Source organism: Streptomyces sp. Root1310 (genome assembly GCF_001426425.1).
Taxonomy (GTDB): Bacteria; Actinomycetota; Actinomycetes; order Streptomycetales; family Streptomycetaceae; genus Streptomyces.
This window is the reverse complement of sequence record NZ_LMEQ01000012.1, coordinates 1-56197: the sequence shown is the minus strand read 5'-3', so window position 1 is coordinate 56197 and position 56197 is coordinate 1. Positions and strand designations below refer to the sequence as shown.

54 protein-coding genes and 2 pseudogenes (1 of these 56 cut by a window edge) are annotated in these 56197 nt (G+C 71.5%); 23 read left to right on the top strand and 33 right to left on the bottom strand.

Annotated features, from left to right (window positions below):
- The 3 genes from ASD48_RS18390 to ASD48_RS18380 form a co-directional block, all read right to left on the bottom strand.
- Positions 1-816: the 5' portion of an MFS transporter gene (locus tag ASD48_RS18390; RefSeq protein ID WP_057602750.1), read on the bottom strand. 576 nt of this gene lie to the left of the window's left edge; only the first 816 of its 1392 coding nucleotides appear in the window; it begins with the start codon at positions 814-816; the stop codon falls past the left edge of the window.
- Positions 817-1061: 245 nt separating this feature from the next.
- Complete coding sequence (locus tag ASD48_RS18385; RefSeq protein ID WP_057602749.1) at positions 1062-1691, bottom strand: sigma-70 family RNA polymerase sigma factor; 630 nt, start codon at positions 1689-1691, stop codon at positions 1062-1064.
- Positions 1692-2017: 326 nt separating this feature from the next.
- Positions 2018-2749: a lipase chaperone gene (locus tag ASD48_RS18380; protein ID WP_057602748.1), complete on the bottom strand. Its 732-nt coding sequence runs from the start codon at positions 2747-2749 to the stop codon at positions 2018-2020.
- Positions 2750-3011: 262 nt separating this feature from the next.
- On the opposite strand from ASD48_RS18380, the gene ASD48_RS18375 reads away from it, so the two are divergent.
- The gene (locus ASD48_RS18375) at positions 3012-3623 is read left to right on the top strand and encodes a response regulator transcription factor (protein WP_057602747.1); all 612 of its coding nucleotides are present in this window, start codon (positions 3012-3014) and stop codon (positions 3621-3623) included.
- A gap of 220 nt (positions 3624-3843) precedes the next feature.
- Positions 3844-4227, top strand: coding sequence for a hypothetical protein (locus ASD48_RS18370; protein WP_057602746.1), 384 nt, complete (start codon positions 3844-3846; stop codon positions 4225-4227).
- Positions 4228-4510: 283 nt separating this feature from the next.
- Here the strand turns inward: ASD48_RS18370 and ASD48_RS18365 are convergent, their stop codons facing one another.
- The 4 genes from ASD48_RS18365 to ASD48_RS18350 form a co-directional block, all read right to left on the bottom strand.
- Positions 4511-5953 carry an ATP-binding protein gene (locus ASD48_RS18365; protein ID WP_057602745.1) on the bottom strand — a complete coding sequence of 481 codons (1443 nt, stop codon included), beginning with the start codon at positions 5951-5953 and terminating at the stop codon, positions 4511-4513.
- Between the two features lie 103 nt (positions 5954-6056).
- Positions 6057-6770 carry a response regulator transcription factor gene (locus ASD48_RS18360; protein ID WP_057602744.1) on the bottom strand — a complete coding sequence of 238 codons (714 nt, stop codon included), beginning with the start codon at positions 6768-6770 and terminating at the stop codon, positions 6057-6059.
- A 291-nt stretch (positions 6771-7061) separates the two neighbouring features.
- On the bottom strand, positions 7062-7700 hold the full coding sequence (locus tag ASD48_RS18355; protein ID WP_057602743.1) for a CE1759 family FMN reductase: 639 nt from the start codon (positions 7698-7700) through the stop codon (positions 7062-7064).
- Positions 7697-8806 (bottom strand): LLM class flavin-dependent oxidoreductase, encoded by a 1110-nt coding sequence (locus ASD48_RS18350; protein WP_057602742.1) that lies wholly within the window; start codon positions 8804-8806, stop codon positions 7697-7699. Before ASD48_RS18350 ends, ASD48_RS18355 begins: the two co-directional genes overlap by 4 nt.
- Positions 8807-9111: 305 nt before the next feature.
- Here ASD48_RS18350 and ASD48_RS18345 point away from each other — a divergent pair, with 305 nt between their 5' ends.
- Positions 9112-9909 (top strand): helix-turn-helix transcriptional regulator, encoded by a 798-nt coding sequence (locus ASD48_RS18345; protein WP_057602741.1) that lies wholly within the window; start codon positions 9112-9114, stop codon positions 9907-9909.
- 247 nt (positions 9910-10156) lie between these two features.
- On the opposite strand, the gene ASD48_RS18340 is transcribed toward ASD48_RS18345, so the two are convergent.
- Positions 10157-11038: an NADP-dependent oxidoreductase gene (locus ASD48_RS18340; RefSeq protein WP_057602740.1), complete on the bottom strand. Its 882-nt coding sequence runs from the start codon at positions 11036-11038 to the stop codon at positions 10157-10159.
- Between the two features lie 134 nt (positions 11039-11172).
- Here ASD48_RS18340 and ASD48_RS18335 point away from each other — a divergent pair, with 134 nt between their 5' ends.
- Positions 11173-11580: a helix-turn-helix domain-containing protein gene (locus ASD48_RS18335; RefSeq protein ID WP_057602739.1), complete on the top strand. Its 408-nt coding sequence runs from the start codon at positions 11173-11175 to the stop codon at positions 11578-11580.
- A 45-nt stretch (positions 11581-11625) separates the two neighbouring features.
- Here the strand turns inward: ASD48_RS18335 and ASD48_RS18330 are convergent, their stop codons facing one another.
- The 4 genes from ASD48_RS18330 to ASD48_RS18315 form a co-directional block, all read right to left on the bottom strand.
- Positions 11626-12564, bottom strand: a complete 939-nt coding sequence (locus ASD48_RS18330; protein WP_057602738.1) for a TIGR03943 family protein — start codon at positions 12562-12564, stop codon at positions 11626-11628.
- A complete protein-coding gene (locus ASD48_RS18325) occupies positions 12561-13595 on the bottom strand; it encodes a permease (protein ID WP_057602737.1) in 1035 nt (344 codons plus the stop codon). The genes ASD48_RS18330 and ASD48_RS18325 overlap by 4 nt, the downstream gene beginning before the upstream one ends.
- 6 nt (positions 13596-13601) lie before the next feature.
- Positions 13602-14075 carry a MarR family winged helix-turn-helix transcriptional regulator gene (locus ASD48_RS18320; protein WP_020130060.1) on the bottom strand — a complete coding sequence of 158 codons (474 nt, stop codon included), beginning with the start codon at positions 14073-14075 and terminating at the stop codon, positions 13602-13604.
- A gap of 68 nt (positions 14076-14143) precedes the next feature.
- The gene (locus tag ASD48_RS18315; protein ID WP_057602736.1) at positions 14144-14626 is read right to left on the bottom strand and encodes a hypothetical protein; all 483 of its coding nucleotides are present in this window, start codon (positions 14624-14626) and stop codon (positions 14144-14146) included.
- Positions 14627-14762: 136 nt separating this feature from the next.
- On the opposite strand from ASD48_RS18315, the gene ASD48_RS18310 reads away from it, so the two are divergent.
- The 4 genes from ASD48_RS18310 (at position 14763) to ASD48_RS18295 (ending at position 17473) form a co-directional block, all read left to right on the top strand.
- Positions 14763-15101, top strand: coding sequence for a YnfA family protein (locus tag ASD48_RS18310; RefSeq protein ID WP_057602735.1), 339 nt, complete (start codon positions 14763-14765; stop codon positions 15099-15101).
- Positions 15102-15165: 64 nt separating this feature from the next.
- Positions 15166-15942 carry an SDR family NAD(P)-dependent oxidoreductase gene (locus ASD48_RS18305; RefSeq protein WP_057602734.1) on the top strand — a complete coding sequence of 259 codons (777 nt, stop codon included), beginning with the start codon at positions 15166-15168 and terminating at the stop codon, positions 15940-15942.
- Positions 15939-16190: a hypothetical protein gene (locus tag ASD48_RS18300; RefSeq protein WP_057602733.1), complete on the top strand. Its 252-nt coding sequence runs from the start codon at positions 15939-15941 to the stop codon at positions 16188-16190. Before ASD48_RS18305 ends, ASD48_RS18300 begins: the two co-directional genes overlap by 4 nt.
- Before the next feature lie 26 nt (positions 16191-16216).
- A complete protein-coding gene (locus tag ASD48_RS18295; RefSeq protein WP_057602732.1) occupies positions 16217-17473 on the top strand; it encodes a GNAT family N-acetyltransferase in 1257 nt (418 codons plus the stop codon).
- A 76-nt stretch (positions 17474-17549) separates the two neighbouring features.
- Here the strand turns inward: ASD48_RS18295 and ASD48_RS18290 are convergent, their stop codons facing one another.
- Positions 17550-18746, bottom strand: a complete 1197-nt coding sequence (locus ASD48_RS18290; protein ID WP_057602731.1) for an RtcB family protein — start codon at positions 18744-18746, stop codon at positions 17550-17552.
- Positions 18747-18951: 205 nt separating this feature from the next.
- Here ASD48_RS18290 and ASD48_RS18285 point away from each other — a divergent pair, with 205 nt between their 5' ends.
- From ASD48_RS18285 to ASD48_RS45315, 4 genes and pseudogenes are all read left to right on the top strand, one after another.
- Positions 18952-19782 carry a hypothetical protein gene (locus ASD48_RS18285; RefSeq protein WP_057602730.1) on the top strand — a complete coding sequence of 277 codons (831 nt, stop codon included), beginning with the start codon at positions 18952-18954 and terminating at the stop codon, positions 19780-19782.
- A gap of 118 nt (positions 19783-19900) precedes the next feature.
- Positions 19901-20872, top strand: a complete 972-nt coding sequence (locus tag ASD48_RS18280) for a DUF3558 domain-containing protein (RefSeq protein WP_199875861.1) — start codon at positions 19901-19903, stop codon at positions 20870-20872.
- 226 nt (positions 20873-21098) lie between these two features.
- A pseudogene (locus ASD48_RS45320) lies at positions 21099-21651 on the top strand (DUF2637 domain-containing protein); the annotation flags it as partial.
- A 1-nt stretch (position 21652) separates the two neighbouring features.
- Positions 21653-22547, top strand: an 895-nt coding sequence (locus ASD48_RS45315; RefSeq protein ID WP_242432644.1) for a DUF2637 domain-containing protein, incomplete at its 5' end; no start/stop codon positions are given.
- Positions 22548-22616: 69 nt separating this feature from the next.
- Here the strand turns inward: ASD48_RS45315 and lysS are convergent.
- A complete protein-coding gene (gene lysS / locus ASD48_RS18270; protein WP_057602728.1) occupies positions 22617-24356 on the bottom strand; it encodes a lysine--tRNA ligase in 1740 nt (579 codons plus the stop codon).
- Positions 24357-24496: 140 nt separating this feature from the next.
- Between lysS and argS the strand changes: the two genes are divergently transcribed.
- Positions 24497-26266, top strand: a complete 1770-nt coding sequence (gene argS / locus ASD48_RS18265) for an arginine--tRNA ligase (protein WP_057602727.1) — start codon at positions 24497-24499, stop codon at positions 26264-26266.
- A gap of 112 nt (positions 26267-26378) precedes the next feature.
- On the opposite strand, the gene ASD48_RS18260 is transcribed toward argS, so the two are convergent.
- Positions 26379-26819, bottom strand: coding sequence for a hypothetical protein (locus ASD48_RS18260; RefSeq protein ID WP_057602726.1), 441 nt, complete (start codon positions 26817-26819; stop codon positions 26379-26381).
- A gap of 263 nt (positions 26820-27082) precedes the next feature.
- Between ASD48_RS18260 and ASD48_RS18255 the strand changes: the two genes are divergently transcribed.
- From ASD48_RS18255 to ASD48_RS18245, 4 genes are all read left to right on the top strand, one after another.
- A complete protein-coding gene (locus tag ASD48_RS18255; RefSeq protein ID WP_057602725.1) occupies positions 27083-27961 on the top strand; it encodes a peptidoglycan-binding protein in 879 nt (292 codons plus the stop codon).
- The gene (locus tag ASD48_RS18250; RefSeq protein ID WP_057602724.1) at positions 27958-28953 is read left to right on the top strand and encodes an XRE family transcriptional regulator; all 996 of its coding nucleotides are present in this window, start codon (positions 27958-27960) and stop codon (positions 28951-28953) included. The genes ASD48_RS18255 and ASD48_RS18250 overlap by 4 nt, the downstream gene beginning before the upstream one ends.
- A gap of 24 nt (positions 28954-28977) precedes the next feature.
- Positions 28978-29142, top strand: a complete 165-nt coding sequence (locus ASD48_RS44275) for a hypothetical protein (protein ID WP_157880652.1) — start codon at positions 28978-28980, stop codon at positions 29140-29142.
- A gap of 154 nt (positions 29143-29296) precedes the next feature.
- Positions 29297-30082, top strand: coding sequence for a DUF4253 domain-containing protein (locus ASD48_RS18245; protein ID WP_057602723.1), 786 nt, complete (start codon positions 29297-29299; stop codon positions 30080-30082).
- Between the two features lie 6 nt (positions 30083-30088).
- On the opposite strand, the gene ASD48_RS18240 is transcribed toward ASD48_RS18245, so the two are convergent.
- Positions 30089-31342, bottom strand: a complete 1254-nt coding sequence (locus ASD48_RS18240; protein ID WP_057602722.1) for a PLP-dependent aminotransferase family protein — start codon at positions 31340-31342, stop codon at positions 30089-30091.
- Positions 31343-31651: 309 nt separating this feature from the next.
- On the opposite strand from ASD48_RS18240, the gene ASD48_RS18235 reads away from it, so the two are divergent.
- Positions 31652-31885 (top strand): hypothetical protein, encoded by a 234-nt coding sequence (locus ASD48_RS18235; RefSeq protein WP_057602721.1) that lies wholly within the window; start codon positions 31652-31654, stop codon positions 31883-31885.
- Between the two features lie 30 nt (positions 31886-31915).
- On the opposite strand, the gene ASD48_RS18230 is transcribed toward ASD48_RS18235, so the two are convergent.
- Positions 31916-33316 carry a helix-turn-helix transcriptional regulator gene (locus ASD48_RS18230; protein WP_057602720.1) on the bottom strand — a complete coding sequence of 467 codons (1401 nt, stop codon included), beginning with the start codon at positions 33314-33316 and terminating at the stop codon, positions 31916-31918.
- 188 nt (positions 33317-33504) lie between these two features.
- On the opposite strand from ASD48_RS18230, the gene ASD48_RS18225 reads away from it, so the two are divergent.
- Positions 33505-34254, top strand: a complete 750-nt coding sequence (locus ASD48_RS18225; RefSeq protein WP_057602719.1) for a DUF4232 domain-containing protein — start codon at positions 33505-33507, stop codon at positions 34252-34254.
- Positions 34255-34265: 11 nt separating this feature from the next.
- Here the strand turns inward: ASD48_RS18225 and hemB are convergent, their stop codons facing one another.
- Positions 34266-35258, bottom strand: a complete 993-nt coding sequence (hemB, locus tag ASD48_RS18220; RefSeq protein WP_057602718.1) for a porphobilinogen synthase — start codon at positions 35256-35258, stop codon at positions 34266-34268.
- 266 nt (positions 35259-35524) lie between these two features.
- Here hemB and ASD48_RS18215 point away from each other — a divergent pair, with 266 nt between their 5' ends.
- Entirely contained in the window at positions 35525-37807 is a 2283-nt protein-coding gene (locus ASD48_RS18215) for a peptidoglycan recognition protein (protein WP_079073838.1), read from the top strand.
- Between the two features lie 214 nt (positions 37808-38021).
- Here the strand turns inward: ASD48_RS18215 and ASD48_RS18205 are convergent, their stop codons facing one another.
- The 5 genes from ASD48_RS18205 to ASD48_RS18185 form a co-directional block, all read right to left on the bottom strand.
- Positions 38022-39728, bottom strand: a complete 1707-nt coding sequence (locus tag ASD48_RS18205) for a uroporphyrinogen-III synthase (protein ID WP_057602715.1) — start codon at positions 39726-39728, stop codon at positions 38022-38024.
- Positions 39725-40684 carry a hydroxymethylbilane synthase gene (gene hemC, locus ASD48_RS18200; RefSeq protein ID WP_057602714.1) on the bottom strand — a complete coding sequence of 320 codons (960 nt, stop codon included), beginning with the start codon at positions 40682-40684 and terminating at the stop codon, positions 39725-39727. Before hemC ends, ASD48_RS18205 begins: the two co-directional genes overlap by 4 nt.
- 5 nt (positions 40685-40689) lie before the next feature.
- A complete protein-coding gene (locus ASD48_RS18195; RefSeq protein WP_057602713.1) occupies positions 40690-42408 on the bottom strand; it encodes a glutamyl-tRNA reductase in 1719 nt (572 codons plus the stop codon).
- Positions 42405-43169, bottom strand: a complete 765-nt coding sequence (locus ASD48_RS18190; protein ID WP_057602712.1) for a redox-sensing transcriptional repressor Rex — start codon at positions 43167-43169, stop codon at positions 42405-42407. Before ASD48_RS18190 ends, ASD48_RS18195 begins: the two co-directional genes overlap by 4 nt.
- A 251-nt stretch (positions 43170-43420) precedes the next feature.
- A complete protein-coding gene (locus ASD48_RS18185) occupies positions 43421-43693 on the bottom strand; it encodes a glutaredoxin family protein (protein ID WP_057602711.1) in 273 nt (90 codons plus the stop codon).
- A gap of 102 nt (positions 43694-43795) precedes the next feature.
- On the opposite strand from ASD48_RS18185, the gene ASD48_RS18180 reads away from it, so the two are divergent.
- From ASD48_RS18180 to ASD48_RS18170, 3 genes are all read left to right on the top strand, one after another.
- Entirely contained in the window at positions 43796-44743 is a 948-nt protein-coding gene (locus tag ASD48_RS18180) for an HAD-IB family hydrolase (protein ID WP_057602710.1), read from the top strand.
- Between the two features lie 474 nt (positions 44744-45217).
- Positions 45218-45997 (top strand): ECF subfamily RNA polymerase sigma factor, BldN family, encoded by a 780-nt coding sequence (locus ASD48_RS18175; RefSeq protein ID WP_057602709.1) that lies wholly within the window; start codon positions 45218-45220, stop codon positions 45995-45997.
- Between the two features lie 254 nt (positions 45998-46251).
- Positions 46252-47496: a DUF5667 domain-containing protein gene (locus tag ASD48_RS18170; protein WP_057602708.1), complete on the top strand. Its 1245-nt coding sequence runs from the start codon at positions 46252-46254 to the stop codon at positions 47494-47496.
- Positions 47497-47787: 291 nt separating this feature from the next.
- Here the strand turns inward: ASD48_RS18170 and ASD48_RS43410 are convergent.
- The 10 genes and pseudogenes from ASD48_RS43410 to ASD48_RS18130 form a co-directional block, all read right to left on the bottom strand.
- A pseudogene (locus ASD48_RS43410) lies at positions 47788-47883 on the bottom strand (glycerol acyltransferase); the annotation flags it as partial.
- Positions 47884-48008: 125 nt separating this feature from the next.
- Positions 48009-49079 carry a lysophospholipid acyltransferase family protein gene (locus ASD48_RS18165; RefSeq protein WP_057602707.1) on the bottom strand — a complete coding sequence of 357 codons (1071 nt, stop codon included), beginning with the start codon at positions 49077-49079 and terminating at the stop codon, positions 48009-48011.
- A gap of 14 nt (positions 49080-49093) precedes the next feature.
- Entirely contained in the window at positions 49094-50167 is a 1074-nt protein-coding gene (locus tag ASD48_RS18160) for an NAD-dependent epimerase/dehydratase family protein (protein WP_057602706.1), read from the bottom strand.
- Between the two features lie 302 nt (positions 50168-50469).
- On the bottom strand, positions 50470-50568 hold the full coding sequence (locus ASD48_RS42065; RefSeq protein ID WP_003948845.1) for an AURKAIP1/COX24 domain-containing protein: 99 nt from the start codon (positions 50566-50568) through the stop codon (positions 50470-50472).
- A gap of 177 nt (positions 50569-50745) precedes the next feature.
- Entirely contained in the window at positions 50746-50958 is a 213-nt protein-coding gene (locus ASD48_RS18155; RefSeq protein ID WP_015658719.1) for a helix-turn-helix domain-containing protein, read from the bottom strand.
- A gap of 134 nt (positions 50959-51092) precedes the next feature.
- On the bottom strand, positions 51093-51908 hold the full coding sequence (locus ASD48_RS18150; RefSeq protein WP_057603507.1) for a phosphatase: 816 nt from the start codon (positions 51906-51908) through the stop codon (positions 51093-51095).
- Between the two features lie 283 nt (positions 51909-52191).
- Positions 52192-53364, bottom strand: a complete 1173-nt coding sequence (locus ASD48_RS18145; protein ID WP_057602705.1) for an acetoin utilization protein AcuC — start codon at positions 53362-53364, stop codon at positions 52192-52194.
- Positions 53315-54553, bottom strand: a complete 1239-nt coding sequence (locus ASD48_RS18140) for an MFS transporter (protein ID WP_057602704.1) — start codon at positions 54551-54553, stop codon at positions 53315-53317. Before ASD48_RS18140 ends, ASD48_RS18145 begins: the two co-directional genes overlap by 50 nt.
- 76 nt (positions 54554-54629) lie before the next feature.
- Positions 54630-55346, bottom strand: coding sequence for a VC0807 family protein (locus ASD48_RS18135; RefSeq protein ID WP_199875857.1), 717 nt, complete (start codon positions 55344-55346; stop codon positions 54630-54632).
- An 86-nt stretch (positions 55347-55432) separates the two neighbouring features.
- Positions 55433-56077, bottom strand: coding sequence for an HAD family hydrolase (locus ASD48_RS18130; protein ID WP_057602703.1), 645 nt, complete (start codon positions 56075-56077; stop codon positions 55433-55435).
- Between the last annotated feature and the right edge of the window lie 120 nt (positions 56078-56197).

Genomic DNA, 56197 nt, shown 5'->3' with positions numbered 1-56197 from the left:
CGACTGGGCGGTGAAGGCGCCGATGCCGACGCAGCAGGCCAGCAGGACCGGGCGCGGCCGCCGCAGCACGTCGAGGATGGGCAGCCGCGACTCGGCGCGGTCCTTCTTCACCTCGGCGAACAGCGGGCTCTCGACGACCTTGAGGCGGACGAAGAGCCCGACGCCGAGCAGCACCACGCTCAGCAGGAACGGCACCCGCCAGCCCCAGGCCGCGAACTCGTCCTTGGGGAGGGTGACGACGAGCGCGACGACTGCGGTGGAGAGCAGGGAGCCGAGCGGGGCCCCCATCTGCGTGAAGCTGGACCACAGTCCGCGCCGCCGCTCGCCCGCGTGCTCGACGACCATGAGCGTGGCACCGCCCCACTCACCGCCGATGGCGAGGCCCTGCACGACCCGCAGGGTGATCAGCAGCACCGGCGCCCACACGCCGATCGTGTCGTACGTGGGCAGCAGTCCGACGAGGAAACTCGCGCCGCCCATCAGGCCCATGGTGAGCAGGAGCATCGACTTGCGGCCGAGCCGGTCGCCGAAGTGCCCGAAGAGAATGCCGCCGAGCGGGCGGGCGACATAACCGGCGGCGAAGGTGCCGAACGCGGCGATGGTGCCGACGGCGGGATCCGCGCCGGGGAAGAACAGTTCGCCGAAGACGAGCGCGGCGACGGTTCCGTAGACCAGGAAGTCGTAGAACTCCACGGCGGTGCCGAGCAGTCCGGAAGCGGCGACCACGCGCAGCTGCCGGGTTCGTTCGGCGGCCGTGGACGGGGAGGGGGAAGGGGAGGCGGACGGTGAAGGTGATGCGACGGAGGACGAGGGCATCGCGGTCTCCCTTGAGCGGGGGAAGGACACCGTGAAGTTAGGCCTTCAAATAACCGCCGTCAAGAAAGTGCACAACATTGATCCATGGTGCGGGGCCGGGTGCGGGGACGGGGGGTGGGTGCGGGCCACCGCCTCCGGCGGAGAACGGTGACCCGCCCCGGGTCGCGTCGGAGCCGACACGGTCGTACGGGTCGGATGGACCGCATGGACCGTGCGGACCGTGCGGACCGCATGGACCGTGCGGGTCAGGCCACGAGAGTGGCCCGTTCGTCCGCCGGCTCCTCCTCCAGCAGGTCCGCCAGGGTCGCCCGAGCCCGCGCCACGCGCGACCGCACGGTGCCCACCGGGCAGCCGCTCGCCTCCGCCGCCTCCGCGTAGGGCAGGCCGGCCAGCTGTGTGAGGACGAACGCCTCCCGCCGCTCGGCCGGCAGCGAGGCCAGCAGGTCCAGCAGGACGACGCCGTCGTCGAAGCCCGGCAGGTCGCGGGGCTGGGCGCGCTCGGCGGCGAGCTGCCAGTCCGGTACGTCGGACAGCCGGGGCCGGGTGGACGCGTACCGGTAGCTGTCGATCACCGCCCGGCGGGCGATGGACAGCAGCCAGGAACGGGCCGAGGAACGGCCCTCGAACCGGTGCAGGCTGCCGAGGGCGCGCAGGAAGGTGTCCTGGGCGAGGTCGTCGACCGCCTGGGGATCGGCGCACAGGTGGGAGACATAGCGCAGGACGTCGCGGTGCAGAGCGCGTACGAAGCGCTCGACCGCGTCCGCGTCACCGGCCCGGGCGGCGAGCGCCCACGCGGTGATCGACTCGTCGAGTGCGGCCTGTGACAGATGGGAGGTGTGGGGTGCCTGGGGTGCCTTCACGGCAGACGTGATCACCTGGTGTCCTTCTCGGATCATCCACGAGGGCATGAGGGTGAGACGGCCCCACGCCCGTCTGCACGGGCGTACGGCCGTGGCCCGGGGCGCACAGGGGCAGCCCCGGGTCTCCTGCTGCCGGCCCGTCGTCAGACATCGGACATCAGAAGGCTGACGTCACAAGTCAGAAGTCAGACGTCCGATGCGACGTCCGATGAGACGTCAGAAGTCCGATGAGACGTCGCACGGCGGATGCCCCGACGTCGGATGTCGGTCGTCAGATGTCGGTCGTCAGATGTCGGTCGTCAGATGTCAGAGGTCAGAGGTCAGAGGTCAGAGGTCTGATGTCAGGCGGCGGCAGCGGTCCCCAGGGGCGGACCCCGTGTGGTGATCGCGTGGGTGAGAAGGAGCAGCCGGGGTGCTCGTGCCGACCGGCGGCGGCGGAACCGGATCCGTGGCCGTACCGGGGTGACGGGCACGGCGAGCAGCAGGCGCAGCGGCGCGGCCAGCCGTCCGGCCACCGCCCGCAGAATCCGGAACGCGGCCTTCTCGCCGTGCGCCAGCCACAGCCCGCACAGCAGCGCGGCGAGAAGGTGGGCGGCGAGCATGCCGAACGAGGAGGAACCGCCCTGTGAGATGCCCTCGCCCAGGTGACTCATGTGGCCGATGTGACTCATGTGGCCGATGTGACTCATGTGGCCGATGTGGCTCACATGATCCATATGCCCCATAGCCATGCCCATGCCCATGCTCATGTCCATGGAGTCCATGTGCATCGAGCCCATACCCATGGCGCCCATGCCTTCGGACGCCGCGGCACCGGACCCCGGCACGGCCAGCGAGAACGCCGAGTGCAGGGCCGTCTGGGCGGCGACCACGACCGTCACGATCAGCGGCAGCCCGCGCTCCCGGCCCGCCAGGCTCCAGCCCGCGATCCCGGTGACGGCCACGCCCGCGGCCAGCGCCCACGCGGGCACCTCGACCCCGGACATCATCACGTGGCCCAGGGCGGCGAGCAGCACGCAGACAGCCGCGAACAGCGCGGCCCGTAACGTGCGAGTACACCGCCCAGCAGTCATGGCGCCTCATCCTCGCATTCGGACACCGCCCGTCGTACGGGGGTACGGAATTCGCCCCCGTACGGAACTCAATCCGCCGCATATGACCTGCCTCACCCCCCCCCGGCCCCCTCCCCCTCCCCCTCCCTTGCCTCACCCCCTGCGGATCACGGCGCACGGTTCCCCCGAAGGGTCTAGTCCACCGCGCAGAAGTCGCCCGTCCCGCGGACGCTGGGACGGGGCGTGTCTGTCGTGCCATGTCCATCGAGCAGCGGAGGTGCCCGTGAGCGGTTGCGCCGACCGCGTGCGGATCGCGGTCATCGGGGACTGCCCCGTCTTCCGGCACGGCATCTCGAACCTGATCAGCGCCGCTCCCGACCTCCACCTGGTCGCGGCCGCACCGTCGATCGAGAGCGCGGACGGCACCCTGCGCGGCGCGCAGGTCGTCCTGATGGACCTCCAGCAGCCCGCCCCGAGACTCACCGCGGCCGTGACGAAGCTGCACGGGCGAGGACATGCCGTCCTCGTCATGTCGTCCTCTCCGCAGATCGACGCGGTCCAGGTGATCCGGGCGGGAGCGAGCGGCTATCTGAGCCGGCAGGCGGAGGCGCACGAGGTACTGAGGGCGATCCGGACCGTGGGATCGGGCCGTAGCTATGTCTCCGCACCCGCCAGCCGTCTGGTGGGACTTTCCCCTCGTTTCACGGACCGGGAGCAGGAAATCCTGCGCCTGCTCGCGAATGGTTCAACGGACCACGAAATCGCCGTCGAATTGGGCATCAGCAAACACACCGTCCATTCGCACCTCGACCGAATCGGCGAGAAAACGGGCTCCCGACGCCGCCCCGATCTGACCCGGATCGCCGTGGAACACGGTCTCACCAGCCTGGAATAGAGCCCTTCGCGAGCCTCGCCGTGAGGGGTGCCGCGAGCTCCGCCGCGAGGGGTGCCGTGGGTAGTCCTACCCCGTGCGGCGTGGGCATTTAACACCCTTGACCTGCGGCGATCGAGCGCCGATCTTGGGATAGGACCACTTCACCGCGTCCGTCGGAACAGCGAACAGGCACTAGCCCTCGGGGCCATTCGCAGCCTGAGCCGACAAGCTAGGAGAAGTTATGCGTAATCGTCTCGCAATCATCGCCGCCGCGGCGGTGCTCCCCCTGACCGCCGCGATATCGCTCGCGGCGGCGACCCAGGCCGGAGCCAATCCGAACAGTCCAGTGGTCACGGTCACGGGTTCCGTCGAGGACTGCCCCAACGGAACCAGCCCGAACAAGGTGACGATCACGACGAACGCGGAAAGCCGGACCGACAAGACGGACGTCGATGACACGGGCGAGTACTCGATCAAGTTCACGAAGATCGCCAAGGCCGGGAACACGGCCTCGGTCACCGTGAACTGCGGCACTGCCAGCTCGTACAAGGCCGACTCTTTCAAGATCAAGCGGCCCGCCGACGCGAACTCGACGACGCAGGAGCACGACATCGAGGCTCCGTAAGCCTTCCCACCGCACCCCCGGCCGGGCCCCGCCGCCGCGAGGCCCGGCCGACGCGCGCCCGGACTGCCCATGCCCTCGGAGCCCCCCATGGCTTCGGACTGCGCATGGCTTCGGAGCCCCTGTGGATTCGGGGTGCCCATGGCCTGGGGCTGCCCCGTGGCCTGGGGCTGCCCCGTGGATTCGGGGTGCCATGGCCTGGGACTGCCCCATGGATTCGGGGTGCCCATGGCCTGGGGCTACCGGCTACCCCCGACCTCGGGGCGCCCATGGCCTTGAGCGGCTCTCAGCGGACGTCCTCGCCCGGCCCGTCCGGCTGCCCGCCACCCACCGTGAACCCGATCACCGAGCCGCCCCCCGCCCGCCGGAAGGCGAAGGGCCCGCCCCCGTGCGCCAGCGCCACCTCGCGCACGATCGACAGGCCCAGCCCCGAGCCCGGCAGGGAGCGGGCGTCGGCGGCGCGGTAGAAGCGGTCGAAGACGCGGGTCAGATCGGCCTCGGCGATGCCGGGGCCGCGGTCGAGGACCTCGACGCGGACGACCCCCGGCCGGGACGGTCCGCTGACGGCGATCTCGACGGGAGCCCCGCCCTCGCGGTCGAACTTGGTCGCGTTCTCCACGAGGTTGGACACGGCCCGCTGGAGCATGGCCGGCCGCCCGTAGAGGGTGGTGTCACCGCTCGTCCGCATCAGGACCGGCCGCCCGGTACGGCGCCGGGCGAGGCCCGCGACCTCCTCCGCGATGTCGGCGAGGTCCAGCCGCCGCGGCGGCTCGGTGTCGGACTGGCCGGCCGCGAGGTCGACGAGCTCGTTGACCAGGTCGGTCAGTTCCCGGGCCTCCTGGGTCAGATCCGCCACCAGTTCGTCACGGGTGTCCGGCGGCAGCTCGTCGATGCGGCGCAGCAGCGAGATGTTCGTACGCAGTGAGGTCAGCGGCGTACGCAGTTCGTGGCCCGCGTCCTGGACCAGCCGCCGCTGGTCCTCCTCCGACTGGGCGAGCCTGCCGAGCATCCGGTCGAAGGCGCGGCCCAGCCGGCCCACCTCGTCGTGGCCGGTGACCGGCACCTGCACGCCGAGCCGGCGGGTGCGGGCGACGTCCTCGGCGGCGGTCGTGAGGATCACCAGTCGGTGGGTGATGCGCCGGGCCAGCCACCAGCCGAACAGCCCCGCGGCCGTCACCACCGCGATCATCAGGATCAGCGTGCGCTGCTGGAGGGCCCGCAGCAGGTCCTCGGTGTCGCTGAACTCCTGCGCCACCTGCACCGCGCCCCGGCCACCGCCCAGGGAGACGGTCGCGATGCGGTAGACGTCGCTGCCGACGTCGACGTCCTTGTGCTCGGCGATCCGCCCGGCCGCCGCGGCCGCCGCGATCGTGCGGTCGGCGGGCCGGACGGGCAGCCCGGGGCTGCCGCTGTCCACGACCGAGCCGTCCGCGCGCAGCACCTGTACGTCCGTACGGGCCGGCCGCACGATGTCGTGTCCCGGCGCGGACGAGGAGAAGTCCTCCGGCGCCATCCGGTGGTCGCGCACCTCGTCCCGCAGGTCCTGCACGACCTCGTCGAACACCGATTCCTGGTCCACCCGGACCAGCCGGGCGGCCGCCGAGTACGACAGGACACCGACGAGCACGGTGACCGCGGCCGTCACGGCCGCGAAGGACACCGCGAAGGTGGTCCGCAGCGACACCAGCTTCGGCCGCGGCCGGGACAGCGACCGACGCAGACGACTCACTCGCGTCCTCGTCTCACTGTCACCCTCGCCTCACGCTCGCCCTCGCCCTCGTCATCGCCCTCGCTGGACCTCGTCCCTCGTCTCGAGCGCCGGCCCTCGTCCCTCAGTCTTCCCGAAGGACGTACCCCACCCCGCGCACGGTGTGGATCAGCTGCGGGGCACCGGGCTGGTCGAGCTTTCGGCGCAGATAGCCGACGTAGACGGCGAGGTTCTTGGAGCCGGGACCGAAGTCGTAGCCCCAGATACGGTCGTAGATCGTGGAGTGGTCCAGGACGATCCCGGCGTTGCGCGCCAGCAGTTCCAGCAGCTCGAACTCGGTCCGGGTCAGCTCCAGCTCGCGCCCGCCCCGCCACGCGCGCCGCGCCTGCGGGTCCATCCGCAGGCCGGCCGCCTCCACCTGCCGCTCCGTGCCCCGCTTCGGGGCTTCGGGCAACGGCACGGCGGCCTCGGGGGCGGCGTCGGGGTTGGTGCGGCGCAGCAGCGCCCGCAGCCGGGCGAAGACCTCCTCGACGTCGAAGGGCTTCACGACGTAGTCGTCGGCGCCGGCGTCCAGACCGGCGATCCGGTCGGCGGTCTCGACCAGCGCGGTCAGCATCAGGATGGGCGTGCGGTCGCCCTCGGCGCGCAGCACCCGGCAGACCTGGAGCCCGTCGATGCCGGGCATCATCACGTCGAGGACGAGCACGTCCGGCGGGTTCTTGTGGGCGTGCGCCAGCGCCTCGACGCCGTCGGCGACCGCGGTCACCCGGTAGCCCTCCAGGACCAGGGCGCGTTCCAGCGCGTTGCGGATGGCACGGTCGTCTTCGGCGAGCAGCACGGTGGGAGACACCAGGCCAGTCTGCCAAGGCCTCCGGCGGTTGGGCGGTGGGGAGGGTCCTGCGATCACCCTTCTTACTGGGCTCTCACCGTCCGGCCGGGTGTGCGTACCCGGGGGCTGCCGCCCCCGGACCCCCGCATCGGCCCGAACGGCCTCGTCCTCAATCGCCGGACGGGCTGGATATCCCGCCCGGCACTCAGGAGGACGGCGCCACGACGCAAGGGGCTCGGAAGGCAGCGCCGGACGGGGCTGGGTTCGCCGTCCGGCGCTCGGGGGATCCGTGGTCGGCCGTTACCGGGCGGCCAGGGCCGCCAACTGCTCGGCGAAGGGGACCACCGTGAACTCGCCCTTCTCGCCCTTCTCGGCCTTCGTCGGTCCGGACGGCGTGGACGCGGCGGACGCAGCGGACAGGCCCGTCATCAGGGTCGACAGCTCGGCCGCCGCCCGCTCGATCCGCTCGGGCAGGCCCTCCGCGCCCCAGTCCTCCGAGGCGGCGTAGACGGCGGTCGGGACGACCACGGCGCGCAGGTACGAGAACAGCGGCCGCAGGGCGTGCTCGAGCACCAGCGAGTGCCGCGCGGAGCCGCCCGTGGCGGCGATCAGCACCGGCTTGCCCGCCAGCGCGTCGGGGTCGACCACGTCGAAGAACGACTTGAACAGGCCGCTGTACGACGCGGAGAACACCGGGGTGACGACGATCAGCCCGTCCGCCGCCGTCACCGCGGCCAGCGCGGCCGCCAGCTTCCGTCCGGGGAAGCCGTTGGTGAAGTTGTGGGCGATCTCGACGGCGAGGTCGCGCAGCTCCACGACCTCCACGTCCACGTCCACCTCCGCAGGGGTGCGCCCGGCGGTCGCGGCCGCCAGCCGGTCGGCCAGCAGCCGGGTCGACGACGGGACGCTCAGCCCCGCCGAGACGACGACGAGCCTCATGCGACGTTCACCCCTTCCTGGGTGGTCCGGGCGGCCTGGGCGGCCTTGAGCAGCGACTCGTGGGTCGGCGCGTCCGGCACCTCGGCCGGCCGTCCGACGGCGAACTCCTTGCGCAGCACCGGCACGACCTCCTCGCCGAGCAGGTCGAGCTGCTCGAGCACGGTCTTCAGCGGCAGCCCCGCGTGGTCCAGCAGGAACAGCTGGCGCTGGTAGTCGCCGGCGTACTCGCGGAACTTGAGCGTCTTCTCGATGACCTGCTCCGGCGTACCGACGGTCAGCGGGGTCTGGTCGGTGAAGTCCTCCAGCGACGGCCCGTGACCGTAGACCGGCGCGTTGTCGAAGTACGGCCGGAACTCGCGCACCGCGTCCTGCGAGTTCTTCCGCATGAACACCTGCCCGCCGAGTCCCACGATGGCCTGCTCGGGCGTGCCGTGTCCGTAGTGCGCGTACCGCTCGCGGTACAGCTCGACCATCTGCCTGGTGTGGTCGGCCGGCCAGAAGATGTTGTTGTGGAAGAAGCCGTCGCCGTAGAACGCGGCCTGCTCGGCGATCTCGGGCGAGCGGATGGAGCCGTGCCAGACGAACGGCGGCACGTCGTCCAGCGGGCGGGGCGTAGAGGTGAAGCCCTGGAGGGCCGTGCGGAACTTGCCCTCCCAGTCGACGACGTCCTCGCGCCACAGCCGGCGCAGCAGGGCGTAGTTCTCGATGGCGAGGTTGATGCCCTGCCGGATGTCCTGGCCGAACCAGGGGTAGACCGGGCCGGTGTTCCCGCGCCCCATCATGAGGTCGACGCGCCCGTCGGCCAGATGCTGGAGCATCGCGAAGTCCTCGGCGATCTTCACCGGGTCGTTGGTGGTGATGAGGGTGGTGGAGGTGGAGAGGACCAGCTTCTCCGTCCGCGCGGCTATGTAGCCGAGCATCGTCGTCGGCGACGAGGGGACGAACGGCGGGTTGTGGTGCTCACCGGTGGCGAAGACGTCGAGGCCGACCTCCTCGGCCTTCTGCGCGATGGCGACCATGGCCTTGATCCGCTCGCGCTCGGTCGGCGTACGGCCCGTGGTGGGGTCCGGCGTGACATCGCCGACGCTGAAGATCCCGAACTGCATGGTCGCTCAACCTCCAAAGTTGTTGACCGTTAAACTATACCGGCCAAACACCTCCTCCGTCTCCTGTATTCCGCCGCCCGGCGCGAGTGCCGGGGGCGCGGTCCGTACCGCAGTCCGTACCGCCGTTCATGGCGCTGCGGGTGCGGCTGCCGCCGGCGCCGTCGGTACGGCTGCCGCGGGCACCGTCGCCACCGCCGTGGATCCGCCGTCGGTGGCGCTGCGGGTACGGCAGTCGGTGGCGCCGCCGATACCGCCGTCGATCCGCTGTCGGTGGCGCTGTCAGTGGGCCGTCCTACGATCCGGACATGGCCACCCCACGCCGTGACACCCGAGGCATCGTCGACGCGGCGGACTTCCTCGCACGCGTGCGCTTCCGCCGCCCCGAGCCGGCCCCGCCCCTGCGCCCCTACGTCGAGCACTACTGGCTGATCGACTGGGACCTGGCCGAGCCGTACGTCTCCCACGTGGTCCCGCACCCCGCCGTCCACCTCGTCTTCCAGCGGTTCGAGGGGCGCGAGCCCTTCGTCGAGATCGCCGGCGTCCAACAGGGCCTCTTCAGCCAGAAACTGGAGGGCCGGGGGCGGGTGTGCGGCGTCAAGTTCCGGCCGGGCGGCTTCCGCCCGTTCGCCCCCGAGCACCCGGTCTCCCACTGGACGGGCCGCCGCGTCCACCTCACCGGCACCGACCCGGCCCCGGTGCTGGACCCCGCAGACGAGGAGGCCCGGGTGGCGGCCCTCGACGCACACCTCCTGGCGGCCCGCGTCCCCCGCCCGGACCCCCAGGCCGAGCTCGCGATGCACCTCGTCGACCGCGTCCGCACCGACCGCGCGATCCGCAGGGTGGCGGACCTCGCGAGCGACGAGGGACTGTCGGTACGCCTGCTCCAGCGTCTGTTCGCCGCGTACGTCGGGGTGGGCCCCAAGTGGGTGATCCTGCGCTACCGCATCCACGAGGCCCTGGAGCGGGCGGAGGCCGAGAAGACGGTGGACTGGGCAGCCCTGGCCGCGGACCTGGGCTACGCGGACCAGGCCCATCTCGTCCGCGACTTCACCACGACGGTCGGCGTCCCCCCTGCCGCGTACGCCAGACACCGCGGCCCCTGAGCGACCCCGAGCCGAGCCGCACGCGGCTCGGCTCGGGGTCGTGCAGGAGGCCAGGACCACCGGGCCGGGGTTGACAGGAGGCCAGGACCACCGGGCCGGGGTCGAGCTCCGCGGCCGGGCGCAAGTACACCCCCCCCCGCCCCCCAACCCCCCCACCACGTCCCACCACCCACGCGATTTCGCCCGCCACACACACCCACCGTTGCCCGCCCCACCCACCGGCCCGGGGTCGCGGCTCGGCCGCCCGCTAGGGCACCAGCACCAGTCGACCCCGCACCCCGCCCTCCGCCAGCCGGGCGTGTGCCTTCACGGCGTCCTCCAGGGCGAACGTCTCGGCCACCCGGAGGGTCAGCTCGCCCGCGTCCACCGCCCGCACCAGCTCCGCCAGCCGGGCCCCGTCCGCGCTCACCTCGACGGCGTCGGTCCGCACCCCCCGCTCCGACGCGGGCTGGGCCTGCGGAATCACGCCCACGTACGCGCCCCCGTCCCGCACCAGGGCCAGCGCCTCGGCGCCCAGCACCGCCGCGTCCAGCACCGCGTCGAAACTCCCCTCGCCGCCCGGGAAACGCGTGGCCCCCAGGGACCGGACGAACTCCTCGTCCTGCGCCCGCGCCAGCGCGACGACCGTCACCCCGCGCCGTGCGGCCAGCTGGAGGGCATAGCCGCCGACCGCTCCCGCACCGCCCGTGACCAGCAGCGAATCCCCCGGCGACAGGGCCAGCAGATCCAGCGCCTGCGCGGCGGTCAGCGCGTTCAGCGGCAGCGTCGCCGCGTGCACCGCGTCCACGGAAGCCGGCGCGAGCGCCACCGCGTCCGCGTCGACGACGACGTACTCCGCGTGGGTACCGAGCGGCTCGACCATCCCGTAGTCGAGCGCCACGACCTCCTCCCCCACGTTCCACGCGGCGGCCACTCCCACCGCGTCCACGGTCCCGGCGACGTCCCAGCCGAGTCCGACCTGCTTGCCCGCGCCGCCGAAGACCCCGGAGCGCACCCCGGCGTCCACCGGGTTCAGCGCGGCCGCCGCCACCTTGATCCGCACCTGCCGGGCGGCCGGCTCCGGCAGTTCCGCGTCCACGAGCTCGACGGCCTCGGGCCCGCCGAACGTCCGCACCACTGCTGCACGCATGACAACTCCCTTGGATTGGCGGGTACTTGCGTGTACCGCCCGCGTCCCTCTTGTTGTCACAACCCTAGGAAGAGTTACTATCCAGGGGGAAGTAGTTACCTGAAGGTGCCTACGTCACCACGAGGAGAGTCACCATGGCCACCACGACCGCCGCCCAGCGGCGCGAGCAGGCCCGCAGCGAGTACGACGCCTTCCTCCGCAGCTGCCCGACCAACCAGCTCCTGGACCGCCTCAGCGACAAGTGGGTCAGCCTGGTCGTCTCGGCCCTCGCCCCCGGCCCCCAGCGCTACAGCGACCTGGCCCGCAGGATCGCCGGGGTGAGCCCCAAGATGCTCACCCAGACCCTGCGCACCCTGGAGCGCGACGGCATCCTGACCCGCACGGTGACCCCGTCCGTCCCGGTCCGCGTCGACTACGAGCTGACGCCGCTCGGCAGCAACCTCGCCCTGCTGCTGACGGCCGTGAAGGACTGGGCCGAGAACCACTTCGACGAGGTCCAGGCGGCCCGCCGACGCTACGACGCGGACGGCGCCGACGTCTGAGCGGCGCCGCCCGGTGCCGTGCCCTGCCGTGCACTGCCATGCCGTTCAGGAGGTGAGGGGCACCGCGTCCATGTACGCGTTCGACGGCTTGCGCACCTTCCGCACCCCCCCCGCGTTCAACGCGACCTCCGCCGACGACGTGCCCAGCGTGCCGCTGCCCTGCCAGATCCCGGTGACGTTCACCCAGGTGTCGGCCTTCGGCGCCGCGATCCCCCGGACCAGCACCTTCACGGACGACGCGTCCGCGGCGCAGCAACTGACCATGATCCGGGTCAGGTACCAGCCGTCCCGCGTCCCCGGGGCCGGGGTGACGAAGCCGGTCATCACGACCAGGCGGCCCCTGACGGCCCGCGACCGGTCCTGCTGCACCCGCTGGGTGAAGTCGGTGAGCGTGATCGGCAGCGGGGAGGTCGCGGGCAGCGGATCGAAGGCGTCGTCCTGGACGGCGACGGCCTTCGCCGGCTCCCGCGAGGCCGTGTAGGAGCCGAGCGCGGGAGGCGCGTAGAAAAGCAGGCTCAGCACGGGCAGGAACAGCAGCCAGGCGACCCGCGGAACACGGGAGTGATCGTGCCCGTGCCCGTCCCCGTGCCCGTCCCCGTGCCCGTCCCCGTGCCCGTCCCTGTGCCCCTCGGGCGCGGGGCCCACATGCCCGTGCCCCGACCCACCGTGCTCATGGCCGCCGTCCCCCTCCCCGCCATGCCCCGACTCTCCGTACCCGTGGCCGCCACGCCCCGAGCCACCGAGCCCCTGGCCGCCGTCCCCCTGCCCGTCGGCCTCCTCCTCCGGCGGCGCGGCCCACGCCTGCGTCACCGGGGCGGCCCACGCCTCCGCCACTCCCAGCACCAGCAGCAGCACCCCGGAGGCGATCAGCAGCGGCCGCATCCCCTCCTTGACGTACCGCAGGTACTCGTCCGTGAACAGCGAGGTGTGCAGCAACCCCAGCCCACCCAGTACCAGCAGCCCCACCTGCACGAAACGCCTCACAGCAGCACCCCTCCGATCAGCGCGCTGCACACCACGGCCACCACCGCCGTGGCCGCCGAGAACCGCACCGCGAAGGCCCGCCCGAACGTGCCCGCCTGGAGCGCGATCAGCTTCAGGTCGACCATCGGCCCCACGACCATGAACGCCAGCCGCGCGACCGGCGAGAACCCGCTCAGCGACGCCGCCACGAACGCGTCCGCCTCGCTGCACACCGCCAGCAGGATCGCCAGCGCCGCCAGGAACAGCACCGACAGCCACGGCGAACCCGCGAAGGTGTCGAGCAGCGTGCGCGGCACCGCCACGTTGAAGGTCGCGGCCGCCATCGCCCCCACCACCAGGAAACCCCCCGCGTGCAGGAAGTCGTGCTGGAAACCACGCCGGAACTCCGTGAACCGGCTGCGCCCCGGAACGTGCCCGGTGTGCCGGACGACGGAGCGCTTCAACCACTCCTCGCGCCCCAGCCAGAGCCACAGCCAGCCCATCGCGGCAGCGGTGACCAGCGAGGCGAGCAGCCGGGCCAGCACCAACTCCGGACTGCCCGGGAAGGCGACGGCCGTGGCCGTCAGCACCACCGGGTTCACGGCGGGCGCCGACAGCAGGAACGCGAACGCGGCGGCCGGGGTGACCCCCCGCCCGATCAGACTGTTCGCCACCGGCACCGACGCGCACTCGCACCCCGGCAGCACCACACCCGCCATCCCCGCGACCGGCACCGCCAGCGCGGCCCGCCTCGGCAGCAGCCGGCTGAAGACCCGGGCCGGCACGAACGCGTTGATCGCCCCCGACAGGGCCGTGCCCAGCAGCAGGAACGGCAGCGCCTGCACGGTCACGGCCAGGCACACCGTCCGCCACGCCTGCACCGCCGGCTCGTCCAGCGACCGCCCGACGAGCACCAGCAGCACCCCGGGCACCACCGCCGCGCCCAGCAGCAACAGCGGCCAGTGCCGCGGCAGCGCACCCGCCGGGCGGGCGTCCGCCGCCCGCACTCCCTCGGCCGCCGCCGCGGACGGCCGTATGTCCGTCTCCTGCATCCCGCCCTAGACCCGGCCTTCCCGCAACCGTGCGACCTGCACCGCGCCGAACTCCACCGTGCGCCGCATGTGCCGCACGATCACCGCGAGTTCGCCGTCCTCCAGATCCTCGAAGAGCGGCATCCAGTCGCCGCCCAGCCGCTCCCACATCCGTGTGAACTCCGCGATCCGCTCCGGCACCGTCACCACGAGGACCCGCCGCCGGTCGGCCGCGTCCCGCTCCCGGACGACGTAACCCGCCTTCTCCAGCCGGTCCACCAGCCGCGTCGCCGACCCGGTGGTCAGCCCCGTCAGCTCGGCGACCCGGCCCGTCGTCACCGGCTCCCGTTCCAGCATCAGCAGGTTCAGACACTGAAGGTCCGTGGGATGCAGCCCGAGACGGTCGGCGAGAGCCTGGTTGAACAGCGCGTACGCGGCCACGTACCGACGCGACACGACGGACAGCTCGTCCAGCAGCCGCGAGCGCACGTTCCCGGACATCGCACCCCTTCGTCGGCACCGCCGTCAGCGCCGTCCGCAGATCGTACGACGCTCCGCTCCCCCGACCGTCAGAAGAAGTAGGCGTCCCCGGTGTCCAGGACCAGCACCTGCTGCCGGTCGTTGGACCGGTTGCGGTCCACCGCCCCGCCTCCCCACAGCGTGTCGACGGCCATCGTCACCTCCGTCGGCCGCCCCCTCAGCCACACCCGCAACGCGATCCGCTCACCCGGTCCGTCCGCGGCCAGCGCCCCCGTCCGGCACACCACCTCCTGCCGGCCCGTCCGCGCGCAACCGGCCGGCAGCCGCTGCGCCCCGGCCGCCAACGGCACCGACCAGCGCAGCCGCACGGTCGAGTCGGAGACGTCCGCCGGACCGTGGTTGCTCGGGGTCAGCCCGATGTCGACCCGGCCGCCGCGCATGACGGCGGAGCCGTGGTACGACAGGTCCGCCTCGGTCGCCTCCCCGGCCGTCCCGGCCGCCCGCGCGGGCGCGGCCGCCGCCCCCGCCGCCAGCACCGCAGCCCACACCGCGAGACCTCGCATCCAGCGCATGCCACCACTCCTCGATTCCTCGATCGGAAACCGCCCGGGTACGAAGCGCCGGGTACGAAGGGGATGTATCCCACGCCCGGCGCCCGGCAGGCGCCCTCCAACAGGTGACAGCACCCGGTCGTGCCAAGCTGCCCACATGTTCGTCCTCCGGTCCGCCGCCCTGTTCGTCGTCGCCGCGCTCTTGGAGATCGGCGGGGCCTGGCTGGTCTGGCAGGGCGTACGCGAGCACCGGGGCTGGCTGTGGGCGGCCGGCGGTGTCCTCGCCCTCGGCGCGTACGGGTTCGTCGCCACCCTCCAGCCCGACGCCCACTTCGGCCGGATCCTCGCCGCGTACGGCGGCGTCTTCGTGGCCGGCTCGCTGCTCTGGGGCGCGGTCGCCGACGGCTACCGCCCCGACCGCTGGGACGTGGCCGGTGCCCTGGTCTGCCTCGCCGGGATGGCCGTGATCATGTGGGCCCCGAGGAACGGCGGCTGACCCCGATACCCTGGGCGGCAGCCGGTCGTATGAACGAACACCCCCCTTGTACGAGGAGCAGCCCATGGCCACCGCCGCACCGTCCGCCGCCTCCCGCATCGCCGTCGTCACCGGTGCGAGCAGCGGAATCGGCGCCGCCACCGCCCGGCAGCTCGCCGCGGCCGGCTACCGGGTCGTGCTGACCGCCCGGCGCAAGGACCGCATAGAGGCGCTGGCCGAGGAGATCACCCGGACGGGCGGCTCCGCCACGGCCTACCCGCTGGACGTCACCGACCGCGGGGCGGTCGACGAGTTCGCCGGCGCCTTCAAGACGATCGGCGTCCTCGTCAACAACGCGGGCGGCGCGCTCGGCGCCGACCCCGTCGCCACCGGCGACCCCGCCGACTGGCGCACGATGTACGAGACGAATGTCCTCGGCACCCTCAACGTCACCCAGGCACTGCTCCCCAAGCTGGTGGCGAGCGGGGACGGAACGGTCGTCGTGGTGTCCTCGACCGCCGGTCACGGGACGTACGAGGGCGGCGGCGGCTATGTCGCCGCCAAGCACGGTGCCCACGTCCTCGCCGAGACCCTCCGCCTGGAGATCGTCGGCCTGCCGGTCCGCGTCATCGAGATCGCCCCCGGCATGGTCAGGACCGACGAGTTCGCCCTCACCCGCTTCGGCGGCGACGCGGACCGGGCCGCCAAGGTCTACGAGGGCGTCGCCGAACCCCTCACCGCCTCCGACGTGGCCGAGACGATCGCCTGGGCGGTCACCCGTCCCAGCCACGTCAACGTCGACCTCCTCGTCCTGCGTCCCCGCGCCCAGGCGTCCAACACGAAGGTCCACCGGGAGCTGTGACGGCCGAGGAGGAGGCGACGGCCGAGGAGCCGGGGACCGCGGGCCGGGACCCGGACACACGGGAACCGGACGCACGGGACGCCCTCTCACCGGCACCGCTCTCGCCGGAACAGCGGTCACTGGAGCAGCGCCGCCTGGTCCAGGAGACGAAGAACGAGCGCCACATGTGGGTCTTCCTGGCCTACTTCCTCTTCGGCATCCACATCGTGGCGTTCGTGATGATCTACGCGGTACGCCACGCGAAGTGACGGCCGCCGCGCCATAGGGTTTCCATGTGGACAGACACATACCGTTCGAGACGCTGCACAACTTCCGTGACCTGGGCGGATATCCGACCGGCAACGGCCACCGGGTACGCGCGGGCCGCCTGTTCCGCGCGGACTCGCTCGGCAAACTGCGACCGGACACCCCGGACTGGGACCGCTTCCTCGCCCTCGGCGTCGGCACGGTGATCGACCTGCGCCATCCCTGGGAGATCGAGGCGCGGGGCCGGGTACCGCAGGACGACTCCTTCACGTACCGCAACCTCAGCATCGAGCACCGCCCCTACGACCAGGCCGCGTTGACCCCCGACGTGGACCCGGGTCCGTACCTCTCCGCCCGCTTCATGGAGGTGGCGGAGGACGGCACGAAGGAGATCGCGGCGGCTCTGGAGCTGGTGGCCGAGGCGCGGGAGGGGCTGGTCTTCCACTGCGCTTCGGGCAAGGACCGTACCGGCCAGCTGGCAGCGCTGGTCCTGGGCCTGCTGGGCGTCCCGGACGAGGTGATCGTCGAGGACTTCACCCTGACGGAACTGGCGACCCCGGCCCTGCTCGCCGACTGGCGCGCGAGGAACGACGGCCGCTCCCCGGTGTGGCCGTCCTTCGGCCGGGCCCCCGAGTCGGTGATGCGTCTGTTCCTGGAGGCGCTGCGGGCCCGTTACGGCTCGGTGGAGGCGTATGTGACGCAGGCTCTCGGCATGGACGTGGAGGCCCTGTCGGCGACCCTCCGCGCCCGCCTCCTGGAACCGGCCCCCACCTCCTGGCCGGAGTTGACCCACCGCAGGGCGGAGCCGCTCGACGCCCCCGTCCTGGTCCGCCTGCGCGACACGGCGGCGCTGTGGCAGCTGGCCCGGGGCATCGAGCAGTGGCAGCCCGGCGAGAAGAGCGCGGCCCACTTCGTCGACCGCATGCGCGAGGGCGAGGTCTGGCTGACGTACGCGGACGGCGCGGTCGTGGGCGCCTTCGAGCTCTGGTGGGACGATCCGGCCGCCTGGGGCCCCCGCCCGCCCGAGGCCGGCTACATCCACCGCCTGATGACGACCCCGCACACCGCCCCGGCGGGGACGGGCCGCAGGATGCTGGCCCAGGCCGAGTCCCGCATCACCGCGGCCGGCCGCCCGTACGCCCGCCTCGACTGTCTCTCCACCAACCCCCGCCTGCGCGCGTACTACGAGTCCGCGGGCTACACGGTCGTCGGCGAACAGCGCGCCAAGGAGGGCGGAACGGGAAGCCCGTACGCGGTGACCCTGCTGGAGAAGCGGCTCGGCTGAGAGAGACGCGTGAGGGGCCCGGGCCGAAACCGGCCCGGGCCCCTCACCGGCAGGCGTCAGCCGCGGTCCCGCGGTGTCAGCCCTTCACGCACACGACCTGCTTCAGCTTCGCCACGACCTCGACCAGGTCGCGCTGCTGATCGATGACCTGCTCGATCGGCTTGTAGGCGGCCGGGATCTCGTCCACGACGCCGGAGTCCTTGCGGCACTCCACGCCCTGCGTCTGCTCCTCCAGGTCGCGCGTCGAGAATCGGCGCTTGGCCGCGTTGCGGCTCATGCGCCGGCCCGCGCCGTGCGAGGCCGAGTTGAAGGCCTTCTCGTTGCCGAGGCCCTTCACGATGTACGAACCGGTGCCCATCGAACCGGGGATGATGCCGTACTCGCCGGAACCGGCCCGGATCGCGCCCTTGCGGGTCACCAGCAGGTCCATCCCGTCGTAGCGCTCCTCGGCGACGTAGTTGTGGTGCGCGCTGATCTCCTGCTCGAAGACCGGCTTCGCCTTCTTGAACTCCTTGCGGATCACGTCCTTCAGGAGCGCCATCATGAGCGTGCGGTTGTACTTCGCGTACTCCTGGGCCCAGAACAGGTCGTTGCGGTAGGCCGCCATCTGCGGGGTGTCCGCGACGAAGACGGCGAGATCGCGGTCGACCAGGCCCTGGTTGTGCGGGAGCTTCTGCGCCACCCCGATGTGGAACTCGGCGAGTTCCTTGCCGATGTTCCGGGAACCGGAGTGCAGCATCAGCCAGACGGAGCCGGTCGTATCGGTGCAGACTTCCACGAAGTGGTTGCCGCCACCGAGGGTCCCCATCTGCTTCACGGCCCGTTCCTCGCGGAACTTCACCGCCTCCGCGACGCCGTCGAACCGCGCCCAGAAGTCGTTCCACCCGCCGGTGGCCGTCGGCCCGTGGAAGCGCTGCGGGTCGACCGCGGTGTCGTGCATCCCCCGGCCCACCGGGATGGCCTGCTCGATCTTCGAACGGAGCCGCGAGAGATCGCCGGGCAGGTCGTTCGCCGTGAGCGAGGTGCGGACGGCGGACATTCCGCAGCCGATGTCGACGCCCACCGCCGCGGGACAGACGGCGCCCTGCATCGCGATGACCGAGCCGACCGTCGCGCCCTTGCCGTAGTGGACGTCCGGCATGACCGCCAGTCCCTTGATCCACGGCAGGGTCGCCACGTTCCGCAGCTGCTGGAGCGCGCCCTCCTCGACCGACGCCGGGTCGGCCCACATACGGATGGGTACCTTCGCGCCCGGCATCTCCACGTACGACATGTCGTCCTCATTCCCCCGGAATAAATACAAAAGCCTTAGATCGCAAAACTGGTGCCAAGGTCAACGAAAAGGACAGCGGACCGGCATCCACAGCTCCACGTGCGATACACATTGTCTCCAGGGGCCGCCCCCGTCCGGCAAGCGAATAACCAGCGGGGACACCGGCAGCCATCCACATCACCCGAACTGTCGAGAGGAGCCGACCGTGCAGCGGAAGGCATACGTACCCGGCGTCGTCGCGCTCCTCGCGGCGCTGCTGGCCGGCTGCACCGGCGGTTCGGACGAAGGCGGCTCGACGGACAACTCCAACCCGGGCGAGGCGGGGACGGCCGCCGCCGTCGCGCAGCCCGGCAAGTACGACACGCTCCCCGAGGCCTGCGGCGTGGTGAGCCGGTCCACCCTCGACTCGCTCCTCCCCGGCATCAAGCAGCTCGCCGACGAGACACAGCGCGACACGGCCTACGCGGGTGAGGCGACCCAGACGTTCGACACCGACCGCAAGGTGGGCTGCCGTTGGAAGGTGGAGTCGACGGACGCCACCGACCATCTCCTCGTCGACTTCGAGCGGGTCGTCTCGTACGACAACGCGGTCAGCGACGACAACCAGGCCGAGGCCCTCTTCGCGCAGAGGGTGACCGCGGCCGACCTTCCCGCACCCACCGCCTCCGCCACCGGCGCGGCGACCGGCTCCCCTTCCACGAGTCCGAGCATCTCCCCCTCGACGACGACCTCCCCCTCCGCGAACGCCTCCTCCTCGGCCTCGCCCTCGGCCTCCTCCACCGCCACACCCGCCGACCTCCAGCCCCGCCTGCTGGAGGACCTGGGCGACGAGGCGTTCATCGACGACGCGCTCAGCAGTTCCGGTTCGACGGCCAAGCAGCGCACGGTGACTGTGGCGTTCCGCACGTCCAACGTGATGGTGACCATCCAGTACGAGGAGCAGCCGACGACCGTCGGCACGGTGCCGGACAGCGAGGAAATGCAGGACAAGGCCCGGAAACTGGCCGCGCAGCTCGCCGACTCACTGGCCGGCTGAGGGCACTTCGGCCCGGTTCGGACCCCACCCGCAAAGCCCTGGAAGCGGAACCGCACAGCTTCTTCACCGACTACGGTGGCCCCTCGGACCCGATCCGACCGCAGGAACCACGAGCGTCATGAGTGAAGGAACCATGCAGCGACGAGCCCAGCGAGACGGCCAGTTTGACCAGCGCGAGCAGCGTGCCGAGCGAGTGAGGCGTGCCGGAGGGCTGAACCGCCTCCTGGCCGCGGCGGTCGCCGTCCCGGTGATGCTGATCGCCGCGGGCTGCTCCTCGGACTCCGGCTCGGGCGCCGACGCGAAGGACGCCGCCGCGTCGGCCGGTGCCGGTTCCGGCACCGACTCGGCGGCGAGCGCCGCGCCGACCGTGCAGGCGGCGGCGTACAAGACGCTGCCCGAGGCGTGTGCGGCGGTGTCGAAGAAGACGCTGACGGAGCTGGTGCCGAAGGGGGCGTCCAAGGGCAAGGAGGGGACGTCCAGCGACACCGCGGCCCGCGCCAGTTGCTCCTGGTCCAGCCTGGCCAACAACGGCGTGAAGGGCTCGCAGTTCCGCTGGCTGAACGTTTCGCTGCTGCGCTTCGAGTCGGACGCGACGACCGGTGACGGCGAGTCGCAGGCGAAGACGTACTACGCGAAGCAGGTCAAGGACGCCCAGGCGGTGTCGGGCGCGAAGAACGTCAAGTCGGCGCCGGTGGCCGCTACGGGTGACGAGGCGACCTCGGTACGCTACGACCTGAAGAAGTCGGAGGGCGCCTTCAAGCAGCAGACCGTCGTGGTGCGTGTCGAGAACGTGGTGCTCACGCTCGACTACAACGGTGCCGGTCTGGCGGGCGACAAGGCGCCGAGCGCGGAGACCCTGACGAAGTCGGCGGAGAAGGCGGCCAAGGAGGCCGTGGGTGCCGTGCGGTCGGCCAACGGCGAGGGTGGCAGCGGCGGTTCGGACACCTCGGGCACCAGCCCGTCGCCGTCCGGGTCGGGCTCCTCCGCCCCGAAGGCGACCCCCTCCAAGTCGGCGTCGGCGACCCCGAAGGCGACGGCCTCCAAGGCGGCCGCGGCGGCCCCGAAGGCATCCGCCTCCGCGAAGAGCTGACGGACCGGCAACACGTGCGCCGCACACATGTGCCACCCTGTTGCGCGCAAGAACACGCAAGGGGAGGGGAGTACGGGTGTCCGCGCCAATACAGCTGACCCGGACGCACCGCGTTCTCATCGGCGTGGTCGTGACCGGCGCCGTGATCATCGCCGGAATCGGCTTCGCCGGTTCGTACGCGGCCGTCCGGGAACTGGCCCTCGAGAAGGGCTTCGGCAACTTNGAGATGTTCGAAGGCGGAACTATACAGCTGACCCGGACGCACCGCGTTCTCATCGGCGTGGTCGTGACCGGCGCCGTGATCATCGCCGGAATCGGCTTCGCCGGTTCGTACGCGGCCGTCCGGGAACTGGCCCTCGAGAAGGGCTTCGGCAACTTCTCGTATGTGTTCCCGATCGGTATCGACGCGGGAATCTGCGTCCTGCTGGCCCTGGATCTGCTGCTGACCTGGATCCGCATCCCCTTCCCGCTGCTGCGGCAGACGGCGTGGCTGCTGACGGCGGCGACGATCGCCTTCAACGGCGCGGCGGCCTGGCCGGACCCGCTGGGCACGGGTATGCACGCGGTGATCCCGATCCTGTTCGTGGTGTCCGTCGAGGCGGCCCGGCACGCGATCGGGCGGATCGCGGACATCACGGCGGACAAGCACATGGAGGGCGTGCGCCTCACGCGCTGGCTGCTCTCCCCGCTGCCCACCTTCCTGCTCTGGCGCCGGATGAAGCTGTGGGAGCTGCGCTCCTACGAACAGGTGGCGTACGTTCCCGAACTGCGCGGTGACGNGCACATGGAGGGCGTGCGCCTCACGCGCTGGCTGCTCTCCCCGCTGCCCACCTTCCTGCTCTGGCGCCGGATGAAGCTGTGGGAGCTGCGCTCCTACGARCAGGTGATCAAGCTGGAGCAGGAACGTCTCGTCTACCAGGCGAGGCTGCGTTCCCGCTTCGGCCGTGCCTGGCGCCGCAAGGCCCCGGTGGAGTCRCTGATGCCGCTGCGGCTGGCCCGTTACGGCGTCCCGCTGGCGGAGACCGCCCCGGCGGGTCTGGCGGCGGCGGGCATCGAGCCGGCCGTGCTCCCTCCGTCACCGGTACCGGCGGCCGCGCCCCAGCAGGAGCTGACGGCGGCCGCCCCGGTCGACGCGGGCGTCCGGGCCGTCGAGGCCGCTCCCGCACCCCGGCCGGCCCAGCAGGCACCGCAGGGCCGGCAGGTCGGCTACGCGCCCGCCCCCGCGCCCGAGGAGGAGCAGAGCCCGTGGTTCCAGGCGCCGCACGAGGTGGCGTACCAGGGGGGCTACGACCCCACGTACGACCCCTCGGAGCAGTACGCCCAGTGGTACGAGGAGCAGCAGCAGGCCGAGCAGTACCAGGACCAGTACCAGGAGGAGCCTCCGGCGCAGGAGCCCTCTCCGGAGGAGACCGGTTCGTTTCCCATCCCGGTGGGTCCGGGCCGCAGCCGCGAGCTCGGTGAGGGCGGCGGCACCCCGGTGATCGAGCCGGACGAGGAGTCCTACTACCAGGTCTTCAAGCAGTCGATAAACGGCAGCTACCCGACGCCGAGCCAGTTCAGCGACAACGTCGAGGCGACCTACGGCGTCCCCGTCGCGGACGCCGAGGCCAAGCGCATGGTCATGCGCTTCCAGAACCGCCACACGGCGGAACTGGAGGAGGACCACATCGCCTGATGCGCAGGTGTACGACGGAGGGGCGCCCGGTGTTGGCACCGGGCGCCCCCTCCGTCGTGGAAGTGCCGTCTACTCCCCGAGCAGGGCCCGCACCCGCTCCTGGCCCACGGCCAGCAGCAGGGTGGGCAGCCTCGGGCCGGTGTCGCGCCCCACCAGCAGGTGGTAGAGCAGGGCGAAGAACGTCCGCTGCGCGGTCTTGATCTCCGGCGGGAGTTCCTTGGGGGTGGCGTCCGCGGAGAACCCCGCCTGGACCTTGGGGACGCCGTAGACGAGGTGGGTGAGCCCGTCCAGCGACCAGTGGTCGGCGAGTCCGTCGAGCAGCAGCCGCAGGGACCGCTGTGAGGCCTCGTCGAGGGACTTCAGCAGCTCGGCGTCGGCTTCGGCGCGGACGATGGTGCGCTGGTCGGCGGAGACATGGGTGTTGATCCATGCCTCGGCCTTGTCGTAGCGGGGCCGGGCCTCGTCGAGGGAGCCGAGCGGGTTCTCCGGGTCGAGGTCGGAGAGGATCCGCAGGGCCTGGTCGCGGTGTCCGGCGGTGATGTCGGCGACGGAGGCCAGCGTGCGGTACGGCAGCGGCCGGACGGTGCGCGGCAGCTCACCGGCGGCCGTGCCCACCGCACGGGAGTGCGCGGCGATGTCGGCCGGGAGCGCCGAGCCCTCGGCGACCTTGGCGTCCAGCTTGTCCCACTCGTCGTAGAGCCGCTGGATCTCCTGGTCGAAGGCGATCTTGAAGGACTGGTTGGGCCGACGGCGGGCGTAGAGCCAGCGCAGCAGCTGCGGCTCCATGATCTTCAGCGCGTCGGCGGCGGTGGGGACACCGCCCTTCGAGGACGACATCTTCGCCATGCCGCTGATGCCGACGAATGCGTACATGGGCCCGATGGGCTGCTTGCCGCCGAAGATGCCGACGATCTGGCCGCCGACCTGGAAGCTGGACCCGGGCGACGAGTGGTCGACGCCGCTCGGCTCGAACACGACGCCCTCGTACGCCCAGCGCATCGGCCAGTCGACCTTCCAGACCAGCTTGCCGCGGTTGAACTCGTTCAGCCGGACGGTCTCGGCGAATCCGCAGGCGGCGCAGGTGTAGGACAGCTCGGTGGTGTCGTCGACGTACGAGGTGACCGTGGTGAGGTCCTTCTCGCAGTTGCCGCAGTAGGGCTTGTACGGGAAGTAGCCGGCCGAGCCGGACGAGCCGTCGTCCTCGTTCGCCGCGCCCGATCCCTCCGCCGCCTCGAGCTCGGCCTCGTCGAGCGGCTTCTGCTGCTTCTTCGCGGGGGCCTTCTTGGTGCGGTACTGCTCCAGGATCGCGTCGATGTCCCCGCGGTGCTTGATCGCGTGCAGGATCTGCTCGCGGTAGACACCGGAGGTGTACTGCGCGGTCTGGCTGATGCCGTCGAACTCCACGCCGAGCTCGGCCAGCGACTCGACCATCGCGGCCTTGAAGTGCTCGGCCCAGTTCGGGTGGGCCGAGCCCCGCGGCGCCGGGACGGAGGTCAGCGGCTTGCCGATGTGCTCGGCCCAGGAGTCGTCGATCCCGTCGATGCCCTGCGGCACCTTGCGGTAGCGGTCGTAGTCGTCCCAGGAGATCAGGTGGCGGACCTGGTGTCCGCGGCGGCGCAGCTCGTCGGCGACCAGGTGCGGGGTCATGACCTCGCGGAGGTTGCCCAGGTGGATGGGTCCGGAGGGGGAGAGTCCGGACGCGACGACCACAGGTTTGCCGGGGGCCCGACGCTCCGACTCCTCGATGACCTCATCCGCGAAACGGGAGACCCAGTCGGTGGTCTCGGTGCTCAGAGCCACGATCGGCACGTCCTCTTGTTCTGAAGGCTTCCGGGTTTGAAGTGCGTTCCATTGTCCCAGACGGCCCCGCGCCCGGGAAAACGGCTTTACCCCCCATGGGATACTGACTGCGTCTATCCATCCCCACGAGGAGAACGGCACCCACTCCTATGGCCCCGGTCACGTCCCTCAGCGCTTCCGTCGAACAGCACCTCACGTCCGCCCTCTCGGCCACCCTGCCGGAGGCCGCCGGCGCGGACCCGCTGCTGCGACGAAGCGACCGGGCCGACTTCCAGGCCAACGGCATCCTGGCGCTGGCCAAGAAGGCGAAGGCGAACCCGCGGGAGCTGGCGACGCAGGTCGTGTCGCACGTCGTCACGGGTGACCTGATCGGGGAGATCGAGGTCTCGGGCCCCGGCTTCCTGAACGTGACGATCACCGACGGCGCGATCACCCGGAACCTCGCCGCGCGGTACGCGGACGCGGACCGCCTGGGCGTGCCGCACGCCGACCGGCCGGGCACGACGGTCATCGACTACGCCCAGCCGAACGTGGCGAAGGAGATGCACGTCGGTCATCTGCGGTCGGCGGTCATCGGCGACGCGACGGTGCAGATCCTGGAGTTCACCGGCGAGAGCGTGGTCCGCCGGCACCACATCGGCGACTGGGGCACCCAGTTCGGCATGCTCATCCAGTACCTGGACGAGCACCCGCACGAGCTGGACCACAAGGAGTCCCGGGTGAGCGGCGAGGAGGCGATGTCGAACCTCGACCGCCTCTACAAGGCCGCGCGCAGGCTGTTCGACGCCGACGAGGAGTTCAAGACCCGGGCCCGGCGCCGGGTGGTGGACCTCCAGGCGGGCGACCCGCACACCCTCGCGACCTGGCAGAAGTTCGTCGACGAGTCGAAGATCTACTTCTTCTCGGTCTTCGAGAAGCTGGACATGGAGATCCGCGACGAGGACATCGTCGGCGAGTCGGGTTACAACGACATGCTGGCGGAGACCTGCCGCCTCCTGGAGGAGTCCGGGGTCGCGGTCCGCTCCGAGGGCGCCCTGTGCGTCTTCTTCGACGACGTCAAGGGCCCGGACGGCAATCCGGTCCCGCTGATCGTGCAGAAGTCGGACGGCGGCTACGGCTACGCGGCGACCGACCTGTCGGCGATCCGTGACCGTGTCTTCAACATCAAGGCGAGCACGCTGCTGTACGTGGTGGACGCCCGTCAGTCGCTGCACTTCAAGATGGTCTTCGAGACGGCGCGCAGGGCGGGCTGGCTTAACGAGGACGTCAAAGCGCACCAGTTGGCGTTCGGCACGGTCCTCGGCAAGGACGGCAAGCCGTTCAAGACCCGTGAGGGCGAGACGGTCAAGCTGGTCGACCTGCTCGACGAGGCGGTCGAGCGGGCCACCACCGTGGTCCGGGAGAAGGCCGTGAAGGTCGGCCTGTCCGAGCCGGAGATCGTGGAGAACGGCCGGTACGTGGGCGTCGGCGCGGTCAAGTACGCCGACCTGTCGACCTCCGCCGTACGGGACTACAAGTTCGACCTGGACCAGATGGTCTCGCTGAACGGCGACACGTCCGTCTACCTCCAGTACGCGTACGCCCGTATCCAGTCGATCCTGCGCAAGGCCGGCGAGGCCCGCCCGACCGCCCACCCGGAGCTGGAACTGGCCCCGGCGGAGCGGGCGCTGGGCCTGCACCTGGACCAGTTCGGCGAGACGGTGCACGAGGTCGCCGCGGCCTACGAGCCGCACAAGCTGGCGGCGTACCTGTACCAGCTGGCCTCGCACCTGACGACGTTCTACGACCAGTGCCACGTGCTGTCCCCCGACAACTCGCCGGAGGTCGTCGAGAACCGCCTGTTCCTGGTGGACCTCACGGCCCGCACCCTCCACCTGGGCATGGCCCTGCTGGGCATCCGGACGCCGGACAAGCTCTGACCGACCGGCGGCACCCGGGGGCGCTCGACGCACCGCGGCCCGTCCTCCGCACGGCTCCGGATCACGGTTTCCGGTTGCCGGGGAGGGCGGGCCGCTGTCATGGCCGGGTACGTCAGGCGGCGAACCGCTTGAACGCCGCGCGGGTACCCGACCCGGCGATGCCGTCGATCTTGCCGGTGTAGCCGTAGTCGTCCTTGAGGAGCCGCTGGAGCGCCATGATCGTGTTGGGGCCGGGGTCGCCGTCGATGGCGTCGGTGTAGCCCCAGTACTTCTTGAAGCAGCGCTGGAAAGCCTTCCAGCTCTCGGTGCCCAGCTGCCCGTCGATCTTGCCGGTGTAGTCCCAGTCGCCCGCCAGGAACGTCTGGACGTTCTTGGCCTCGGCGGTGGTGAGGCCGAAGTTCTCCGTCGACAGCGTGGCGGCGGGAGCGCTCACCGCCTGCGTGGCCGGCGCGGCAGCGGCGAAGCTGGTGCCCGCGGTCGCCAGTGATCCGGCGGCGAGACCGGCGACGGCGGTGAGTCCGACGAGGGTCCTGGCCAAGGCGTTCGGTCGCATGCGTTCCTCTTTCGGGTCGTGGGTCGACACCTGGCCCGGTCGACGGGCTGGTGACGACACGAGAGTGCGGGGCGGGCGCCGGGGACCGCCACGGCTGCCGCCGAGGTGACGGTCTCGTGGGACGACACCGGCACTGACCTGCGAGGACACCGACCGCCGGGACGGTCCCGCGGGACGACTGTGGCGGCTGTTGAGATGCTCATGCAGAATGCGAGCGAGCGGGGGGCCGCTGACCACGGTCCACGACCGCAAGTGGGGGGAAGATGTCGCGCTGGAAGGCGCTGTCCACCGAACTGGATCCACGCGTAAGGCAGTTGCTGACGCAGTTGCGCCGGCTGAAGGACCACAGCGGGCTGAGCATGCGTCAGCTGGCCGCGAAGACGGGGTACAGCGAGAAGTCGTGGGAACGGTATCTGGGGGGCAGATCGCTGCCGCCCCGGGAGGCGGTCGAGGCACTGGCCCGGATCGGGGGCGTCGACCCGGTCCGCCTGCTCGCGCTGCACGAGGTCGCCGCCGACACCTGGGGCGGCGGCAGGCACCTCGACGCCTCCGCACCGACAGGACCCCCGCCGGAACTCGTTCCGGAGCCGGCGCCGGTGCCGGTGCCGGTGCCCACGGGGCCGGTGCCCACGGGGCCGGAATTCCTTGCGGGCCCGGACCGACACCCGCACCCGCACCCGCACCCGGAACAGGACGCACCACAGGTATCGGTTGCCGGGCGGTCGCTGCGCGTCGCACTGGTGGCGGGGGCGGTGGCCCTGGTGCTGGCCCTGTCCTCGGCGACCCTCCTGGTCATGCGCCTCGACGACGGTGACCGCGAACCGGCGGCTGGTCCCCCCACCGTGTCCACTCCTCCGGCCCCGGCGTCGGCGCCCGCGTACACCTGCCGGGTCGAGCGGACCGACGGCCTCTGGTACGCGGGGATCAGCCGCACCCGGGACACCGAGCTCGGCTACGGCGCGGCCGGGCCCGAGGTCGCCGAGGCACAGTGCCTGCTGCGCCGGGCGGGGATCTCGCCCGGCGGCATCGACGGGATGTTCGGCCCGCTGACCCAGCGCGCGGTCAAGGCCTTCCAGACGCGGGCCGGGCTGGCCGTGGACGGGACGGTCGGACCCCTCACCTGGAAGGCCCTGCGCGGATGACCCGTCCCGTCTCGTCGCCGGAGGGTGACCGACTGGCCTCCGTGCTGCGGGAGTTGAGGGCACGGACCGGCCTGAGCATGGCGGGCCTCGCGGCGAGGACCGCGTTCAGCAAGTCGTCCTGGGAGCGCTATCTGAACGGCAGGGCTCTGCCGCCGCGCACCGCGGTGGAGGAGTTGTGCCGTCTCGCGGACGAACCGGTCGGTCGGTGTCTCGCCCTGTGGGAGATCGCGGAATCCGAGTGGGGCGGCCGCGCCAGGCAGGCGGAGCCCGCCCGGCCGGCCCACCCCGCAACGGCTCCCCCGCCTCCCGCCCTTCCGGCCGCCCAGCCCACGACCTCGGCCACAGCCATAGACCCAGGCACAGGCGCAGGCGCAGGCGCAGGCGCAGCCACAGCCACAGCCACAGCCACAGCCGAGGATCGGGCCACACCCGTCGGCCACCGGGGGGCGGCGGCCGTGGCGGTCCTCGCGTCGGCCTCCGCCGCGGTGTTCGGGGCCATCGCGTTGACCCTCTTCCTCCTCCCGGGCCAGCACGGAGCGCCGCAACCGGCCGCGCAACCGGCCGCGTCCCCGTCCGTCACCGGCCCGCGCTGCCGGGGAACCGCCTGCGAGGGCGGGAGCCCGATGGACATGCGGTGCGCGACCGCGCCGGAGACCCTCGCCGAGCGCGTCACCGCCACCGGGGCGTCGGTGCAACTGCGGTACAGCAGGGAGTGCGGGACCAGTTGGACCCGGATGTGGGGTGCGCGGATCGGCGACCGGATCGAGTCCGAAGCCGTGGGCGGCGTCCGCACCTACCGAGCCGAGGTCGAGGACCGCGCCGAGGCGGACACCTATGTGCACACCGCCATGACGGCGACCCGCCCCGGGACGCTCGTGCGGACCTGCTACACGCCGACTGCGGACGGCGGGAGGGAGTGCTTCGAGGCCCGGGTGGGCCGGGACCCGGAACCAACTCCCCGCACCCGTACGTCCCCTCCCTCGACGACATGAGAACACCAGGGCGAGGAGGGGCGGTTGGGCGGCGCGGACGACCTGTCGATCGTCGACGTCCTGATCACCTTCCTGATGGTCGGAGGCGCGGGGGTGGTCATCCCGGCCGTCGTCGTCCTCCCGTTCGTCGGCCTGGGCATCTGGCTGACGCACCTCTGGCGCCGTCGGCGCGCGAGACACTCCGCCTGACGGCCGTCAGGGACCGGGACGGCACGCACCGACCCGCCCGGCGTCCCGTCGCGGACCGGACGGGACCCACCACGCCGGACCCACCGCACCGGACCCACCGGCCCGGACCCACCGACCCGGGCCGCTGTCAGTGCCTGCCCCTACAGTCACCGGCATGGCGACTCTTCCCAATCCGCTCCCCAAGCTGGCCTCCGATCCCAGCGGCCGCTCCCTCGGCCTCCAGCTCCCGCCGGGCCGGCTGATCGACACGACGGACGAAGGCGTGTGGCACGAGCCGTTGCTGTGGCACGCGGAGCAGTCCGCCTCCTCGGGCAACTGGACGGCCCTGGGCGGGACGGCGGGCCGGGCCGGTCTCGTTCCCGTCCTGGTCGACCTCGGCGGCTCCCAAGGCGGCCCGTCGGAATGGGAGTTGATGCCCGCCGAGATGTCGTACCCCGGGGACCACGACGCGGAGGAGGTCCTCGCGGAGTACTGGGAGGAGTGCGCGGCGGACGGCGAGGAGTGGCCCGGCCTCGCCGCGCCCGGCACCCTCACGGCGGATCCGGACGCACGTGCCGCGCGGATCGCCGACACCCTTGCGGAGCAGGGGCCTTCCTGGTTCAGGTCGCCGCATGTCGCCCTGGTCCCCGCCCGCCGCAGCGCGGACGTCCCGGCGGCCGTCGGCTGGTCGGGCCCGGCCGGCCACGAGTACGACACCGCGCGTCTGTGCGCGGTCCTGCGCTCCTGGGAGGACCGCTTCGGCATACGGGTCGTCGGCCTCGGTTTCGACGTGCTCGCCGTATCCGTCGCGGCCCCTCCCGGCACCCTCGCGGAGGCGGAGCGGATCGCCGCCGAGCATTTCGCGTTCTGCCCGGACAACGTCCTCCAGGGCCCGGGCACCCCGGATGCCTACGCCCAGCAGCTCGTCGGCGAGCCCACCTGGACCTTCCGCTGGGCCTGATCCGCGCTACCCGGTGAGCCCCCGCCCCAGCCTGCGCAGCCCCTCCCCGATCTCTTCCGGGGTCTGCGTCACGAAGCACAGGCGCAGGGTCGAGCGGTCGGGCTCACCGGCGTAGAAGGGGGCCCCGGGGACGTACGCCACGTCCTGGGCGACGACCCGCGGGAGGAGGGCCGTGCTGTCGTACGACTCGGGGAGGCGGATCCACAGGAACATCCCGCCCTCGGGACGGGTCCACACCGACCCTGCCGGGAGGGCGTCCGCGAGGCCCGCGAGCATGGCGTCCCGGCGCTCCCGGTACACGGCGGCGACCCGGGCCACGTGCGCGTCCAGGTCGAAGGCGGTCAAGTAGCGTGCCGCGGCGAGCTGGTTGACGGTCGGGGTGTGCAGGTCGGCGGCCTGCTTGGCGACGACACAGGCCCGGCGCAGCTCGGCCGGCGCGCGCAACCACCCCAGCCGGATGCCGGGTGCCATGACCTTGGAGAAGGATCCGAGCAGGACCGTGCGGTCGTGGGCGTCGGGGTGGGCGGCGATCCAGGGGACGCGCTCACCGTCGTAGCGGAGTTCGCCGTAGGGGTCGTCCTCGACGATCCACAGACCGTGCCGGGCGGCGATGGCGGCGACCGCGGCACGGCGCCCGGCGGGGAGGGTGCGGCCGGTGGGGTTCTGGAAGGTGGGGACGGTGTAGAGGAGCTTCGGCCGTTCCCTGACCACCAGATCGGCGAGCGCCTCCGGGTCCAGACCGTCCTCGTCCCCGGGCACGGCGACGATCCTCGCTCCGGCCAGACCGAAGACCTGAAGTGCGGCCAGGTAGCAGGGCGCCTCGACGAGCACCGTGTCGCCTGGATCGAGGAGAGCGGTCGCCAGCAGGGACAGGGCCTGCTGGGAACCCGTGGTGACGATGATGTCGTCGGCGGTCGTGGGCAGACCACGGACCGTCGTCCGTGCCGCGAGCCGCTCACGCAGGCTCGGCTCGCCCTCGGTCGTGGCGTACTGGAGAGCCTGGGCCGGGGCCTCCTCCAGCGCGTACCGGAACGCGGCGGCAACGCCCTCGCGGTCGAACAGCTCGGGCGCGGGCAGCCCGCCCGCGAAGTTGATCACCTCGGGGCGGGCGGTGACGGCGAGGATGTCCCGCACGGGCGAGCCGCCGATCGACCGGACCCTGGCGGCCAGTTCAGGCACGGCGGCGGGAGCGGACGCGGGGCCGGGGACGAGGCCGGGGACGGGGGCGGGCGCGCTGGGCGACTCGGCTGCGACAGTCATGCCCGCACCCTAGGGAGATAGGTGCCGCCTACACACGGGTTTCTGCCATATGGACAGCGGCCCGCCTTCACCCCTTCGTGCCCGCCGCCCCGTACACCTCGAACGCGTCCGGCGCGATACCGGGCGGGGCGGACTCTGCGAACCCTGCGCACTCTGCGGGCAAAGGGGCTCCCCTGGGCAGTCGGGCGTCCCACATCCCGTCCCGTCAGGGCTAGGTCGTCGCAGGTCAGACACCATGGGACCAGTTCGGCGTCCCGACTTGCGCGGCGGATGTGGAAGGTCGGAGGCCGCACGACTCAGGCTGGCCCCATGCCCACACGCCCCACTCCCCCGACTCGCCGCCGCGTCCGTCTGCTCGCCGTCGCGCTGACCGCCGCCGCGGCGCTCACCCTCACCGCGTGCCACGACGGCGAGGGCCTGCGCGACGAGGGGCCGTCGAGCTCCAGCACCCTGACGGGGACGGGCACCCTGACAGGGACCGGCACCCTGACAGGGACGACACCCTGGCAGGTGCAGACAGCCCGGCAACGGCAGACAGCCTGACGGGTTCCGGCCCCTGACCGCATCGAGCCCCTACGGCGCGGGAGAGGCTCCCGCCCGCTCCCACGCGGAGCCGCCGAGCGGAAACTCGTAGTCGGGGCGCCCGTTCTCGCCACTCGTGCGGAACGGCCTCCCCCTGTCGTCGATCGTCAGCTTGCCGTGCCGTGCGCCGCTGGACCAGGACAGCTCCAGGTACCAGCGCACGTCGTACGCGGAGGCGTCGGCGGTGACGTAGTAGACCTCCGGGTCCGACTCGCTCACCTTGAACGGGAAGTTCTTGTGCCCCGCCTCGGGCACCAGCGCCGGCCGCGCCGCGTCCAGGGCCACGGAGAAGGCGCGCGTCGGCACACCGCCACCGCAGCCGACGCCCGGGTAGCCCATGGCGTAGTCGTTCCAGGCGAGCGGCGCGGCCTTGCCCACGGTCCGTACCGTCAGGCTGTCCACGACGACGGTCTCCTCCCCGGTCCCCTGCACGGTGAGCTCCAGATACTGCTCCCCCGCCGACACGGCCCCGTGCCGGGCCACCCAAGCGGGCGCGTCCTGCTCGACGGGCGGCGGCCCGACCTGCTCCGGCCCCTGCTCGATCAGATAACGCTGGCTGCAGGGGCTCTCCCAGGCGTACGGACGGGTGGTGACCGTCAGCGGGGGCCGGTCGCCTGCCTCCGCGCCCGGCGCGAGCGAGGAACCGGCGGTGGCGGAGTACGACGGGGAGGCGGACCCGGAAACCGGGGCCGACGTCGACGCGGACACGGAAGGCGACGCGGACGCGGACGGCGAGGACGTGCTCCCCGTTCCCCGTCCCTGCACGGACGGCGTACCGGCCGCACCGACGCCGGCCCCGTCGCCGGACCCGTCGGACCCGCCGGACGGCAGGGTCAGGGCGAGCGCCAGGGCGACCGAGCCGAGAGCCGCCACGACACCGACCCCGGCGAGGACCAGGGACCGGCGGGTCCGGGGGACCCGCTCGTCCCCCACGCCCTCGACAACCGCTTCCCCGGCCCCGGCTTCCCCGACCCCGACATCCGCGACCGCAGCCTCCGCGACCGCAGCCTCCGCGACCGCAGCCTCGGCGACCGCTGCTTCGGCGACCTCCGCCTCCGCGACCGCATCCCCGGTGACGACCGCGCCCGCGCCCGCGCCCCCGCCCGCGGCGGCGCCCGCGACGGCGTCCGCCTCGGCCGTGCTCCCCTTCCTCCCCCGCGCCGCGTCCGCCAGCACCCAGCGCCGGTGCAGCTCGACGAGCTCCTGAGGTGACGCCTTGCAGAGCCGCGCCAGCCGCTCCACGGGCGCGTAGTCCGTGGGGACGGCATCCCCGTTGCAGTACCGGTGCAGCGTCGACGTACTCATGTGGAGCCGTTTCGCGAGCATCCCGTAGCTCAGCCCTGACCGCTCCTTCAACTCTCGCAGCAGCTCGGCGAACTCGGTCGCAGACACCGTTCCTCCACTCCCCATGTCCCATCCCGGCGTTCCAGGGATGGTCCGTTTCCCCAGGTCAGACCCGTTGCGGGCATTCCAGCGTCCCTGATCGTCCGCCGGCCGTGGCGGCCGGGACGGATCCCCGCACAAGCTTTGGCCATCCAAGCACGCCGCTTCAACGCGGCTTTCCGGAAGAGGACTTCACGATGCGTATCCGCCGCACCAGCCACCTGCTCGCCCTCACCGCCCTGGCCGCCCTCGCACTCACGGCATGCGAGGACGGGACGGGCGTGAAGGACGAGGGCGCCTCGCACCCGGCGTCGTCGACGGCCACGGCGGCACAGCCCAAGCCCGGCACGGACAAGAGCACCGGCACGGCCCCGGCGAAGGACACGACGGGCTCGGCCGGCTCATCCGGCACGACGGGCGGCAAGGCAGGCGGCAAGGAGGGCGGCACGACGGGCGGCGGCACGGGAGCCGGCACCGGCGGCGGCACGGGCGACAAGGCCGCCGACGACTCCTCCGACAGCCGCGTCCTGTGCAACGGCTCCAACACCAGGGTCACCGCACAGACGGTCCCCCGCCCGCTCAACCACATGCTGCTCACGGTGACCAACACCGGCAGCAGGACCTGCGACCTGACCTACAACCCGGTCCTGCGCTTCGACGAGATGCAGTGGGTTCCGCAGGCCGCCAAGGAGACCCAGCCGCAGGCCGTGACGACCCTCGCGCCCGGCGAGTCCGGCTACGCGGGCGTGCTGCTGTCCGCCGCCGACGGAAGCGGCGACGGCGGCCAGACGGCCAGGAAGCTGACGGTCGCCTTCCAGGGCTACACCCCGAACAGCGACGGCGGCGCCTCCGCGACGCCGCCGCTGCCCGCCAAGGGCGTCTACTACGACAGCTCCCTGACGGTGACGTACTGGCAGCAGGACATGGACGACGCGCTGTCCTGGTGAGAACGGGCGAACTACCGCAGCTTCTGGGCCACTTCGGTGGCCCAGTAGGTGAGGATGTTCCGCGCTCCGGCCCGCTTGATGCCGGTCAGCGTCTCGAGGATCGCCCGGTCGCGGTCGACCCAGCCCTTCTCGGCGGCGGCCTCGACCATGGAGTACTCGCCGGAGATCTGGTAGGCGGCGACCGGCACGTCCACGGCGTCGGCGACCCGGGCCAGGATGTCGAGATAGGGGCCGGCCGGCTTCACCATGACCATGTCGGCGCCCTCCTCCAGGTCCAGCGCCAGCTCGCGCAGCGACTCGCGGAGGTTCGCCGGGTCCTGCTGGTAGGTCTTGCGGTCGCCCTTCAGGGACGAGCCGACCGCCTCCCGGAACGGGCCGTAGAAAGCCGACGAGTACTTGGCGGTGTAGGCGAGGATCGAGACGTCCTCCCGGCCGATCTGGTCGAGGGCATCGCGGATGACCCCGATCTGACCGTCCATCATCCCGCTGGGTCCCACGACATGGGCACCCGCGTCGGCCTGGACCTGCGCCATCTCGGCGTACCGCTCCAGGGTGGCGTCGTTGTCGACGCGCCCTTCGTCGTCCAGCACGCCGCAGTGCCCGTGGTCGGTCGTCTCGTCCAGGCACAGGTCGGACATGACGAGCAGGTCGTCCCCGACCTCGGCCCGCACGTCGCGGATGGCGACCTGGAGGATCCCGTCCGGGTCGGTCCCGGGCGTGCCCAGCGCGTCCTTCTTGGACTCCTCCGGCACGCCGAAGAGCATGATCCCGGAGATCCCGGCCTGTACGGCCTCCAGCGCGGCCTTCTTCAGGCTGTCGCGCGTGTGCTGCACGACACCGGGCATGGCCTGGATCGGCACCGGCTCGTTCACGCCCTCCCGCACGAACGCGGGCAGGATGAAGTCGGCCGGGTGCAGCCGGGTCTCCGCGACCATGCGCCGCATCACGGGGGTGGTACGCAGCCGCCGGGGACGCGTACCGGGAAAGGATCCGTACTTCGTCATACGCCCTACGCTACGCCCGGCCCGCGCCCCCTTTTGCCGACGCCCAGTCGGCCCCCCAGCCCTCCACCGACGAGTGATCCACATCATCAGGATCCGTACGGGTGTGACGTTTTCCAGCCGGTGAGCGCTTGCTTTACATGGGCCGCCTGAATGTCAGGTGGCCCATGACCGTTGTTGATGACTTACAGATGACTTTCAGGGGTGGGGATTCCGTCGTGAGCAGACGTCGCCGCAGGGGTGGGACGCGCGCGTACAGACCGCTGAGCATGCGAAGAAGGGCCTGGCTGACGCTCGGGGCGGTGGTCCTGGGCAGCGGCGGCGTGGTGACCTACGCCGTGGCCCGGCCGCCCGCCGGTCAGGAGGCCCGGCCCAAGCGGCCGGTGAAGGTCTACGACCTCACGCTGACGGGGACCTCGTCCGGCCGCCGGGAACTGCCGCGCACGGACACCGAGCAGTTCTCGCTGCTCGGTGTCACCTGGACCGGCGGCGCCAGGCGGCTCGCCGGCACCGCGCAGGTGCGGACCCGCAGCGTCGCGACCGGCGAGTGGAGCGCCTGGCACGACCTGGAGCTGGACGTCGACCCGCTGGACAAGCCGGGCCCGAAGGTGCGCGGCGCGTCCGAGCCGGTCTGGGTCGGCCCGTCCGACGGCGTCCAGGTGCAGGTCGCCCACCGGGACGGCACCACCGCCGCCCTGCCCAAGGGGCTGGAGGTCAACCTGGTCGACCCGGGCGTGGTGACCGCCGCCGAGACGAGGACCACCGAGTCCGCCGGGTTCGTCATGGACCCGAGCCCCGGTGCGACGGACTCCGCGTCCGGGTCCGCCGAGCCCTCCGACCCGCCCGCCGAGCCCACCGACACGGCCTCGGCCTCGCCGGCCGACACGGTCACCGCCGAGCCCACCGACACCGTCTCCGCCTCGTCGACGGACACCACGCCCGCGGCCACCGAGACGGCCTCGACGAGCCCCGCGTCCCCGACGACGAGCCCGACGCCGACCGCCGCGCCGACGCCGACCGCGCCGCCGTCCACCGCGCCCGAGCCGCCGATCCGGTCGCGCACCGACTGGGGCGCCGACGAGTCGATCAGCCCCGAGGCGCCGGAGTACAACAAGGACGTCAAGGCGGTCTTCGTCCACCACACGGACGGCACCAACGACTACACCTGCGACCAGACGCCGTCGATCATCCGCAGCATCTACGCGTATCACGTGCAGGTCAGCGGCTGGAAGGACCTCGGCTACAACTTCCTCGTCGACAAGTGCGGCACCCTCTACGAGGGCCGCAAGGGCGGCGTCGACCTGCCGGTGTTCGGCGCCCACACCTACGGCTGGAACCGCGAGTCCGCGGCCGTCGCCGTGATCGGCGACCACACCACGACGACCGCCACCGGCGCCGCGCTCACCTCGATCGCCCGCCTCGCGGCCTGGAAGCTCGGCCAGTACGGCGCGGACCCGGCGGGAACCGTCCAGCTCACCGCGGGCGCCACCCAGAAGAACCTCTTCGGCAAGAGCTTCACCACGGGCAGCCTCTACACCTTCGACCGGATCTCCGGCCACCGCGACGGCTTCAACACGGAGTGCCCCGGCGGGCTCCTCTACGACCAGCTGCCGACCGTGCGCACCCTGGCGGCCGGCCCGGTGCAGGGCCTGAAGGTCACCTCGGTCGCCGGCGGCGCGAGCCTGTCGGGCTCGACCTACTACACCCGGGGCGCTGTCACCGTGAACTGGACGGCGAGCACCCCGGGTTCGCTGATCTCGAGGTTCGAGCTGCTGGCCGACGGCAAGGTGGCCGCGACCGCGGCCGGTACGGCCGCCTCGGCCAGTACCACCCTGGCCCCGGGCGTCCACACCGTCGCCGTACGGGCGGTGCACCAGTCCGGCAGGACGGCGACGACCGCCGCGCTGACCGTCGTGGCGGACACGACGGTCCCGGCCTTCACCACCGCCCCGAAGCTCTCCCTGCGCACCGGCGCCGTCAGCACCACCGCCGTCCCGGTCACCCTCGGCTGGAAGGCCACCGACGACAAGGCCCTGCGTTCCGTGCAGCTGCTGTCGCCCACCGCCGCGACCTTCGGCCCGACCGTCACCGCCTCCAGCCGTACGGCCAGGCCCGGCGCCGCGACCACCTGGTCGATGCGGGCCTCCGACTACGCGGGCAACTCGCGCACGGTCTCGTCCTCCTTCACCCCGGTGATCCTGCAGGAGACCTCGGCCGTCAGGTCCGGCAGCTGGACCGCCCGCTCCTCCACGAGCTACCTCGGCGGCAAGTCCTACTCCAGCGGGTCCAAGGGCGCGAGCCTGACCTGGACCTTCACGGGCCGTTCCGCCTCCTGGGTGGTCTCCCGCGCCACCACCTCCGGTCAGGCGTACGTCTACGTCGACGGCACGAAGGCCGCGACCGTCGACCTGAAGTCCGCCACCACGCTGTACCGGCAGGCGATCTGGACCAAGACCTGGACCGGCAGCGCCAAGCACACGGTGAAGATCGTCGTCGTCGGCACCAGCGGACGCCCCACGATCACCACGGACGGACTGGTCTACCTCAAGTAGCCCGCCTCGCCGCCCGCCTCGCCGCCCGCCGGCCGGGCTCCGAGAAGACGACGACGGCCTTCACGATCCACCGCGATCGCGAAGGCCGTCGTCCTGCCCCCCGCCTTCTCGCCGTCTCCGCTCATGAAGAACGCCCCGCCGTCTCCGGTGGAGACGGCGGGGCGCACAAGGTGTGGCGCGGGTGGGGCGGTTCCGGCTCGGACGCCCCCAGGGGTCAGGTCGCCCGCCTCCGCCGCGCACCCGGACGCCGCTCGCTCGGCCGGCTGACCGGGTCCCCGGCCTCCCGGGCCGCGGCCCGCCGGCGCAGTCCGAAGTCGGCCAGTGCCTCGGCCAGCTTGAGCGCGGACGGCTCGGGCGCCATGACGTCCACCCGGAGCCCGTGCTCCTCGGCCGTCTTGGCCGTGGCCGGGCCGATGCAGGCGATGACCGTCACGTTGTGCGGCTTGCCGGCGATGCCCACCAGGTTCCGCACGGTGGACGACGACGTGAAGAGCACGGCGTCGAACCCGCCGCCCTTGATGGCCTCCCGCGTCTCGGCCGGCGGCGGCGAGGCCCGCACGGTCCGGTAGGCGGTGACGTCGTCGACCTCCCAGCCCAGCTCGATGAGCCCGGCGACCAGGGTCTCGGTGGCGATGTCGGCACGCGGCAGGAACACCCGGTCGATCGGGTCGAAGACCGGGTCGTAGGGCGGCCAGTCGTCGAGGAGCCCGGCGGCCGACTGCTCGCCGCTCGGTACGAGGTCCGGCTTCACACCGAACGCGACCAGCGCCTTCGCCGTCTGCTCGCCCACCGCGGCGACCTTGATGCCCGCGAAGGCACGCGCGTCGAGCCCGTACTCCTCGAACTTCTCGCGCACCGCCTTGACGGCGTTCACCGAGGTGAAGGCGATCCACTCGTAGCGGCCCGTCACCAGGCCCTTGACCGCCCGCTCCATCTGCTGGGGGGTGCGCGGCGGCTCGACGGCGATCGTCGGCACCTCGTGCGGCACGGCCCCGTACGACCGCAGCTGGTCGGAGAGCGACACCGCCTGCTCCTTCGTACGCGGCACGAGCACCTTCCAGCCGAACAGCGGCTTGGACTCGAACCACGACAACTGGTCGCGCTGGGCGGGGGCGGAACGCTCACCGACCACGACTATCACCGGCCGGCCGCCCTCGGGCGAGGGCAGCACCTTCGCCTGCTTCAGCGTCTGCGCGATCGTGCCCAGGGTCGCCGTCCACGTCCGCTGCCGCGTCGTCGTACCGGCCACCGTGACCGTCATCGGCGTATCGGGCTTGCGCCCCGCCGACACCAGCTCGCCGGCCGCCGAGGCCACCGCGTCGAGCGTCGTCGACACGACGACCGTGCCGTCGGACGCCCCGACCTCGGTCCAGCAGCGGTCCGAGGCCGTCCGCGCGTCGACGAACCGGACGTCGGCGCCCTGCGCGTCCCGCAGCGGCACACCGGCGTACGCGGGCACGCCGACGGCGGCCGCCACACCGGGTACGACCTCGAAGGGAACACCGGCCGCAGCGCACGCGAGCATTTCCGCCGCCGCGTACGTATCGAGTCCGGGGTCCCCGGTCACCGCACGGACGACCCGCCTGCCGCCCCGCGCGGCCTCCATGACAAGATGTGCGGCATCGCGCACAGCGGGTACTTCAGCGGTTGTTGACGTGCCGTCAACGATCGTCGGGAGGGGCGCGCCCGTGCCCGGAAGAGGGTCCGACGACGGACCCGCTTCCGCGTTCACGATGGCGACGCCCGGCCTCGCGTGCGTCCGTACGACGTCGAGCACCTCGTGCTCGGCGACGAGGACGTCCGCGTGCGCAAGCGCCTCCACGGCGCGCAGAGTCAGCAGTCCCGGATCCCCGGGTCCGGCACCCAGGAAGGTGACGTGCCCGTGTTCAGGACCAGCGGCTGGAAGGGCGGTGGGGCTCACAGTGCTCGCTCCCCCATCAGACCGGCCGCGCCCTGGGCGAGCATCTCGGCTGCGAGTTCGCGACCGAGCGCCATTGCCCCGTCGTGCGTCTCGGGCACGGGACCGGTGGTGGACAGCTGCACCATGCGCGTGCCGTCGGTGGTGCCGACGACGCCACGCAGGCGCATTTCGTTGACAATCTGCCCGTCGGCCAGCAGGTCGGCAAGCGCGCCCACGGGGGCGGAGCAGCCGGCCTCCAGGGCGGCGAGCAGGGACCGTTCGGCGGTCACGGCGACCCGGGTGAAGGGGTCGTCGAGCTCACCGAGCGCGGCGATCAGTGACGCGTTGTCCGCGGCACACTCGATCGCCAGTGCTCCCTGGCCGGGAGCGGGCAGAACCGTGTCTATCGACAGGAAGTCGGTGACCTCGTCGATGCGGCCGAGGCGGCTGAGGCCGGCCGCCGCCAGCACCACCGCGTCCAGCTCGCCGTCGTGCACGTACCCGATCCGCGTGTCGACGTTCCCGCGGATCGGCACGGTCTCCATGTCCAGCCCGTGGCTGCGCGCGTACGCGTTCAGCTGCGCCATCCGGCGCGGCGAACCCGTACCGATGCGCGCTCCGCGCGGCAGGTCGGTGAACTTCAGCGCGTCCCGGGCGACGATCACGTCGCGGGGGTCCTCGCGCACCGGTATGGCGGCCAGGACCAGGTCCTCGGGCTGCGTGGTCGGCAGGTCCTTCAGCGAGTGAACCGCGAAGTCGACCTCGCCCTTGGCCAGCGCCTCCCGCAGCGCGGTCACGAAGACGCCCGTGCCTCCGATCTGCGCGAGGTGCTCGCGGGAGACGTCGCCGTAGGTGGTGATCTCGACGAGTTCCACGGGGCGTCCGGTCACCTGGCTCACGGCGTCCGCGACCTGCCCGGACTGGGCCATGGCGAGTCTGCTTCGCCTCGTCCCCAGTCTCAGTGCCTTCGTACTCATGCCGCTCATGCCGGCCCTCGGCTCTCTGCGTTCTTCTCGGTGCTTTCCTCGGCCCGGGACACGGCGGCCACCGCCTCCGGGTCGAGGTCGAACAGGGTCCGCAGCGCGTCCGCGTACCCGGCGCCGCCGGGCTCGGCCGCGAGCTGCTTGACCCGTACGGTCGGTGCGTGCAGCAGCTTGTCGACGACCCGCTTCACGGTCTGGGTGATCTCGGCGCGGTGCTTGTCGTCCAGGCCGGGCAGCCGCCCGTCGAGCCGGGCGATCTCCGTGGCCACGACCTCCGCGGCCATGGTGCGCAGGGCGACCACGGTCGGCGTGATGTGCGCGGCCCGCTGCGCGGCGCCGAAGGCGGCGACCTCGTCGGCGACGATCCGCCGCACCTGGTCGACGTCGGCGGCCATCGGCGCGTCGGCCGAGGCCTCCGCGAGCGACTCGATGTCCACCAGCCGCACGCCGGCCAGCCGGTGCGCGGCCGGGTCGACGTCCCGGGGCATCGCCAGGTCGAGCAGGAAGAGCACCGGCTCCGGCCGGACGAGCGCGGCGACCGGCTCGGGTCCGCGGCGCTCGGGGATCCGGCCGAGGGTGGCGGCGGTCGCGGCGAGCGCGGTGATCAGCTCGGCGTCGGTCTCGGGGGTGCGGCGGGTGGTCGGCCGGCGGTCCACGGTCGCGTTGTCGACCCAGGCGGCGTGCTGCTCCAGCGTCGCCGCGTCCATGCCGGCGACGGCGGCCTCGCCCAGCACGGAGAACCCGGACTGCTGCACGGGGGCCTGCTGTACGGCGGCCAGGTCGAGGGGGCAGTTCTCGTCGGTGCCGACCGAGGTGGGCGGCAGCGGCCGTACGTCCGTCGCCGCGGCCTCGTCGTCGAAGGCGACAGGCGCCCCGGTGCGGCCCTCGACGGCCTCGGCGACCGCCTCCGCCGTCAGGACCAGGCCCGTCGCCCCGGTACAGGAGACGGCCACGTCGGCACGTGTCAGCTCGGCCGGCACCGACTCGATCGGTACCGCGCGGGCCGACACGTCCGTGTCGCCGCCCTCGGTCAGTATCTGGGCGAGCCGCTGGGCCCGGTCGGGCGTGCGGTTGGCGACGACGATCTCGGCGACCCCGGCACGCGCGAGCGTGGCGGCGGCCAGCGAGGACATCGAACCGGCGCCGATGACCAGCGCCTTCTTGCCCCGGGCCCACTGGGCGACGTCCCCGCCCGCGGCCAGCTGCTCCAGGCCGAAGGTGACCAGGGACTGCCCGGCGCGGTCGATGCCGGTCTCGGAGTGGGCGCGCTTGCCGACCCGCAGGGCCTGCTGGAAGAGGTCGTTCAGCAGCCGTCCGGCGGTGTGCAGCTCCTGCGCCCGCGCCAGGGCGTCCTTGATCTGGCCGAGGATCTGCCCCTCGCCGACGACCATGGAGTCCAGACCGCAGGCCACCGAGAAGAAGTGGTGGACGGCACGGTCCTCGTAGTGCACGTACAGGTAGGGCGTGAGCTCCTCGAGGCCGACCCCGCTGTGCTGGGCGAGCAGCGTGGACAGCTCGGCGACACCGGCGTGGAACTTGTCCACGTCGGCGTACAGCTCGATCCGGTTGCAGGTGGCGAGGACCGCGGCCTCGGCGGCCGGTTCGGCGGCGACCGTGTCCTGGAGCAGCTTGAACTGGGCGTCCGTGGACAGCGAGGCCCGCTCCAGCACGCTGACCGGAGCGCTGCGGTGACTCAGACCGACGACGAGGAGACTCATGCCGGCATCACGGCGGGGACGTCCCCGTCAGGTCCCTGCTCGGTGGAGTCGGCGCGGCCTGCCGGGGCCGGTACGGCGCTCTCGTTGGCCGCGGCCTCCTCGCCGGCCTTGCGCTGCTCGTGGAAGGCGAGGATCTGGAGCTCGATGGAGAGGTCGACCTTGCGCACGTCGACGCCGTCCGGGACGGTCAGCACGGTCGGCGCGAAGTTCAGGATGGACGTGACGCCGGCGGCCACGAGCCGGTCACAGACCTGCTGGGCGACGCCCGGCGGGGTGGTGATGACGCCGATGGAGACGCCGTTGTCGGAGATGATCTTCTCCAGGCCGTCGCTGTGCTGGACGGAGATCCCGGCGACCTGCTTCCCGGCCATCGCGGGGTCGGCGTCGATGAGCGCCGCGACGCGGAAGCCGCGCGAGGCGAAGCCGCCGTAGTTGGCGAGGGCCGCGCCGAGGTTACCGATACCGACGATCACGACCGGCCAGTCCTGGGTGAGCCCGAGCTCGCGGGAGATCTGGTAGACGAGGTACTCGACGTCGTAGCCGACCCCCCGTGTCCCGTAGGAACCCAGGTAGGAGAAGTCCTTGCGCAGCTTGGCGGAGTTGACTCCGGCCGCGGCCGCGAGCTCCTCGGAGGAGACCGTGGGTACCGAGCGCTCCGACAGTGCGGTCAGCGCGCGGAGGTACAGCGGAAGCCGGGCGACGGTGGCCTCGGGAATCCCTCGGCTACGGGTCGCCGGTCGGTGAGTTCGGCCAGTTGCCACGGTGCTCCTGCGGGTAGAGCGGGGCTGTAGGCGGTCACACGTACCCAGACCGCCCCGTCGACAGCAGGCTATGTCTTTGTGAACGCGTGCACAAAGATGGTGTCCGATTTGCCCGGCCAACGTGACCGGGGTCACGCGCAACATTCCAGGGGGCAAAACCGCCACTCTCCTCGTGAATCCCGCCCCCGAGACAAAACCGCCATCGATCCTAAGCGACGTTCGGTACAGCCTTGTACTGATCGGTCAGTTCCTCACCCGGCCAGTTCTTTGCGCAGGCGACTCTCGTCCACCCGCCAGAAGGTGTGCTGCCTGCCGTCGACCAGCACCACCGGGATCTGCTCCCAGTACTGGTCGTAGAGCTGCGGATCGTCGGCGATGTCCTTCTGCTCCCAGGACACACCGAGTTCCCCGCAGACCTTCTCGATCACGCGCTCGGCGTCGTCGCACAGATGACAACCGGACTTGCGAATGAGGGTGACCGACCGCTCGCCCGTGGCGGCCTTACGTCGAAAGAGGGGAGTCATACCGCCATTCTCGCGCTTCTTTAACGGCGCGGTCGCGGAGAGTTCACACCCTTCGAACCTCTCGGCTCCGGAACCGCCGGACGGACTGGCTATGCTCACGCCATGGCCGCTCTAGGATGGCTCACTCCCCGTAGGCGCTCAGCCACGGCGCGGAGCGTGTTGGCAGGCGAGGCCTCGGCGGAGGCAGCCCGCAAGTCCACCCAGGAAGCCCTGGACTCCCAGGAGACCCTGGCACCGCTGGACACTTCCGACCGGGAACCGCAGTTCCCGGTGCACGGCGACGCGATGGCCGCCGCCTTCTTCGACCTCGACAACACCGTGATGCAGGGCGCCGCGCTCTTCCACTTCGGCCGTGGCCTGTACAAGCGCAAGTTCTTCGAGACCCGTGACCTGGTCCGCTTCGCCTGGCAGCAGGCGTGGTTCCGGCTGGCCGGCGTCGAGGACCCCGAACACATGCAGGAGGCCCGTGACTCGGCCCTCTCCATCGTGCAGGGCCACCGGGTCTCCGAGCTGATGTCGATCGGCGAGGAGATCTACGACGAGTACATGGCCGAGCGCATCTGGCCGGGCACCCGGGCCCTCGCCCAGGCGCACCTGGACGCGGGTCAGAAGGTGTGGCTGGTCACGGCGGCCCCGGTGGAGATCGCCCAGGTGATCGCCCGCCGCCTCGGTCTGACCGGAGCGCTGGGCACGGTCGCGGAGTCCGTCGACGGCGTCTACACGGGCAAGCTGGTCGGCGAGCCGCTGCACGGCCCCGCAAAGGCGGAGGCGGTCCGCGCGCTGGCGGCGGCGGAGAACCTGGACCTCTCCCGCTGCGCCGCCTACAGCGACTCCCACAACGACATCCCGATGCTCTCCCTCGTCGGCCACCCCTACGCCATCAACCCCGACGCGAAGCTCCGCAAGCACGCGCACAACCTCGACTGGCGGCTGCGCGACTACCGCACCGGCCGCAAGGCCGCGAAGGTCGGCATCCCGGCCGCGGCGGGCGTGGGCGCGGTGGCGGGCGGCACGGCGGCGGCGATCGCACTGCACCGACGACGGCGATAACAAAGGCGCCGACGAAGGCAACAGCAACAGCGCCGGCGAAGGCGACGACGAGGGCAACACGGACGACGGCCGCGACGACTGTGCGGCCGTCAGGACAGAGCGGCCGAGGCGCAACAGCCCGGCCGCTCCTTCGCGTTACCGGACAACACCTCACACCGGGCGCCGAACCCGGCCAATCCGACGGTCTTACCCCCGTAACCCTCCGTCCAGTCCTGTTGTCCGCGCACAGCCACAACACGCCCCGGACTGACCCGAAACTCGAACTATTTCGATCAACAACCGTTCACCCTGTGCCACTTGATCGAGCGTCAATAGGCCACAGAAGCGACGTAATCGATGATTTGAGCAACTCGGTGTAGCAGGGCCTGCACGAAGCGTTATTCTCCTCAGACGCAATCCGGTACCCCTTCCGTCGCTACGACGGGTGAATGGTTCCGTACTGCACGTGATGCAAGCTCTGCCTCTGGGAGTCCCGTGTACCCACACGTCGGGGTTGACACCTCGGGCCTGGCTACGCTGCGCGCAACGGTCGCTACGGTCCATGACCTCTTGCGCGGCGTCGTCCCCACCGCGTACGCCGTCCCCGCCTTCGCCACCACCGCTCCGCTCGGCCCGTGCTACGCACTGGCCGACGGCAGCGCCGCGGTGGGCAGACGAGGACGCTCGGCCGGCGCGGCCACCGCCCGTCGGCCGGCCGCCGACAGTGACAGCGCCCGCATGATGGACCTCGTCGAACGCGCCCAGGCCGGCGAGGCCGAAGCGTTCGGGCGCCTGTACGACCAGTACAGCGACACGGTCTACCGCTACATCTACTACCGGGTGGGCGGCAAGGCGACGGCCGAGGACCTGACCAGTGAGACGTTCCTGCGCGCCCTGCGCCGCATCGGGACGTTCACCTGGCAGGGCCGCGACTTCGGCGCCTGGCTCGTCACCATCGCCCGCAACCTCGTCGCCGACCACTTCAAGTCGAGCCGTTTCCGGCTCGAGGTGACGACCGGCGAGATGCTCGACGCCAACGAGGTCGAGCGCTCACCCGAGGACTCCGTCCTGGAGTCCCTCTCCAACGCGGCGCTTCTGGACGCCGTACGCCGGCTCAATCCCCAGCAGCAGGAGTGCGTGACGCTCCGGTTCCTGCAGGGGCTCTCCGTCGCCGAGACCGCGCGCGTCATGGGCAAGAACGAGGGCGCCATCAAGACGCTCCAGTACCGGGCCGTCCGGACCCTCGCCCGCCTGCTGCCGGAAGACGCCCGCTGAACCGTCCCCCACCCACGACCGACGCCACACACTCCGTGACGCCAACTCACCTTCAGTGAAAGTCCGTTGTCTTCCCGATCCGATCATCCGCAGTCCGTAACCCAAGTGCCGCGCCAGTCGTTGTGCGGGATACAGGCTCCCTGTGGTCACGTCCTGGCCGCCCCCGATCACTCGATCGTGTGGATCCGGTCCAGGGCGTGCAACCGTCAGGACCCCAGGGGAGTCGACCGTCATGACGAGAGGAGGTGCCGCCAGTGATCGCGAACGTATCGGCGCACCGGCGGACGAGCGCCTTCGCCCAGGCCTTGGAGGAGCAGTCCGACTGTTCCGCCCAGGGCACGGCGGCCGAGCAGACCGAAGGATCACCGCCGGCGCCGGCCGCTGCGGACCAGACCGGGCAGGGCCATCTTCTGGCCCTCGCCACGAGTCTCGCCGAGCTGCCCAAACCGGAGTTCGATCCCGAGGTCAAGGTCGTCCAGCGGGCCCAGTTGGTCGCCGCAATGGAGGCCATGCTGCAAGCGGGCACCGCGGGAGGCGAAACGGCGGACCCTTCGGTGCCGGAGCAACGCTCCCACCGGGCCAGGGGCACTCACCGGGCCAGTCCCCTGGGCAAGTTCCGACCGCGTTCCCGCCTCGCCAAGGGCCTCACGGCGGGCGGCCTCAGCGTCGGCGTCGCGGCGGGCGCCTTCGGCGGAGTCGCGGCCGCGAGCTCCGACGCCCTCCCGGGCGACGGGCTCTACGGACTGAAGCGCGGCATCGAGGACTTCAAGCTCAACTACCTGGCCGACGGCGACGACGAGCGCGGTCGGACCTATCTCGACCAGGCCTCGACCCGGCTCAGCGAGGCCCGTCGGCTCATGGAGCGGGGCCGCAGCGGCGACCTCGACCACGAGTCCCTCGGCGAGATCCGACGCGCCCTGAACGGCATGCAGCACGACGCGTCGGAAGGCCACCGGCTACTGCACGAGGCGTACGAACGCGACCCGAACTCCCTGGGCCCCATCCAGGCCCTCGACGCGTTCTCCCGCTCGCACCGCGAGGTCTGGGGCGCCCTGCGCGACCGCCTGCCGGTCCAGCTCGGCGACGTCAGTCAACAGGTCTCGTCGGTCTTCGAGGCCATAGACGAAGAGGTCGCCCCGCTCCAGTCCCTCCTCCCTCGGCCCCCGGCCCCGGGCGGCGGCGGCACCCGCGAGGGCACCGGCCCGGCGTCCTCCGGCTCCTCGGACACCGGCAGCCACGCGACCACCCCGGGCACCGGCCACGCCCCGACCGACGGGACCGGCGCACACACCGGAAGCCCCAGCAAGTCGTCCACTTCCGGCACCACCGACGACGGCCTGCTCGGTGGCAACACCGGCGGCCTCCTGGACCCTCCGAAGGACACCGGCAGCACCGCCCCGACCCCTCTCGTCCCGAGCACCCAGCCGGACGTCACGCTCCCGCCCCTCCTGCCCGGCCTGCTCCCGGGCCTGGGCATCGACAGCGAGGACGCGGAGTAACCCGAGCAGCCTCGGCCGGTACGCCTGTGGGGGCGCCCCTCTCGACAAGAGGAGGGCGCCCCCACAGCCGTGCCCGACCACCCCGCCCAGAAGAACCTCGGCCTCAGGACCGCGCCCGCAGGTCGGCACGACCCGTTCGGCGCCCTGCACGGCCCCCCTCACCCACGGCCGCTCCTGACGCACGGCGACACCACCCGCCACCGCCCGACGGCCCGTCAGCCCGTCATCGCCCCCAGGCCACCCGACAGCCCGGCCCCCGTCAGCCCGTCAGCCCGTCAGCCCGTCAGCCCGTCAGAAGAACACAGACCGCCGCTGCACCAACAGCTTGTACAGCGTGTGCTGAATCTGCTCCCGCACCTGGTCCGTCAGGTTGAACATCAGCATCGGCACCCATCTGCACCGCCGACCTCGCACCGCTCCGCGGGCTTCGCCCGGCTGCGCCGGACTCCGTCCACCGGCTCACCGAACCCCCCGCCCCCAGGCCACCCGACAGCCCGGCCCCCGTCAGCTCGTCAGAAGAACACAGACCGCCGCTGCACCAGCAGCTTGTACAGCGTGTGCTGAATCTGCTCCCGCACCTGGTCCGTCAGGTTGAACATCAGCATCGGGTCCTCCGCCGCCTCCGGCGGGTAGCCGTCCGTCGGGATGGGCTCGCCGAACTGGATCGTCCACTTCGTCGGGAGGGGGATGCCGCCCAGCGGGCCCAGCCACGGGAAGGTCGGCGTCAGCGGGAAGTACGGGAAGCCGAGCACCCGCGCCAGCGTCTTCGCGTTGCCGATCATCGGGTAGATCTCCTCGGCCCCGACGATCGAGCAGGGGATGATCGGAGCTCCCTGGCGCAGTGCCGTGGAGACGAATCCGCCCCGGCCGAACCGCTGGAGCTTGTAGCGCTCGCTGAAGGGCTTCCCGATGCCCTTGAAGCCCTCCGGCATCACCCCGACAAGCTCACCCTGGCCCAGCAGCCGCTCGGCGTCCTCCGCGCAGGCGAGGGTGTGCCCGAGCTTGCGGGCCAGCTCGTTGACGACCGGCAGCACGAAGACGAGATCGGCGGCCAGCAGTCGCAGGTGACGGCCGGCCGGGTGGTGGTCGTGGACGGCGACCTGCATCATCAGGCCGTCCAACGGCAGCGTCCCGGAGTGGTTGGCGACGATCAGCGCGCCACCCTCCGCCGGGATGTTCTCGACACCCTTCACCTCGACCCGGAAGTACTTCTCGTACAGCGGCCGCAGCAGGGACATCAGGACCTGGTCGGTCAGTTCCTCGTCGTAGCCGAAGTCGTCGACCTCGTAGTCGCCCGTGAGGCGCCGGCGCAGGAAGGACAGCCCTCCGGCGATCCGCCGCTCCAGGCCGCCCGCGTCCTTGTCCAGCCGTTCCTCACCCGTCACATGAACATCATCATGCCCAGCCGTCCTGGTGGGCAGGGGCTGGACCTCACCGACCTCACCGGCCTCACCGATCTCCCGGACCGGCGCGGGCTCGCCGTTCCGGCGCCGGCTGACCGCGCCCCGGCGCCGGGGCGGCCGCGCTACGGCGTTCCCCCGGGACCGGTCGTCGTCGAACGGAATGACCTTGGCATCCGCCATCGTTGATGCGCTCCTCAGTTGGCGCTCTGCGTCGGGAGGTGGACCGGGGGGTGGGCGCCGCCCGGCAGGGACAGCGCGGCGATCCGGTCGACGGCCCCGGCAACGGCCTCGGGCGGCAGGAGTCCGGGTCCGTGACTGCGCGCGAAGTCAGCGAAGGTCTCCGCCGTGGTGTACCGCGGCGTGAACCCCAGCGTCTCGCGCATCTGGTCCGTGGACACGACCCGGCCGTGGGTGAGCAGCCGGATCTGCTCGGGCGAGAAGTCCGTCATGCCCAGCGTACGCACCAGCGACCCCGCCCAGGTGACGGCGGGCAGCAGCAGGGGCACGGTGGGCCGCCCGAGCCGCCGCGAACACTGCGACAGCAACAGCGCCCCGTCCCCGGCGATGTTGAACGTGCCGCTGTTGAGGGTGCCGCGCCGCGGTTCGTGCGAGGCGATCCGCAGCACCTCGATCACGTCGTCCTCGTGGACGAACTGGAGCCGGGGGTCGTAACCGAGCACGGTGGGCAGCACGGGCAGCGAGAAGTACGCGGCGAGCGGCGTCTCGGCGGTCGGCCCCAGGATGTTGGCGAACCGCAGCACGCACACGGCGACATCGGGCCGCCGCCGGGCGAACCCGCGCACATACCCCTCGACCTCGACGGCGTCCTTGGCGAAGCCGCCGCTGGGCAGCGACTTGGGCGGGGTCGTCTCGGTGAACACGGCGGGATCACGCGGCGCGGACCCGTAGACGTTCGTGGAGGACTTGACCACCAGCCGCTTCACATTCGGCGATTTCTGACAGGCGCCGAGCAGCTGCATGGTCCCGATGACGTTGGTCTCCTTGACCGTCGTCCGGCTGCCCCTGCCCAGCGCGGTCGCCGTCACGTCCAGGTGGACGACGGTGTCGGCACCGGTCTCGGCGAGCACCCGCGCGATGGTGGGCTGCCGGATGTCGGCCTCGATGAAGTCCGCGCCCCCGAGATGGTGCTCGGGCCGCACCGCGTCCACGGCGACCACCCGGTCGACCTGTGGATCACGCTGGATCCGTCGTACGAACCGGCCCCCCAGCTGACGGGCCACTCCGGTAACGAGCACGACCTTTCCCAAGATCAGCGCCTTCCTTCCGTCCTGGAACCGCCGGCCGCCCTGCCGAGTTCCCGTCTGCGGCCAACCTAGCGGGTCGATGTTGCGCTGTGATGACCGCCCGATGCACGAAGTGACGAGATCTCTTCGGTCATACGACCAGATCAGCCATGGTGCACGTCCAGGCATACGCACAGCGTTCAGCCGACCGTACGAGCACCCGGATATGCGTGTGGCCCCCCACCGATAACACGGTGGGGGGCCACACCACGCCTACGCGGCTCGCGTCGCGCGAAGTAAGTGCTTGCGCCTACTTCGGCTCGCGCTTACTTCTTGTTGCGACGCTGAACGCGCGTGCGCTTGAGCAGCTTGCGGTGCTTCTTCTTGGCCATCCGCTTGCGCCGCTTCTTGATAACAGAGCCCACGACTACCCTCGCTCACTTCTCATCACTCGGTGCTGGGCGCCATGGGCCCATACGACCTACGAGGGGCTAGCCTACCCGCCTGAGCGCTGAGGTCGTAATCGAGGGGCGGGAGGGGCCCGAGACGGCCCTGCAGCCGGGCCCCACCCCGGGCCTGCCCTGCCGGACAGGCCCTGACCGTCAGGCGGTTTCCACCCCCACGTAGCTCTCGCGGAGGTACTCGTGCACCGCTTGCTCGGGGACGCGGAAGGACCGCCCCACCCGGATCGCGGGCAGATGACCGCTGTGCACCAGTCGGTACACGGTCATCTTCGACACTCGCATCACCGAGGCGACTTCCGCCACGGTAAGGAACTGAACCTCGTTCAGAGGCCTCTCGCCAGCTGCACCCATGACACACCTGAACCTTCCGCACTCGACTCGACGGCCACCGGCTTCCCCTTCCGGTGACTCTTCGTCGTTGCGTGCTCACTCCCCAATGTAGGGGCGGGTGATGCGAGTGGGGAAGAGGTGCACCCATCAGCGGCCTACTGTGACAGACACGCTCGATTGAGTACGTAGCGGGTCAGCGGCCTGTAGTAAGCGGACCGCACGGCGTCATCAAGTGGAACGACGACGGAGACGACCCCCTCGGCCTCCCCCACGAACAGCGCGGGGTCGTCGGTGTCCGCCAGCCCGATGGCCTCGAACCCCAGCTGACCTGCCCCGCAGACCCATCCGTGGTCCCCGATGACCAGCTCGGGCAGCGGCCCCCCGCCCTCGGCCGCCGCCGCCAGCGCGACCCGAACCGGCAGCGGCGAATGGCTGTGCGCACCGGTCGCACAACCGGCGCGTTCGACACCCGCCTCCCGGACGACCGCGACTCCCCGTACGTAGTCGAGGTTGTGCGTACGTAGACCGAACCGGGTCGTTATGTCGACACAGCGACCCTGCGCCGGGGTGAGAACATCACATCCCGCCGCCGACAAAGCGTCCGCAACGGAGGCGTAGAACCCCAGCAGCCGATGCGGATGCCCGGTGCCCAGCAGCACGGGCGCACCACGCTGGGCGACGGAGGCGAGCCGCTTCGCGAAAGCGTCCAGCGCGGCCAGCGTGCGCTCAGGATCGATCACATCATGCCCGGAAACACAGCCGGGATCGGCCGAAACTCCACACTTGTCGGCCATCAGCGCGATCAGATCCCGCTGCCCCCAACTCCACTCGGGATCAAGCCCGATCAGCACCCGGGGATCACGAGCGGCGAAGAGCCGATAGCTCCGCAGGCTCTCCTCCCGGGAGGTCGCCACCGCCCCGGCCAGCCGCGCGGCAAGCAGATGCGCCCGAAGCGCCCCGGCACTCAACACGGAAACGATGCTGCCGGACGAACCGACACCCGGGGCGAAAACAGCCACAGCACCCCACAGTCGGCGTAACGGCCGCGGCCGCACCGTCGAGCCCTTCGGCGATCGAGGACGAGGCCGTTCGGGCCGCTACGGGTCGAGGGGGCCGCAGGGGCAGAGCCCCTGCGGGGCCACAGAGGGGCAGGGCCCCTGGCAAAGATGCGCGTGGTGAGAATGGAGAGAATGGTGCGAATGGGCAGGGGCGGCGGGGCGAACCCGCAAACGCCCACCTCGCCCGCCGCACCCCTTACGGCAACAACCCCCGCAACGGAAACACCGCCCGCCGCGTGGCCAACACCGCCTGATCCAGCCGATCGGCCGGGTCGTACCCCGACTCCCACCCGGCCCACTCCACCGGCCACCGCCCGTCGGTCATCCGCACCGGCCCCAGCTGCCGCGTACGGGCGAAGACCTCCTGCCGCCACCCCTCCGGAATCACCGTCTCCGGCGCCACCGGCACCCCCGCCGCGACCCCCACCAGATGCGTCCACGACCGCGGCACCACATCCACCACCGCGTACCCGCCCCCACCGAGCGCGACCCACTTGCCCCCGGCGTACTCGTGCGCCAGCTCATGACACGCCACCTGCACGGCCCGCTGCGCGTCGAGAGACACCGCGAGATGGGCCAACGGATCCTCGAAGTGCGTGTCGGCCCCGTGCTGGGTCACCAGCACATCCGGCCGGAAGTCGGCGATCAGCTCCGGCACCACCGAGTGGAACGCCCGCAACCACCCCGCGTCCCCGGTCCCGGCCGGCAGCGCGACGTTCACCGCCGACCCCTCCGCCCGCTCCCCACCGGTCTCCTCCGGCCACCCGGTCTGCGGGAACAAGGTACGAGGGTGCTCGTGCAGGGAGATCGTCAGCACCCGCGGGTCGTCCCAGAACGCCGCCTGCACCCCGTCCCCGTGATGCACGTCCACGTCCACGTACGCGACCCGCTCGGCCCCCAGCTCCAGCAGCCGCGCGATCGCCAGTGAAGCGTCGTTGTAGATACAGAACCCCGACGCCCCGCCCGGCATCGCATGGTGCAGCCCACCCGCGAAGTTCACCGCGTGCAGCGCCTCCCCCCGCCAGACGGCCTCCGCGGCCCCGACGGACAGCCCGGCGATGAGGGCGGACACCTCGTGCATCCCCGCGAAGGCAGGATCGTCCATCGTCCCCAGCCCGTACGCCTGGTCCGCCGACCCCGGCTCCACCGACGCCGCCTTGACGGCCCGGACGTAGTCCTCCCGGTGCACGAGCCGCAACGTGGACTCCCCGGCGGGCTTCGCCGCGACGACGTCGACCTCTCGGTCGAGCCCCAGGGCGCCGACCAGCCTCCGGGTCAGATCCAGCCGAACCGGATCCATCGGATGCTCGGGCCCGAAGTCATAGCCCGTTACTGCCTCGTCCCACATCAGCTGTGCGCGGCCGCTCATGCCCGCCACCGTATCGGTCCGGTTGAGCGGCGAACGACCGGGCGTACACCAACGTCACCAGCACCAACACCATCGGCACCACCATCGCCCCCCGATAGGTCCAGGCGTCTCCCAACGCCCCCACCAACGGCGAACCGATCAGGAACCCGACGTAATTGAAGATGTTGAGACGGGCGATCGCCGCGTCCGAGGCCCCCGGGAACAACCGTCCCGCCGCCGCGAACGTCTGCGGCACCAGCACACACAACCCCAGCCCCACGAGCGTGAACCCGAGCATCCCGACCCACGCCCCGGGCGCGACGGCCACCACGGCGAACCCCGCCGCCGCCACCAGCGCCCCCAGCCGCACCACCGCCGCGGCCCCGAACCGCCGCACCCCGAAGTCCCCGATGGCCCGCCCCAGCAGGGTGGTCACCATGTACACGTTGTACGGAACGGTGGCCAGCTGCTCGCTGCTGCCCAGCACGTCCTGGAGGTACTTCGCGCTCCAGTTGGAGACCGTCGAGTCCCCGATATAGGCGAAGGTCATCACCAGACACAGCGGCAGCAACACCTTGAAGACGACACCCGTGCCGCCGCCCCCCGACTCGGCGACCGCCGCCTTGCCGTCCTCCGCCTTGCCGCCGTCCGTACCCCCGTCCACATACCAACGGCTCCCCACCAGGGCGGCCGGCAGCAGCACGGCCACCACCGGCAGATACGACACCCACAGCGCGAGATGCCAGTGCGCCCCCACCCACGCCAGCGAGGCCCCCACGATCCCGCCCAGGCTGTACACGGCGTGGAAGCTCAGCATGATGCTGCGCCCGTACGACCGCTGAAGACTCACCCCGAGCATGTTCATCGAGGCGTCCAGCGCCCCCACGGCGAGCCCGAAGACGGCCAGGGCGACCCCCAGCTCGGCCATCCCCCGCCCCGCTCCGACCCCGAGCAGCGCCAGCAGCACCACCGGCTGGGACCAGCGCAGCACCCGGCTGGGCGGTATCCGCTTCACCAACTGCTCGGTCGACACACTTCCGACCCCGGCCAGGATGGGTACGGCGGCCAGGAAGACGGGCAGCAGCGCGTCCGAGACCTCGTACCTGTTCTGGATGGCCGGGATCCTGGTCACCAGCAGAGCGAAGGCCGCGCCCTGCGCGAAAAAGCTGAACGCCAAAGAGGCCCTACCGCGCCGCAGCACTTCTGTCATGGCGGCGAGCGTAGGGCCCCTGCGTACTCGTGGGTAGATCCAGCCAAAGATGAATTCTCCTCAGCTTTACCGGACTTCACCGGGCGAGGACGACCTCGGGCACCTCGGCCTCTTCCTCCACGGCTTCCCCGGCCCCCGTCTCGAAGGCGACCATCGCCGCCATCGGCCCGGCACCGAGCGCCCCGCCGACCACGAAGCCGATCCCCATCGCCACCACCATGACCACGGAACCGAGCCACACCATGGTGTCCACCGGCACCGTGTACGCCCCCACGACCCGCACGACGCACTCGACGAGCAGCACCACACCCCAGACGACCGAGAAGGCCCGCTCCCGCTTGCGGAAGTCCGCCGACGCCACCGACGCGCCGCTCTCCAGCCGCGCCCAGGCGGCCTCCCTGACCGCGTCGCCCTTCACCAGGAACGGCTTGACCGCGGCGGTCATCATCGGCCTCCCCAGCACCACGGACACCAGGATCCCGATGCCGATCGTGCTGCTGACCCCGCTGTCCTTGGCCAGCATCAGCCGCGGATCACCGGAGACCAGGCTGAGCGCGAGTCCGACGACGTTGACGACGAGGATGAGCCCGGCGAGCCCGTTGACCGTCCGCCGGCTGACCGCGCTCCACAGGGTCCGCCCGGCCGGCACCAGGCTGCTCCAGGCGAGAGCGGCGAAGGTGCTCATCCCGAACGCGCCCTTGAAGAGGTAGTACGACCCGAGCGGCACCGCCACGTCCACGAGGAGCGGTGCGAAGGCGTTCTGCTTCTTGTGCTGGTTCGTCGTCATGCCCATAGCTTCGCCGCCGGGAGGGGTCCCCCAGTAGAAACGATCGTCCGGAGCTCCGCATGACAAATGTCAGCCCGCCACCGGATCGTCCGTCAGACCAGCAGGTCAGGCAACTGCCCGAGATCGGAGAAGAGTTGGGTGGCACCCGCGAGCTTCGCGGCCGGCGTCATCGCGGTGAACCCGTACACGTCCATGCCAGCCGCCACGGCCGCCCGCACTCCCAGCGGACTGTCCTCGACGACCACACACCGCTCCGGCGCCACTCCCATCCGCCGGGCCGCGTGCAGGAAGAGATCCGGTGCCGGCTTCCCCTTCCCGACATCCTGCGAGCTGAAGATCCGCGCGTCGTCGAACCACCGGTCCAGCCCGGTCTTCCGATGCCCCACCCGAATCCGCTCATGACTCCCGGACGACGCCACGCAGTACGGCACCCCGTCCGCGGCCAGTTTCGCGAGGACGTCCCCGGCGCCCGCCACCGGCTCGAGCTCCCGCTCGAAGGCCGCGAACACCCGGCGGTGAAACGTGTCGTCGAACTCCGCCGGCAGCAGCTGCCCGGTGCGCTCCTGGACCAGGTCATGGATGCGATGCATCGCGGACCCCATGTAGTCGCGTATGGAGTCCTCGTACGAGGTGGGATGCCCGAGCTCGGTCAGATAGGCGGCGAGCAGCCGGTTGGAGATCGGCTCGCTGTCCACCAGGACACCATCGTTGTCGAAAATAACCAGGTCGTAGCGCATGACCAAACCCTAAAGGAGCCCAAACGCAGAAAACCCCCGCACCGTGAGGTGCGGGGGTTTCCCGTAATATTTGTTCGGCGGTGTCCTACTCTCCCACAGGGTCCCCCCTGCAGTACCATC

What these genes read in the sequence shown, in the direction of transcription:
- ASD48_RS18245 (WP_057602723.1), top strand. Translation starts at nt 29,297, where the DNA reads ATGGCGACTCTTCCCAATCCGCTCCCCAAGCTGGCCTCCGATCCCAGC.
- ASD48_RS18325 (WP_057602737.1), bottom strand. Translation starts at nt 13,595, where the DNA reads ATGCAGGAGACGGACATACGGCCGTCCGCGGCGGCGGCCGAGGGAGTG.
- ASD48_RS18315 (WP_057602736.1), bottom strand. Translation starts at nt 14,626, where the DNA reads ATGCGCTGGATGCGAGGTCTCGCGGTGTGGGCTGCGGTGCTGGCGGCG.
- ASD48_RS18145 (WP_057602705.1), bottom strand. Translation starts at nt 53,364, where the DNA reads ATGAGCGGCCGCGCACAGCTGATGTGGGACGAGGCAGTAACGGGCTAT.
- ASD48_RS18380 (WP_057602748.1), bottom strand. Translation starts at nt 2,749, where the DNA reads ATGACTGCTGGGCGGTGTACTCGCACGTTACGGGCCGCGCTGTTCGCG.
- ASD48_RS18280 (WP_199875861.1), top strand. Translation starts at nt 19,901, where the DNA reads ATGAGTGAAGGAACCATGCAGCGACGAGCCCAGCGAGACGGCCAGTTT.
- ASD48_RS18290 (WP_057602731.1), bottom strand. Translation starts at nt 18,746, where the DNA reads ATGTCGTACGTGGAGATGCCGGGCGCGAAGGTACCCATCCGTATGTGG.
- ASD48_RS18340 (WP_057602740.1), bottom strand. Translation starts at nt 11,038, where the DNA reads ATGCGTGCAGCAGTGGTGCGGACGTTCGGCGGGCCCGAGGCCGTCGAG.
- ASD48_RS18345 (WP_057602741.1), top strand. Translation starts at nt 9,112, where the DNA reads ATGGCCACCCCACGCCGTGACACCCGAGGCATCGTCGACGCGGCGGAC.
- ASD48_RS18135 (WP_199875857.1), bottom strand. Translation starts at nt 55,346, where the DNA reads ATGGGCATGACGACGAACCAGCACAAGAAGCAGAACGCCTTCGCACCG.
- ASD48_RS18140 (WP_057602704.1), bottom strand. Translation starts at nt 54,553, where the DNA reads ATGACAGAAGTGCTGCGGCGCGGTAGGGCCTCTTTGGCGTTCAGCTTT.
- ASD48_RS18370 (WP_057602746.1), top strand. Translation starts at nt 3,844, where the DNA reads ATGCGTAATCGTCTCGCAATCATCGCCGCCGCGGCGGTGCTCCCCCTG.
- ASD48_RS18165 (WP_057602707.1), bottom strand. Translation starts at nt 49,079, where the DNA reads ATGGCGGATGCCAAGGTCATTCCGTTCGACGACGACCGGTCCCGGGGG.
- hemC (WP_057602714.1), bottom strand. Translation starts at nt 40,684, where the DNA reads ATGAGTACGAAGGCACTGAGACTGGGGACGAGGCGAAGCAGACTCGCC.
- ASD48_RS18305 (WP_057602734.1), top strand. Translation starts at nt 15,166, where the DNA reads ATGGCCACCGCCGCACCGTCCGCCGCCTCCCGCATCGCCGTCGTCACC.
- ASD48_RS18240 (WP_057602722.1), bottom strand. Translation starts at nt 31,342, where the DNA reads ATGACTGTCGCAGCCGAGTCGCCCAGCGCGCCCGCCCCCGTCCCCGGC.
- ASD48_RS18260 (WP_057602726.1), bottom strand. Translation starts at nt 26,819, where the DNA reads ATGCGACCGAACGCCTTGGCCAGGACCCTCGTCGGACTCACCGCCGTC.
- ASD48_RS18250 (WP_057602724.1), top strand. Translation starts at nt 27,958, where the DNA reads ATGACCCGTCCCGTCTCGTCGCCGGAGGGTGACCGACTGGCCTCCGTG.
- ASD48_RS18255 (WP_057602725.1), top strand. Translation starts at nt 27,083, where the DNA reads ATGTCGCGCTGGAAGGCGCTGTCCACCGAACTGGATCCACGCGTAAGG.
- ASD48_RS18130 (WP_057602703.1), bottom strand. Translation starts at nt 56,077, where the DNA reads ATGCGCTACGACCTGGTTATTTTCGACAACGATGGTGTCCTGGTGGAC.
- ASD48_RS18355 (WP_057602743.1), bottom strand. Translation starts at nt 7,700, where the DNA reads ATGAGGCTCGTCGTCGTCTCGGCGGGGCTGAGCGTCCCGTCGTCGACC.
- ASD48_RS18155 (WP_015658719.1), bottom strand. Translation starts at nt 50,958, where the DNA reads ATGGGTGCAGCTGGCGAGAGGCCTCTGAACGAGGTTCAGTTCCTTACC.
- ASD48_RS18350 (WP_057602742.1), bottom strand. Translation starts at nt 8,806, where the DNA reads ATGCAGTTCGGGATCTTCAGCGTCGGCGATGTCACGCCGGACCCCACC.
- argS (WP_057602727.1), top strand. Translation starts at nt 24,497, where the DNA reads ATGGCCCCGGTCACGTCCCTCAGCGCTTCCGTCGAACAGCACCTCACG.
- ASD48_RS18215 (WP_079073838.1), top strand. Translation starts at nt 35,525, where the DNA reads ATGCGAAGAAGGGCCTGGCTGACGCTCGGGGCGGTGGTCCTGGGCAGC.
- ASD48_RS18335 (WP_057602739.1), top strand. Translation starts at nt 11,173, where the DNA reads ATGGCCACCACGACCGCCGCCCAGCGGCGCGAGCAGGCCCGCAGCGAG.
- ASD48_RS18225 (WP_057602719.1), top strand. Translation starts at nt 33,505, where the DNA reads ATGCGTATCCGCCGCACCAGCCACCTGCTCGCCCTCACCGCCCTGGCC.
- ASD48_RS18310 (WP_057602735.1), top strand. Translation starts at nt 14,763, where the DNA reads ATGTTCGTCCTCCGGTCCGCCGCCCTGTTCGTCGTCGCCGCGCTCTTG.
- ASD48_RS18185 (WP_057602711.1), bottom strand. Translation starts at nt 43,693, where the DNA reads ATGACTCCCCTCTTTCGACGTAAGGCCGCCACGGGCGAGCGGTCGGTC.
- ASD48_RS18320 (WP_020130060.1), bottom strand. Translation starts at nt 14,075, where the DNA reads ATGTCCGGGAACGTGCGCTCGCGGCTGCTGGACGAGCTGTCCGTCGTG.
- ASD48_RS18180 (WP_057602710.1), top strand. Translation starts at nt 43,796, where the DNA reads ATGGCCGCTCTAGGATGGCTCACTCCCCGTAGGCGCTCAGCCACGGCG.
- hemB (WP_057602718.1), bottom strand. Translation starts at nt 35,258, where the DNA reads ATGACGAAGTACGGATCCTTTCCCGGTACGCGTCCCCGGCGGCTGCGT.
- ASD48_RS18195 (WP_057602713.1), bottom strand. Translation starts at nt 42,408, where the DNA reads ATGAGTCTCCTCGTCGTCGGTCTGAGTCACCGCAGCGCTCCGGTCAGC.
- ASD48_RS18235 (WP_057602721.1), top strand. Translation starts at nt 31,652, where the DNA reads ATGCCCACACGCCCCACTCCCCCGACTCGCCGCCGCGTCCGTCTGCTC.